52 protein-coding genes, 1 other RNA gene and 1 pseudogene (2 of these 54 only partly in view) are annotated in these 56,221 nt (G+C 63.2%); 31 read left to right on the plus strand and 23 right to left on the minus strand.

Features of this window, described 5'->3' with window-relative positions; all coding sequences use genetic code 11:
* From AB7I51_RS01570 to AB7I51_RS01585, 4 genes are all read right to left on the minus strand, one after another.
* On the minus strand, positions 1 to 671 hold the 5' portion of the coding sequence (locus AB7I51_RS01570; protein ID WP_428402784.1) for a 6-phosphofructokinase. 550 nt of this gene lie to the left of the window's left edge; the window shows 671 of its 1,221 coding nt (coding positions 1-671); its start codon is at positions 669 to 671; the stop codon falls past the left edge of the window.
* Between the two features lie 110 nt (positions 672 to 781).
* Positions 782 to 1,195, minus strand: coding sequence for a surface-adhesin E family protein (locus AB7I51_RS01575; protein ID WP_428402783.1), 414 nt, complete (start codon positions 1,193 to 1,195; stop codon positions 782 to 784).
* Between the two features lie 19 nt (positions 1,196 to 1,214).
* A complete protein-coding gene (gene secA / locus AB7I51_RS01580) occupies positions 1,215 to 4,040 on the minus strand; it encodes a preprotein translocase subunit SecA (protein ID WP_428402782.1) in 2,826 nt (941 codons plus the stop codon).
* Between the two features lie 480 nt (positions 4,041 to 4,520).
* Positions 4,521 to 5,492, minus strand: coding sequence for a polysaccharide deacetylase family protein (locus AB7I51_RS01585; RefSeq protein ID WP_428402781.1), 972 nt, complete (start codon positions 5,490 to 5,492; stop codon positions 4,521 to 4,523).
* 9 nt (positions 5,493 to 5,501) lie between these two features.
* Here AB7I51_RS01585 and AB7I51_RS01590 point away from each other — a divergent pair, with 9 nt between their 5' ends.
* Entirely contained in the window at positions 5,502 to 5,981 is a 480-nt protein-coding gene (locus tag AB7I51_RS01590) for a GNAT family N-acetyltransferase (protein WP_428402780.1), read from the plus strand.
* A 94-nt stretch (positions 5,982 to 6,075) separates the two neighbouring features.
* Positions 6,076 to 7,059, plus strand: a complete 984-nt coding sequence (locus tag AB7I51_RS01595; protein WP_428402828.1) for a zinc-dependent alcohol dehydrogenase family protein — start codon at positions 6,076 to 6,078, stop codon at positions 7,057 to 7,059.
* Positions 7,060 to 7,242: 183 nt separating this feature from the next.
* Here AB7I51_RS01595 and AB7I51_RS01600 read toward each other — a convergent pair whose 3' ends face one another.
* The 3 genes from AB7I51_RS01600 to AB7I51_RS01610 form a co-directional block, all read right to left on the minus strand.
* Complete coding sequence (locus AB7I51_RS01600; protein WP_428402779.1) at positions 7,243 to 8,769, minus strand: AAA family ATPase; 1,527 nt, start codon at positions 8,767 to 8,769, stop codon at positions 7,243 to 7,245.
* A 68-nt stretch (positions 8,770 to 8,837) separates the two neighbouring features.
* The gene (locus AB7I51_RS01605; RefSeq protein WP_428402778.1) at positions 8,838 to 9,080 is read right to left on the minus strand and encodes a DUF2312 domain-containing protein; all 243 of its coding nucleotides are present in this window, start codon (positions 9,078 to 9,080) and stop codon (positions 8,838 to 8,840) included.
* A 97-nt stretch (positions 9,081 to 9,177) separates the two neighbouring features.
* Entirely contained in the window at positions 9,178 to 11,706 is a 2,529-nt protein-coding gene (locus AB7I51_RS01610) for a DUF2235 domain-containing protein (RefSeq protein WP_428402777.1), read from the minus strand.
* Positions 11,707 to 11,873: 167 nt separating this feature from the next.
* On the opposite strand from AB7I51_RS01610, the gene AB7I51_RS01615 reads away from it, so the two are divergent.
* From AB7I51_RS01615 to AB7I51_RS01625, 3 genes are all read left to right on the plus strand, one after another.
* Positions 11,874 to 12,356 carry an RDD family protein gene (locus AB7I51_RS01615; RefSeq protein WP_428402776.1) on the plus strand — a complete coding sequence of 161 codons (483 nt, stop codon included), beginning with the start codon at positions 11,874 to 11,876 and terminating at the stop codon, positions 12,354 to 12,356.
* Between the two features lie 100 nt (positions 12,357 to 12,456).
* Positions 12,457 to 13,188, plus strand: a complete 732-nt coding sequence (locus tag AB7I51_RS01620) for an arginyltransferase (RefSeq protein ID WP_428402775.1) — start codon at positions 12,457 to 12,459, stop codon at positions 13,186 to 13,188.
* A gap of 152 nt (positions 13,189 to 13,340) precedes the next feature.
* Positions 13,341 to 14,690: a L,D-transpeptidase family protein gene (locus AB7I51_RS01625; protein ID WP_428402774.1), complete on the plus strand. Its 1,350-nt coding sequence runs from the start codon at positions 13,341 to 13,343 to the stop codon at positions 14,688 to 14,690.
* Between the two features lie 113 nt (positions 14,691 to 14,803).
* Here the strand turns inward: AB7I51_RS01625 and AB7I51_RS01630 are convergent, their stop codons facing one another.
* Both AB7I51_RS01630 and AB7I51_RS01635 read right to left on the minus strand, forming a co-directional pair.
* On the minus strand, positions 14,804 to 15,226 hold the full coding sequence (locus AB7I51_RS01630) for a hypothetical protein (RefSeq protein ID WP_428402773.1): 423 nt from the start codon (positions 15,224 to 15,226) through the stop codon (positions 14,804 to 14,806).
* Positions 15,223 to 17,088 (minus strand): methylmalonyl-CoA mutase family protein, encoded by a 1,866-nt coding sequence (locus AB7I51_RS01635; RefSeq protein WP_428402772.1) that lies wholly within the window; start codon positions 17,086 to 17,088, stop codon positions 15,223 to 15,225. The genes AB7I51_RS01630 and AB7I51_RS01635 overlap by 4 nt, the downstream gene beginning before the upstream one ends.
* A 295-nt stretch (positions 17,089 to 17,383) precedes the next feature.
* Here AB7I51_RS01635 and AB7I51_RS01640 point away from each other — a divergent pair, with 295 nt between their 5' ends.
* Genes AB7I51_RS01640 through AB7I51_RS01670 form a run of 7 tightly spaced genes read left to right on the plus strand, consistent with a single transcriptional unit; the run spans position 17,384 to position 23,099 of the window.
* A complete protein-coding gene (locus AB7I51_RS01640) occupies positions 17,384 to 17,659 on the plus strand; it encodes an acyl carrier protein (protein WP_428402771.1) in 276 nt (91 codons plus the stop codon).
* Positions 17,660 to 18,895 (plus strand): beta-ketoacyl-[acyl-carrier-protein] synthase family protein, encoded by a 1,236-nt coding sequence (locus tag AB7I51_RS01645; RefSeq protein ID WP_428402770.1) that lies wholly within the window; start codon positions 17,660 to 17,662, stop codon positions 18,893 to 18,895.
* On the plus strand, positions 18,885 to 19,280 hold the full coding sequence (locus AB7I51_RS01650) for a hypothetical protein (RefSeq protein WP_428402769.1): 396 nt from the start codon (positions 18,885 to 18,887) through the stop codon (positions 19,278 to 19,280). The genes AB7I51_RS01645 and AB7I51_RS01650 overlap by 11 nt, the downstream gene beginning before the upstream one ends.
* Complete coding sequence (locus AB7I51_RS01655; protein WP_428402768.1) at positions 19,277 to 19,720, plus strand: MaoC family dehydratase; 444 nt, start codon at positions 19,277 to 19,279, stop codon at positions 19,718 to 19,720. The genes AB7I51_RS01650 and AB7I51_RS01655 overlap by 4 nt, the downstream gene beginning before the upstream one ends.
* Before the next feature lie 42 nt (positions 19,721 to 19,762).
* On the plus strand, positions 19,763 to 20,641 hold the full coding sequence (locus tag AB7I51_RS01660; protein ID WP_428402767.1) for an SDR family NAD(P)-dependent oxidoreductase: 879 nt from the start codon (positions 19,763 to 19,765) through the stop codon (positions 20,639 to 20,641).
* Positions 20,638 to 21,795: a glycosyltransferase gene (locus tag AB7I51_RS01665; protein WP_428402766.1), complete on the plus strand. Its 1,158-nt coding sequence runs from the start codon at positions 20,638 to 20,640 to the stop codon at positions 21,793 to 21,795. The genes AB7I51_RS01660 and AB7I51_RS01665 overlap by 4 nt, the downstream gene beginning before the upstream one ends.
* A gap of 8 nt (positions 21,796 to 21,803) precedes the next feature.
* Positions 21,804 to 23,099, plus strand: coding sequence for a glycosyltransferase family 2 protein (locus tag AB7I51_RS01670; protein ID WP_428402765.1), 1,296 nt, complete (start codon positions 21,804 to 21,806; stop codon positions 23,097 to 23,099).
* Positions 23,100 to 23,122: 23 nt separating this feature from the next.
* On the opposite strand, the gene AB7I51_RS01675 is transcribed toward AB7I51_RS01670, so the two are convergent.
* Positions 23,123 to 23,932 carry a protein-disulfide reductase DsbD domain-containing protein gene (locus AB7I51_RS01675; protein WP_428402764.1) on the minus strand — a complete coding sequence of 270 codons (810 nt, stop codon included), beginning with the start codon at positions 23,930 to 23,932 and terminating at the stop codon, positions 23,123 to 23,125.
* Positions 23,933 to 24,034: 102 nt separating this feature from the next.
* Between AB7I51_RS01675 and AB7I51_RS01680 the strand changes: the two genes are divergently transcribed.
* The 3 genes from AB7I51_RS01680 (at position 24,035) to AB7I51_RS01690 (ending at position 25,534) form a co-directional block, all read left to right on the plus strand.
* On the plus strand, positions 24,035 to 24,685 hold the full coding sequence (locus tag AB7I51_RS01680) for a YqgE/AlgH family protein (protein WP_428402763.1): 651 nt from the start codon (positions 24,035 to 24,037) through the stop codon (positions 24,683 to 24,685).
* 66 nt (positions 24,686 to 24,751) lie between these two features.
* Positions 24,752 to 25,027, plus strand: a complete 276-nt coding sequence (locus AB7I51_RS01685; RefSeq protein WP_428402762.1) for a DUF1778 domain-containing protein — start codon at positions 24,752 to 24,754, stop codon at positions 25,025 to 25,027.
* Between the two features lie 138 nt (positions 25,028 to 25,165).
* Positions 25,166 to 25,534: a GNAT family N-acetyltransferase gene (locus AB7I51_RS01690; protein WP_428402761.1), complete on the plus strand. Its 369-nt coding sequence runs from the start codon at positions 25,166 to 25,168 to the stop codon at positions 25,532 to 25,534.
* 133 nt (positions 25,535 to 25,667) lie between these two features.
* Here the strand turns inward: AB7I51_RS01690 and AB7I51_RS01695 are convergent.
* From AB7I51_RS01695 to AB7I51_RS01705, 3 genes and pseudogenes are all read right to left on the minus strand, one after another.
* A pseudogene (locus AB7I51_RS01695) lies at positions 25,668 to 26,024 on the minus strand (GNAT family N-acetyltransferase); the annotation flags it as partial.
* A complete protein-coding gene (locus AB7I51_RS01700) occupies positions 26,021 to 27,070 on the minus strand; it encodes an aldo/keto reductase (protein ID WP_428402760.1) in 1,050 nt (349 codons plus the stop codon). The gene AB7I51_RS01700 and the pseudogene AB7I51_RS01695, both read right to left, overlap by 4 nt.
* A gap of 98 nt (positions 27,071 to 27,168) precedes the next feature.
* Positions 27,169 to 28,005: a hypothetical protein gene (locus AB7I51_RS01705; RefSeq protein WP_428402759.1), complete on the minus strand. Its 837-nt coding sequence runs from the start codon at positions 28,003 to 28,005 to the stop codon at positions 27,169 to 27,171.
* Between the two features lie 275 nt (positions 28,006 to 28,280).
* Here AB7I51_RS01705 and AB7I51_RS01710 point away from each other — a divergent pair, with 275 nt between their 5' ends.
* The 7 genes from AB7I51_RS01710 to cysN are packed head-to-tail and all read left to right on the plus strand — an operon-like array spanning position 28,281 to position 34,470.
* Complete coding sequence (locus AB7I51_RS01710; protein ID WP_428402758.1) at positions 28,281 to 28,652, plus strand: 2Fe-2S iron-sulfur cluster-binding protein; 372 nt, start codon at positions 28,281 to 28,283, stop codon at positions 28,650 to 28,652.
* Positions 28,652 to 28,969, plus strand: coding sequence for a DUF2849 domain-containing protein (locus AB7I51_RS01715; protein ID WP_428402757.1), 318 nt, complete (start codon positions 28,652 to 28,654; stop codon positions 28,967 to 28,969). Before AB7I51_RS01710 ends, AB7I51_RS01715 begins: the two co-directional genes overlap by 1 nt.
* 20 nt (positions 28,970 to 28,989) lie before the next feature.
* Positions 28,990 to 30,690: a nitrite/sulfite reductase gene (locus AB7I51_RS01720; protein ID WP_428402827.1), complete on the plus strand. Its 1,701-nt coding sequence runs from the start codon at positions 28,990 to 28,992 to the stop codon at positions 30,688 to 30,690.
* Positions 30,674 to 31,180, plus strand: a complete 507-nt coding sequence (locus AB7I51_RS01725) for a DUF934 domain-containing protein (protein ID WP_428402756.1) — start codon at positions 30,674 to 30,676, stop codon at positions 31,178 to 31,180. Before AB7I51_RS01720 ends, AB7I51_RS01725 begins: the two co-directional genes overlap by 17 nt.
* Positions 31,177 to 31,926, plus strand: a complete 750-nt coding sequence (locus tag AB7I51_RS01730; RefSeq protein ID WP_428402755.1) for a phosphoadenylyl-sulfate reductase — start codon at positions 31,177 to 31,179, stop codon at positions 31,924 to 31,926. Before AB7I51_RS01725 ends, AB7I51_RS01730 begins: the two co-directional genes overlap by 4 nt.
* A complete protein-coding gene (gene cysD / locus AB7I51_RS01735) occupies positions 31,923 to 32,840 on the plus strand; it encodes a sulfate adenylyltransferase subunit CysD (protein WP_428402754.1) in 918 nt (305 codons plus the stop codon). Before AB7I51_RS01730 ends, cysD begins: the two co-directional genes overlap by 4 nt.
* 1 nt (position 32,841) lies before the next feature.
* Positions 32,842 to 34,470: a sulfate adenylyltransferase subunit CysN gene (cysN, locus tag AB7I51_RS01740; protein ID WP_428402753.1), complete on the plus strand. Its 1,629-nt coding sequence runs from the start codon at positions 32,842 to 32,844 to the stop codon at positions 34,468 to 34,470.
* A gap of 170 nt (positions 34,471 to 34,640) precedes the next feature.
* Here the strand turns inward: cysN and polA are convergent, their stop codons facing one another.
* Positions 34,641 to 37,655: a DNA polymerase I gene (gene polA, locus AB7I51_RS01745; RefSeq protein ID WP_428402752.1), complete on the minus strand. Its 3,015-nt coding sequence runs from the start codon at positions 37,653 to 37,655 to the stop codon at positions 34,641 to 34,643.
* A 108-nt stretch (positions 37,656 to 37,763) separates the two neighbouring features.
* Here polA and aroC point away from each other — a divergent pair, with 108 nt between their 5' ends.
* Entirely contained in the window at positions 37,764 to 38,846 is a 1,083-nt protein-coding gene (gene aroC / locus AB7I51_RS01750; RefSeq protein WP_428402751.1) for a chorismate synthase, read from the plus strand.
* A 27-nt stretch (positions 38,847 to 38,873) separates the two neighbouring features.
* Here aroC and AB7I51_RS01755 read toward each other — a convergent pair whose 3' ends face one another.
* The gene (locus tag AB7I51_RS01755; RefSeq protein WP_428402750.1) at positions 38,874 to 41,723 is read right to left on the minus strand and encodes an AMP-binding protein; all 2,850 of its coding nucleotides are present in this window, start codon (positions 41,721 to 41,723) and stop codon (positions 38,874 to 38,876) included.
* A 1,045-nt stretch (positions 41,724 to 42,768) separates the two neighbouring features.
* Here AB7I51_RS01755 and AB7I51_RS01760 point away from each other — a divergent pair.
* Positions 42,769 to 43,542, plus strand: coding sequence for a methane monooxygenase/ammonia monooxygenase subunit C (locus AB7I51_RS01760; RefSeq protein ID WP_428402749.1), 774 nt, complete (start codon positions 42,769 to 42,771; stop codon positions 43,540 to 43,542).
* An 81-nt stretch (positions 43,543 to 43,623) separates the two neighbouring features.
* Here the strand turns inward: AB7I51_RS01760 and hemW are convergent, their stop codons facing one another.
* Positions 43,624 to 44,793 (minus strand): radical SAM family heme chaperone HemW, encoded by a 1,170-nt coding sequence (gene hemW, locus AB7I51_RS01765; RefSeq protein ID WP_428402748.1) that lies wholly within the window; start codon positions 44,791 to 44,793, stop codon positions 43,624 to 43,626.
* A gap of 75 nt (positions 44,794 to 44,868) precedes the next feature.
* Here hemW and AB7I51_RS01770 point away from each other — a divergent pair, with 75 nt between their 5' ends.
* Both AB7I51_RS01770 and AB7I51_RS01775 read left to right on the plus strand, forming a co-directional pair.
* Positions 44,869 to 45,345: a hypothetical protein gene (locus AB7I51_RS01770; RefSeq protein WP_428402747.1), complete on the plus strand. Its 477-nt coding sequence runs from the start codon at positions 44,869 to 44,871 to the stop codon at positions 45,343 to 45,345.
* 40 nt (positions 45,346 to 45,385) lie between these two features.
* Positions 45,386 to 45,931: a hypothetical protein gene (locus AB7I51_RS01775; protein ID WP_428402746.1), complete on the plus strand. Its 546-nt coding sequence runs from the start codon at positions 45,386 to 45,388 to the stop codon at positions 45,929 to 45,931.
* 12 nt (positions 45,932 to 45,943) lie between these two features.
* On the opposite strand, the gene ada is transcribed toward AB7I51_RS01775, so the two are convergent.
* A complete protein-coding gene (gene ada / locus AB7I51_RS01780) occupies positions 45,944 to 47,005 on the minus strand; it encodes a bifunctional DNA-binding transcriptional regulator/O6-methylguanine-DNA methyltransferase Ada (protein ID WP_428402745.1) in 1,062 nt (353 codons plus the stop codon).
* A 139-nt stretch (positions 47,006 to 47,144) separates the two neighbouring features.
* Between ada and AB7I51_RS01785 the strand changes: the two genes are divergently transcribed.
* Positions 47,145 to 48,164, plus strand: coding sequence for a histone deacetylase family protein (locus AB7I51_RS01785; RefSeq protein WP_428402744.1), 1,020 nt, complete (start codon positions 47,145 to 47,147; stop codon positions 48,162 to 48,164).
* A 125-nt stretch (positions 48,165 to 48,289) separates the two neighbouring features.
* Here AB7I51_RS01785 and hisG read toward each other — a convergent pair whose 3' ends face one another.
* Together hisG and AB7I51_RS01795 are read right to left on the minus strand one after the other, a co-directional pair.
* A complete protein-coding gene (hisG, locus tag AB7I51_RS01790; RefSeq protein WP_428402743.1) occupies positions 48,290 to 49,252 on the minus strand; it encodes an ATP phosphoribosyltransferase in 963 nt (320 codons plus the stop codon).
* Entirely contained in the window at positions 49,252 to 50,397 is a 1,146-nt protein-coding gene (locus AB7I51_RS01795) for an ATP phosphoribosyltransferase regulatory subunit (RefSeq protein ID WP_428402742.1), read from the minus strand. The genes hisG and AB7I51_RS01795 overlap by 1 nt, the downstream gene beginning before the upstream one ends.
* A gap of 143 nt (positions 50,398 to 50,540) precedes the next feature.
* Here AB7I51_RS01795 and ffs point away from each other — a divergent pair.
* The 4 genes from ffs (at position 50,541) to recR (ending at position 53,758) form a co-directional block, all read left to right on the plus strand.
* Positions 50,541 to 50,637, plus strand: an RNA gene (ffs, locus tag AB7I51_RS01800) — signal recognition particle sRNA small type.
* Between the two features lie 207 nt (positions 50,638 to 50,844).
* Positions 50,845 to 52,632 (plus strand): DNA polymerase III subunit gamma/tau, encoded by a 1,788-nt coding sequence (locus AB7I51_RS01805; protein WP_428402741.1) that lies wholly within the window; start codon positions 50,845 to 50,847, stop codon positions 52,630 to 52,632.
* Complete coding sequence (locus AB7I51_RS01810; RefSeq protein ID WP_428402740.1) at positions 52,629 to 52,952, plus strand: YbaB/EbfC family nucleoid-associated protein; 324 nt, start codon at positions 52,629 to 52,631, stop codon at positions 52,950 to 52,952. Before AB7I51_RS01805 ends, AB7I51_RS01810 begins: the two co-directional genes overlap by 4 nt.
* A gap of 200 nt (positions 52,953 to 53,152) precedes the next feature.
* Positions 53,153 to 53,758 (plus strand): recombination mediator RecR, encoded by a 606-nt coding sequence (gene recR, locus AB7I51_RS01815; RefSeq protein WP_428404628.1) that lies wholly within the window; start codon positions 53,153 to 53,155, stop codon positions 53,756 to 53,758.
* A 150-nt stretch (positions 53,759 to 53,908) separates the two neighbouring features.
* On the opposite strand, the gene AB7I51_RS01820 is transcribed toward recR, so the two are convergent.
* From AB7I51_RS01820 to AB7I51_RS01835, 4 genes are all read right to left on the minus strand, one after another.
* Positions 53,909 to 54,562, minus strand: coding sequence for a DsbA family protein (locus AB7I51_RS01820; protein ID WP_428404627.1), 654 nt, complete (start codon positions 54,560 to 54,562; stop codon positions 53,909 to 53,911).
* 96 nt (positions 54,563 to 54,658) lie between these two features.
* Positions 54,659 to 54,862, minus strand: a complete 204-nt coding sequence (locus tag AB7I51_RS01825; RefSeq protein ID WP_428406099.1) for a hypothetical protein — start codon at positions 54,860 to 54,862, stop codon at positions 54,659 to 54,661.
* Positions 54,863 to 55,049: 187 nt separating this feature from the next.
* Entirely contained in the window at positions 55,050 to 55,667 is a 618-nt protein-coding gene (gene rpsD / locus AB7I51_RS01830; protein ID WP_409978877.1) for a 30S ribosomal protein S4, read from the minus strand.
* Positions 55,668 to 55,962: 295 nt separating this feature from the next.
* Positions 55,963 to 56,221 carry the 3' portion of a hypothetical protein gene (locus AB7I51_RS01835; RefSeq protein WP_428404626.1) on the minus strand. 80 nt of this gene lie beyond the right edge of the window, so 259 of the gene's 339 nt are visible here — the last part of the coding sequence; its start codon lies off the right edge, out of view — the gene reads right to left on this strand; its stop codon occupies positions 55,963 to 55,965.

Raw genomic sequence — 56,221 nt, forward strand, 5'->3', positions numbered from 1 at the left:
ACGTCGGCCAGGAATTTATCGACGATGAAGGCGCGCTCGGGGATGTAGATGAGGTGCGGGCCGTCGTCGGGAAACTTCTTGCCGAGCGCCGAGGCGGCGGTCAGAAATCCGGCGTGGCGACCCATGACGGTGGCGATATAGACGCCGGGCAGGGCCCAATTGTCGAGATTGGCGCCGGCGAAGGCCTGCGCCACCCAGCGCGCCGCCGAAGGAAAACCCGGCGTATGGTCGTTGACCATCAGATCATTGTCGATGGTTTTGGGGATGTGAACGGTCCGCAGCGGATAGCCGGCGCTTTGCGCTTCCTGCGAGACGATTCGGACGGTGTCGGATGAATCATTGCCGCCGATATAGAAAAAGCAGCCGATCCCATGCGCGCGCAGGACGCGAAAGATTTCCTGACAATATTTGAGGTCGGGCTTGTCGCGCGTCGAACCGAGCGCCGAAGAAGGGGTGTTGGCGACGAGTTCGAGATTATGGGTCGTCTCCTGGGTGAGGTCGACGAAATCCTCATTGACGATCCCGCGCACCCCGTGGAAGGCGCCATAAACCCGCTCGACCTCGCGAAATTTGCGCGACTCCAGCACGGCGCCGACCAGCGACTGGTTGATGACGGCGGTGGGGCCGCCGCCCTGGGCGACGAGCACTTTGGAAAAATCGATAGCGGTCACGACAAGCTCCTGAGAACCTGCGGCGCTTTCCCACGATCGCGGGACGGCGGCGCTTCAAACGCGCCGCGCTTATATTCTGACCTGCGAGGCGGTTCAATTCGACGTGACAGCTATTCTGGAGTTCGGGCCGCGCAGACCTTGGCGAAGAGTCCGTCGTAATAGTCAGGCGCCGGCGACCAGTGGTCTCTCGGCGGATAGGTCTTGGTGATCTTTCCTTCGCCCATCTGGCCTGCATACCAGGCGCCGCCCTCTGACCGGTATTTCCGATTGACGCAATCGAACGACGCTTTCTCGATTTCGGACAGACCCTTTTCGGCAAGTCCAAAGGCGGCGGCTTTGGGCGAGGCCGCGTTGTAATCGGTGAGCGCGTCGATCGTGACGATTCCATCGGCGGACGTTCGGCGGGAGGCGACGTCCGTGTATATGGTGGAAAAATCGTCCTTGGAGACCTGAGCCCAATTGTCCCGGGCCAATGCGGAAGACGCGAGCGCCGACGTGAGCGCCGCGACGCCGATCCTCCACATCGCCGCCCTCATCTTCGGCTTAGACCAGCGCGCCGTGGCAATGCTTGTATTTCTTGCCGGAGCCGCAGGGGCAGGGCTCGTTGCGGCCGACTTTGCCCCATGTCGCCGGATTGCCGGGGTCGCGCGCCGCCGCCGGCGCGTCGCTGACCGCAAGCCCGCGCGCCGAGAAATCGGCCGTCGCGAGGCGCGTGTTGAGTTCGTCGAGCGCGCCTTGCACGCCACCGCCGATCAGCGCCTCGGGATTGGGATGCGACATTTCCATCGGCGGCAATTCCGGCGGCGCTGAAGGCGGCGCCTCGAACGACACTTCGACGCGCATCAACTGCGTGGTCACCGTTTCGTCCCAGCGCGTCATCAGGCTCTTGAACAGTTCGAGCGCCTCGGACTTGTATTCGTTGAGCGGATCGCGCTGCGCCATGCCGCGCCAGCCGATCACCTGCCGAAGATGATCGAGCGCGACGAGATGCTCGCGCCACAACGTATCGAGTGACTGCAGAACGACCTGCTTCTCGATCATCCGCATCAGCGGCTCGGTGTTTTTCTCGACGCGCTCGCCATAGGCGGCGTCGGCCGCCTCCATCAGGCGCTCCTTGATTTCCTCGTCGGCGATGCCTTCTTCCCTGGCCCAGTCTTCGACCGGCAAGTCGAGATTGAGCTTCGTCCGCACGTCTTCTGCGAGACCCTTGACGTCCCAGGCTTCGGCGTAGGCGTCATGCGGGATGTGCTGCGACACCATCGCGTCGACGACGTCCTCGCGCATATCGGCGACCTGATCCTCGACGCTTTCCTCATTCATGATTTCGCGCCGGCGCTCGAACATCACCTTGCGCTGGTCGTTCATGACGTTGTCGAATTTGAGGATATTCTTGCGGATGTCGAAGTTGCGCGCCTCGACCTTGTGCTGCGCCTTCTCGATCGCCTTGTTGATCCATGGATGGACGATGGCTTCGCCTTCCTGCAGGCCGAGCTTCACCAGCATCGAATCCATGCGCTCCGAGCCGAAGATGCGCATGAGGTCGTCCTGCAGCGACAGGAAGAATTTTGAGCGGCCGGGGTCGCCCTGGCGTCCCGAGCGGCCGCGCAGCTGATTGTCAATGCGCCGGCTCTCGTGACGCTCGGTGCCGATAATATAGAGGCCGCCGGCGGCGATTGCCCTCTCCTTCAAGTCGGCGACTTCTTCGCGAATTTCCGCTTCCTTTTTGGCGCGGGCGTCGCCTTCGAGGCCGGCGCATTCCTGCGCGACGCGCATCTCGACATTGCCGCCGAGCTGAATGTCGGTGCCGCGGCCGGCCATATTGGTGGCGATGGTGATCGCGCCGGGCACGCCGGCTTCCGCGACGATATAGGCCTCCTGTTCGTGGAAGCGGGCGTTGAGCACGGCGAAGAGTTTCGAGGGCTTGCCCGAGCGCGCCGCCTCATAGAGTTTGGAGAGGCCCTTCGGATCGGCGAAGTCGATCATCTTGTAGCCCTGCGACAGCAAGAATTCGGCCAATTGCTCCGACTTCTCGATCGACGTAGTGCCGACCAGCAGCGGCTGCATCCGCCCGTTCGCGTCCTTGATCTCCTCGGCGATGGAGGAAAGCTTCTCCTTCGCCGTGCGATAGACTTCGTCGTCCTGGTCGAGGCGGCAGACATCACGGTTGGTTGGAATTTCGACGACGTCGAGCTTGTAGATTTCGGCGAATTCATTCGCCTCCGTCGCCGCCGTACCGGTCATGCCGGCGAGCTTGTCGTAGAGGCGGAAATAATTCTGGAAGGTGATCGAGGCGAGGGTGACGTTCTCCGGCTGAACCTGAACGCGCTCCTTGGCTTCCAGCGCCTGATGCAGGCCTTCCGAATAGCGACGGCCCGGCATCATGCGGCCGGTGAATTCGTCGATAATGACCACCTCGCCCTTGCGGACGATGTAATCCTTGTCCTTCTGAAAGAGCTTATGCGCGCGCAGCGCCTGATTGACGTGATGCACGAGCGTGACGTTGTGCGCCTCGTAAAGCGCGCCGTCGGTCAGCGCGCCGGCTTCGATCAGCAGTTCCTCCATATGCTCATTGCCGGCGTCGGTGAGATGAACCGTGCGCTGCTTCTCGTCGAGCTCGAAGTCGTCGGCGTTGAGCCTGGGGACCAGTTTGTCGATCGTATTGTAGAGATCGGATTTGTCGTCAATCGCGCCCGAAATGATCAGCGGCGTGCGCGCCTCGTCGATCAGGATCGAGTCGACTTCGTCGACGATCGCGAAATTATGTCCGCGCTGCACCATCTGCGCGAACTCATATTTCATATTGTCGCGCAGATAGTCGAAGCCGTATTCATTGTTGGTGCCATAGGTGATGTCGCAGGCATAGGCGGCCGCGCGATCCTCGTCCATCAGATCATGCACCACGACCCCGACGGTCATGCCGAGGAATTTGTAGATCTGGCCCATCCATTCTGCGTCGCGCTTGGCCAGATAGTCGTTCACCGTGACGACATGGACGCCCTTGCCGGCGAGCGCGTTGAGATAGACGGCGAGCGTGGCGACGAGCGTCTTGCCTTCGCCGGTGCGCATTTCCGAGATCGCGCCTCCATGCAGCACCATGCCGCCGATGAGCTGGACGTCGAAATGGCGCTGGCCCAGCGTCCGCTTGGCCGCCTCGCGCACCGTGGCGAAGGCGGGGACGAGCAGATCGTCGAGGGTCTTGCCGGCGGCAAGCTCCTCGCGGAACTGGCGGGTGCGGTCCTTCAGCTCGTCGTCGGAGAGCGCCTCGACCTGCGGCTCCAGCGCATTGATCGCCTTGACTTTCGGCGCATAGGTCTTGAGACGGCGATCATTGGCCGTGCCGAAAATCTTCTTGGCGAGTGCGCCGATCATCCTTGCGAACCTTTCTCCCCGCGCAGCGTCTGCCGCCTTGTCGGCGCGCCGGTTAACGGCGGCCGGCGGAGCGTCGCTGAATGCATGAATAACATCCGCCTGCGACATCGCCCCAATGGCGGGGGCGCCGAGACCGACGCGGCGTTTCCGCGGGAGAGATAAGAGCCGCCGGAAACCTTGTCAACGTAAGGGAATTGCGCACGACGCCATGCGGCTGACGGCCCCGAAGGGCGGGATGAAGGGCGTTGACGGCGGCCGACGCGCTGTCTGGGGCGGGGTTTGCGAAAAATGCGGAATCAAGTTTTTCGCGCAAAGCGCGTTCTAAGCTTTTGGAATCGATCACCTTGTCTGGATTTGGATGATTCCGTCCAAATGCAGCGTCGATTGACAAATTCGCTTTATGCGCCCGGCAGTTAGCCGTCGTCAGAGATATTTCGGCAGCTACATCAGTTACACAATCGATCTCGTCAAATAAAGAGTCTACGGCGCCTCATTGATCGGCCGCAGCGGCAGAGGCATCGCGCCGGCGTCGATGAGCCGCGAGAAGAGCTTCAGCCCCACCGGCTCATTGCCGTTGGGATGAACGAGCACAATCGAGCCGGGGCGGGGCCGCAACCCCAGCGCCAGCCAGCTGTCGGCGCCGAGCGGCGCCAGATGGCGGTCGCGTATGCGCTCGAGCAGCGCCGTGTCGGCGACGAGTCCCGGAAAGCGAAAAAACACCGACGGCGTTTCCCCTTCGGCGATGATGAGCTTTTCCGTCTCGAAAATTTCGCGATCGACGTCGACGCCCGGCCGCAGGAAATAGTTCCGGCTGTCCGCAAGGCGGCGAATATAGGGATGGCTGTAGGAATGATTGGCCCATGTGATGGCCAGCGCGCCGATCCGCTCCTTCTCGCGCAGCCAGGCGAAATCGGCGCCGTGGCGGGCGATCCAGCCGCCGGAGACGGCGAGCGTCACTGGCGCGCCTCGACCTTGCGCGGCGAGCTTTTCGAAGAAGGCGCGGTCGAGCCGTTTGCGGCTTGGGCAAAGGTCGCCGGTGACGAAGGCGCCGACGCCGACGCCGTGAATGAGCCCGGCGTTGACGAGCGCCGGCGGACGCGTGGGGTCCTGCGGCGGATGCAGCGCCTTAATGTAGCGCGTCTCGGCCTGTTCGCCGTCGCTGGTCGCTTCGCAGCGCCAGCATGACGCGCGCTCCAGCGAGGTATGCAGCGATTGCGGATCGACGGTCAGGATCAGCGGGTTCCCGTCGACGCTCATCCGTCGGATGGCGAGCCGCGATTCGCCTTCGCCATTGACGCAGGCTTCGAAAATCGGCGCATAGTCGCGCACCCGCGCGCCATTCGGCGCCGGTCCCGGCGCGATATTGACGGGGCCGCAACTATCCTCTTCGCCGCGCGCCGTTGCGGCGCAGGCGACATACGCCCACACTAGCAGGACGAGGACTCGTCTCACGACGCGATCATGATCAAAAACGAAGAAATTGAGAAGATCATTCTTTCGTTCGAACCGAGTGAGTCGGCCGAGCTTGCGGCAAGACTGGGCGAAGAGATCGCGGCTCATTTCGGACCGCGCGAGGAACGGCCCGTCTGCGTCGTCGCGCGTGATCCCGAGGGGACTCTCGTCGCCGGCCTCAATGGGGTCTCGCACTGGCGCTGGCTTTATGTGCGTCATCTCTGGGTCGAGCAATCTCAGCGCGGCCGCGGCTGGGGACGCCGGCTGATCGCGGATGCCGAGCGGATCGCCAGGGAGCGCGGCTGCGTCGGGGTCTATGTCGATACATTCGATCTGCGAGCGGCCGCTTTCTATGAAGCCCTCGGATTTGAACGCGCCGGCGAGATCGTCGGGTTTCCCCCTGGACACGAGCGATACATCTTGAGCAAGCAGTTGGCCGATGCGCCCCCTCCCTGTCCCTCCCCCGCTTCGCGGGAGAGGGGACGCTAACGAGCAGCTTTCGCGCAAATTGCAACAAAGGCCCGAAGGGGGAAGTCGCGGGGGAGAGCCGGGGAGGGGGAGCAGGGGGAACATGACGCAAGCGATGTTAGCGATGGTTTTGCCGGCGCCCCATGCGCCGCTGGTCATGGAGGAGCGGCCCGCGCCTTCGCCGGGCGCTGGCGAATTGCGGCTCAAGGTCGAGGCTTGCGGCGTTTGCCGCACTGATCTCCATGTCGTCGACGGCGAACTCACGCGACCCAAGCTTCCGATCGTTCCGGGCCATGAAATCGTCGGCCGCGTCGAGGCGATCGGCGCCGGCGTGACCGGCGTCCGGCTTGGACAGCGGGTCGGCGTCCCCTGGCTCGGCCACACCTGCGGGCATTGCCCCTATTGCCTGAGCGCGCGCGAAAACCTTTGCGACGATCCGCTCTTTACCGGCTATACGCGAGACGGCGGCTACGCCACTCATGCCGTCGCCGACGCCTCTTACTGCTTCCCGCTGCCGGAAGACGGCGATCCGGCGACGCTCGCGCCGCTGCTTTGCGCCGGCCTCATCGGCTGGCGGACGCTGAAGCTGGCGGGTCCGGCGGACGTGATCGGCATTTACGGCTTCGGCGCCGCGGCGCATATCATCGCTCAGGTGGCGATCGCGCAGGGCAGGCGCGTTCACGCCTTCGTGCGGCCGGGCGATCGGGCGGCGGCTGATTTTGCGCTGTCGCTCGGCGCAGCGTCGGCGCAGGATTCCGACGCGCCCTCGCCGGAGCCGCTCGACGCCGCGCTGATTTTCGCGCCGGTCGGCGCGCTGATCCCGCGCGCGCTCGCCGCGACGAAGAAGGGCGGCGCCGTCGTCTGCGGCGGCATTCACATGAGCGACATTCCGAGCTTTCCCTACGCGCTGCTCTGGGAGGAACGGCGGCTTCTTTCGGTCGCCAATCTCACGCGCGAAGACGCGCGCGAATTCCTCGCGCTGGCGCCGACGCTGCCGCTGAAGATGCATGTGACGCGCTATCCGCTGGCGAAGGCGAACGAGGCGCTCTCCGATCTGCGCGAGGGCCGGCTGCAAGGCGCAGCGGTGCTTATTCCTTAGCTCGAGGGGCGGCCGTCATTGCGAGCGAAGCGACGAAGTAATCCATTCCGCTGCGCGATACCGGATTGCTTCGCCTTCCGCTCGCAATGACGGCGCGTGTCATTCCCGATAGGCCGAAGGCCTGATCGGGAATCCAGAGTCGAGCCAAGAGTGCTGGTTTTGCGCTGGTTTCCCGATCGCCGCTTAGCGCGCGTCGGGAAAGACAGGAGGAGTTGGAGCAGGCAACGCCAAATCAACAGGCCTTTTGATCTCTGCGGCGACGGTCGCCGTATCTTTCGAGGCATCGATCTTGAACCATTCGATCGCGCCGGTCGCCTTTTCCATCTGCGCCTTGAGAACCTCGCGCGTCGCGTCGGACACGTCATTGACGCGCGCGTCGACGCGCGCCGCGCGCCGCGCGAGATCGAGATCGAGCCAGACGCCGCAGAAGGGCGCGCGCGCACGCCCGGCTGCGGCTGCGATCGCGTCGCGATCTTCAGGACGATCGAAGACCGCGTCGACGATGACCGGCCAGCCGAGCGCGGCTATTCGCGCCGCTTCCTCGAACATTTCGCCATAGACTTTTTCCGAGACGGCGCTCGCATAGGCCTCCTGCGGAAGACGCGCGGTCGGCGGGGCGCCATAGAGCCGCTTGCGAATGCGGTCGCTGTTGATGATTCGCGCGCCGGGCGGACATCCGACCAATGGCGCGAGAGCCGCCGCGACGCTCGATTTGCCTGACCCGCTGAGGCCGCCAATCGCGACGACAGCGCCTTTGGCCGGCGCGAGCAGGGCGTCCGCGAGATCGAAATAAAGGCGCGCGCGTTCGCCGTTTCCTTGCGAGGCTTCGACATGGGCGCGGATCGCGGCGCGCAGCGACATGAACAAGGGGAGGAGCGGCAGGCCGTCGGTCTCGTCGCGCGCGTCGAGGTAGCGGTTGAGGGCGAGATTTGCGAAGGCGCGCGCGCCCGCCCGCCAGAAATCCATCAGCAGGAAACCGACGTCATAGAGCACGTCGATCGTCGCCATCTCATCGTCGAATTCGAGACAGTCGAAGAGCGTCGGCGCACCTTCGAAGAGACAGATGTTGCGCAGCGTCAGATCGCCGTGGCAGCGGCGCACCTTGCCCTGCGCCTTTCGCCTGTCGAGAAGCGCGCTTTGCGCTTCGAGGGCTTTGCTCAGCCGCGCGACGAGCGCGTCGATTCCTTCCGCGCTTGCGGTCGCCGCATGGCGCAGGCTCAAGGACGCATCGTCCAGAATTCGGCGCATCGCCGCCCCGCCGCCCCTCTCATAATCCGGCACTGCTTCGTCGTGAGTCCTGGCGATTCGACGCGCGAGCGACTCCACCATGTCGCGCGTCAGGCGGCCATCTTTCGCGATCTGCTCGAAGAGGTCGTCGTCGGCGAAGCGGCGCATGACGACAACCGCGTCGATCATCTCTCCTGCGCCATCGAGCGCCAGCGAACCGTCCGCCTCGCGGGTCACGCGATGGGCGCCAAGATAAAGTTCGGGCGCGAAGCGCAAGTTGAGCGCCGCCTCGCGTTCGCACATTTCCAATCGGCGGCTCGGCGTCGAGAAATCGAGATAGGAGAAGCGCACTGCCTTTTTCAGCTTGTAGGCGCGGGTCCGGCACAGCGCGACGACGGAGATGTGGGTCGTGACGATCCGCGCCGCGCCGCCGTCGAGCGAAGCGAGAAAGCGCACGACCTCTTCCTGCGCGCCAAAATCCATTTTGCGCCCCGATGTCGTCCGCCAAAGCCCTGCCGCCCAAGGGCCGCCTCTCCGGCGTGGGATCAGGCTTATTCCATGCCGAGAGCGGAGAGATAGAGGTCGAGGATTTCCTCCTCCTCCTGGCGCTTGTGCTTATCCTGCCGGCGCAGCGACACGATCTTGCGCATCACCTTGGGATCGAAGCCCGTTCCCTTCGCTTCCGCGTAGACATCCTTGATGTCGTCGCCGATCGCGCGTTTTTCCTCCTCGAGCTTTTCGATCCGCTCGATGAAGGCGCGCAAATGTCCGCCGTCGACGGCATTGCTGGCCATATGTATTTCCCGAGGCTGCTCCGGGCGGGCGAGGATGCGCGCCGGCAGGCCGGAGCCTTGCGACAAAGGAACCGGCCCCGTCAAGGCGGACCGAGGACTAATCCCCGTATTCCGCAGACAGGGGTTCGACTGTAATCTTCGCCGTCCCTTCATTATTGCCGTACGTATGGCGCTGGTCGCCGTCGGAATTTGGCTTCTGCCCAAAGAGCGTCGCGAGCGGAACGAAGCCGGAATAGGCGTCGTTGACGTAAAGGAACAGTTCTCCGGCGGCGGGCGCTTTGAACCGCACCGTCATTTCGTCCTTGAGCGATCCGTTCGGGAATGGGACGAAAGGTTGTCCCGGGATGATGTCGAAGCCCTCTGCGCCAATTTGCAGGATTGGCTCCACCCAGGGTTCGCCGAGCACCCGTTTGATGGTGAGCCCCGCAAGGAAAAACCCGACTTTTTGGCCGAGCGAAAGTTCGTTGCGCTTCAGGCCGCCGAGATTGGCGGCGAGCCCGCCGTCCGTCCATTCCTTATCGATTTTGAATGTCACGGCGTAGAAGCGGCCCTTTTCCAATGTGTAGCCGGTCGCCTTGCAGGGGTTCGCGGTAGAAAATTCTATGCTTGCTTCACTCGATAGGCTTTTGGCCATGAGCGTGCTTTTACATATTTCGCCTTGATAGGCGCGGTAGTGAAAATAGAGCCGATCGAAAAAGAAGAAGACCGCGAAAACGGCGATGACAAACAGGAAGCTTGGCATCGCCCAATTGGCGACGAAACCCCCGATCCGATTGGCAAGTTTGCAATCTAACAGGAATATGGCGATCGGGTCCCAAAACAGACGACCCAGCACGCTCTGCGATGGTCGCTCGGTCATCCCCCATGCGAAGCGCGAGCGGTCGGCGATGACGCGCCTCAAATGCCCGCCCCACCAGAAGGTGATCCCGAAAATCAGCAGCAACACGCCCGCGCAGATCGGATATTGTTGAAAAGTGCTGAGCCAGGGCGATAGAAAGCCGGGAAGGTAGCCGGCCACGAAACCGATGATCGAATTGAATAGCTTCGCCGCGGCCCAATTCGAGTCGCCGTCCTGGCGCTCCAGCAAGGGCATCAACAAGAGTATGATGAGCGACCAGAGCGTGAGCTGGTAGGAGACGCGCCGCCAAAAGACGGCGGCGTCGACGAGATCGAGATTTCTCTCACTTGGCGCCTGGAGTTTGGCGACCAATTGCGCCAAGCTCGATATCTTGCTTTGCGAAGCGCCAACGCCGTCGGCAAATCTGCCTTCACGCTTCCGCGCATCGGAGGCGAAATCGAAGAAGACCTTCGACCGGCCGGTATTGTCCACGACCTGGAACTGTCGAGGCAAGGCGATCGGCGCATAACCCTGGAAACGCAGCGCCATTCGATAGATGACGCTTTCGTGGATCAGCGGCGTCGGCGGCGGCGCAGCGCTTGCCGTCGGGCTCATTTTGCCCTGTTCCAAAGTGAGCTGGCGCGCGTTATTTAGAATTCCAGCGATATCGCGCGGCTTGTATCGATAAAGCGCGCTCAATCCGCTGCGGGAATCATAGATCTGTCCGAAGGCGGTCGCTTTCGCCTCGATGTCTTTCTTGATCGAATCGATAAAGACGACGCCGTGTTTTTCCGCCTCCTGCATGATCCAGCGCATCGGCAGGATCGCTTCGCTGTCGTCGGGATAGCCGCCGCCGACATTCGCGTGCACGCCGGCGAACCAGATTTGCTGGCTACGCTCGCAGACTTCTTGATGCGCCCTGTCTTCCGCCTTCTCGCGACTCATCCCTTCGGCGACGAGAGTCGCGATGATCGCATCGCGCTTGCACGACGCTTCATAGCGCGTCTCCGCATCGTCGAAAGGAATCGGCGTGAAAGCGTCGCGTTCGTCGTCGATCGACAGGGCATGACGTGTGACGCGGACGACAGGCAGTAAATCATAGCTGCTGAACGTCAGTGGAAAGATGAATTTGTCGATAAAGACTCTTAGTTCCTCGACGGGCATGCCATAGGCGCCCACAGTGTCCCACAAGCCCAGGAAGTCGATCGCGTCGACATGGATGTTCTTATCGCGGTCGTAAGGCGTTGAATTGCGATCGAGCCAACGGATTACGACCTCGTCGCGCAGCCATCGCCAGATATTCTCGAGTCTGAGGAGAGTATGAAAATGATCCGCTCGGAACTTCTGATAGGCGCGCTCAGCCAGCCTGTTGAGCTCTTCTTCCGAATCGGCGCCGAGCGGCAGGCCTTCCGAGGCCACGAGGCCGATAAGAACGCGGATGGTGAAGGCGCCCCGGCTGAAGCCAAAACATGCGATCTTCGGAGGATAAATCTTCCCGTCGGTCGTTTCGCTGGGTGCGAGATGCTGCGTCGCCAAAGCGTCGCGGTAGTGGCGGGTGAGAAACTTATAAAGGTCCAGCACATTGCGTTTCAGGCCAAAGCCGAAGGCTCCCGTGATGGCGGCCAGCCAGCGATGCTGCGAGGAGCCGACGCCATCGTCGTAATAGGCGATCTGGCCTTGGTCCGGCGTCAGGTCGAGCGCGGCATAGAGACGAAAGACGTTGGTCTTGAAAGTCGAGGCCGAACTATTGCCCGTCCCGTCCGAAAAAAGGACGATAGTCTTAAACATGTTCCACTCCAAATATTTGCGATATTAAACCAGCAAGGTACGCCCTCGGAGAGAAGAGAGGCAAGCGCCTTTTGCGTGTTTCGCGCGAAATCCACCACCAGCGGCGCACTTGAATCCGCCGTCCGGTTCGCCAATCTTTGGCGGGCCAGTTGAAAGGCGGCAAGTCGATGACCGAGCGCGATCCCTTTTCAAGCCGTGAGCCGCCGATGAGCCGGGCCGGCGCGCGCGCGGCGCCTTACATTCCGCCGCAGGCGCTCGAAGGCGTGCGCAGCCGCCGAATCATGGCCGTCATGCTGGACTTGATCCTCGTCTCCGGCATGTCGGCGGCGCTGTTCGTCGCGCTCTTCATTTTGAGCGCCGGACTGTCGGCCTTCATCCTGCCGCCGCTGTTTCCGATCGTCGCCTTTTTTTATAATGGCCTGACCGTCTCGGGGCCGAGAATGGCGACGCCCGGCATGGCGTTCATGGATTTGGAGATGCGGACCATGGAGGGAGATTCAGTGCCGTTTTTGCAGGCGGCGGTCCATGCGGTGTTGTTCTATGTCACCTGGCTTTTCCCGCCGTTGCTGCTCGTATCGCTGTTTACGAGCGACAAGCGCTGCCTGCACGACATGCTCGCGGATGTGATCATTTTGCGGCGCTCGTCTTAAAATCTGCAATTTCGAAGCCACAAATCGGGCCTTAAATCTGACCTTGGCGCGCGCCGCTCGGGCGCTCTAGATTAACTTTCAAATCCGGGAACAAGAGAGCGTGACGAAAGAGCCGCGCGACGCGCCGCAATTCTACCTGACCTCTCCCGCGCCGTGCCCCTATTTGCCGGGCCGCGAGGAGCGGAAGGTATTCACCCATCTGATCGGCCTTCGGGCGCCGGCGCTCAACGACACGCTGACGCAATCGGGATTTCGCCGCTCCCAGACCATCGCCTATCGCCCGGCCTGCGAGCAGTGCCGCGCCTGCGTTTCCGTGCGGGTGAAGCTCGACGAGTTTGCGCCATCGCGCGGCATGCGGAGAATCCGCAGGCGCAACGTCGATCTTATCGCCGAAACCCGGCCGGCGCGCGCCACGCATGAGCAATACGCGCTGTTTCGCCGCTATGTCGGCGCGCGCCATTCGGACGGCGGCATGGCCGATATGAGCATGGTTGATTATCAGATGATGATCGAAGACAGCCATGTCGACACCAGGCTCATCGAATATCGCCTGGCGCGCGCGAATGGCGAGATCGGCCCACTCGTCGCCTGCTGCCTGACCGACCGCCTCTCGGACGGGCTTTCTATGGTCTATTCCTTTTACGAGCCTGAACTGGAGCATCGCTCGCTCGGGGCGTTCATGATTCTCGATCATGCCGAGCGTGGCCGTAGCTTCGGCCTGCCGCATGTCTATCTCGGCTATTGGGTCGAAGGTTCGCGCAAGATGGAATATAAATCCCGCTTCCTGCCCCAGGAGCGTCTGGGCATGAGCGGCTGGGTCCGGGTGGGCTGAGCGCGGCGCCCCTCCCGAAGCTGCGCAGGTCACAAAATCGCCGGACTATTCGGTCCTTGTTAAGATCGAAGATGCACAACTCGATCGAAACGGTCGGCGTGGTCCTCTAGACGCGCCGTCTTTCGGCTTGACTGCCGGGACGCCTCCCGGCCATGCGATTGGAGCGATCTGTGCGAGAATCCGCAATTCTGCATTTTGTCCGCGGCGCTGCGCTTGTTGTCGGCGCAGTCGCTCTCGCGCCGGCCGGCACCGCTTACGATCAGTACGGGCAGGCCGAATGGGCGCAGCGCTATGACGCCGACGCCCGCCTGACCGTTTCCCGTTCGACGACCCCGATACTGTCGACTCAGACGGTGGCCGCGACCGAGGCTGCGATCGAACGCTTTCGCGAAATCGTCGCCAATGGCGGCTGGCCCTCGGTCGCCGGACAGCAATTGCGGCTCGGCTCGAACGGCCCGGCGGTCACGGCTCTCCGTCGTCGGCTGATCGCCTCCGGCGACGTCGGGCCCGAAACCGGCTCAAGCCCGATCTTCGACTCATATGTCGAGGCGGCGGTGCGCCGCTTCCAGGCGCGTCACGGCATTATCGCGACAGGAGTTGTCAATCAACAGACGATCCAGGCGCTGAATGTTCCGGCCGAGACCCGGCTGCAGCAGCTCGAGACCAATCTTGTGCGGTTGCGCAGTTTCTCCCGCGACCTCGGCAACCGCTACGTCACCGCCAATATTCCCGCCGCGACGGTGGAGACCGTGGAGAATGGCGAGGTCATGACCCATCACATGGCGGGCGTCGGCAAGATCGACCGCCAGTCGCCGGTGATGCAGACCAAGGCCATTCAGGTCAATTTCAATCCGTTCTGGACAGTGCCGGCCTCGGTGATCCGCAAGGACCTGATTCCGAAGATGCAGGCCGATCCGAACTACCTCAACGCCAATCACATCCGCGTCTATAACAAGGATAATCAGGAGCTTCAGCCCGAGCAGATCAACTGGCGCTCGCTCGACGCGCTCAATTTCCGGTTCCGCCAGGACATCGGCGGCGACTTCAACTCGCTCGGCGTGGTCCGCATCGACATCGCCAACCCCTACGGGGTCTATATGCATGACACGCCCGCGAAAGGCGTTTTCGGCGACGATTTCCGCTTCGTCTCCTCCGGTTGCATCCGGCTTCAGAACGTGCGCGACTATGTCGCCTGGCTCTTAAAGGAGACGCCAGGCTGGGACCGCGACCATATCGATCAGGTCATCGCTTCCGGCGAGCGTGTCGACGTCAAAATCTGGCCGGCCGTGCCGGTTTACTGGGTCTATGTCACGGCTTGGGCGACGCCGGACGGAATCACCCAATTCCGTGACGACATCTATCAGCGCGACGGACTCGGGATGCGCTCGGCCGGCGCCAATTCGGCCGCGCCGACGGTCGTCCAGGCCGCGCGTCCGATGCCCGCCGATGGTTTGATCCAGGGCGACGACGACAGCTATTTCGAGGAGCGTCCGAGGCGGTAGAGCATTTTCCGCCGACGCGGATGCCGAATCTGCATAGAAAATGCGTCAATTCAAGAAAGTCGATCGCAATCTTGAATCGATGATTCATGAATGGCATTTAGCGGCGGCCTGCCTTATTGCGCCGCAGCTTCGCCGCGCGTCGCGCGCCAGGTGCCGCCGCAAAGGTCGGTCGACGACGACCACGCGCCGGCGCCCTTGCCGTTGCGCAGCGTTCCATGGAAGCGTACGACGCGTTCGCCTTGGCCGGTGAACCGCGCGACGATCGTTCCTCCTTCGTCGACATAGCCCCAGGTGGAGCCGGCGGGGCCGGAAGCGGCGGCGATCTTGCCGTCGACGACATCGAAAGACGGCGGGATCAAGAGCTGGCATTCGCCGACCGTCGTCGCGGCTTCGATGCTCCATGTGCCGTTCGTATCGCCGACCGGCCCTGACAGCGTCTGCTCGTTTTCCGGCTTGGCTTTTTGAGCGCGCGGCTGTTTGGCGTACGCTCCCCCAGCCGCCACGCAGGCCGCAAGCGCCAACGCTAGAATCCTCATTTGGCCTCCGAAAGCGCGCGTCGCAGCGCGCCATGCATGTCGCAGCCTGCGTAGATGAACGTCGTCACGCCCGCATGGCGCAGACGCTCCTCCAGTTCCCCCGGCCGGCCGGCGAGATAGAGCTGCGCGCCTGCGCCCTTGAGCGCGAGCGCGGCCGTTTCCGCCGCGTCTCCATAGACCCTGTCGGATGAACAGATGCAAGCGAGTTTGGCGCCGGATTCCCGGTAGGCGTTGACGATCTCGATGGTTGATTCGGTTTCGGGGCCAAAAACGGCCTCGACGCCGCCGGCCTCGAAAAAGTTCTTGGCGAAATTCGCCCGCGCCGTGAAGGCGGCGACCGAGCCGAGATTCGCCAGGAAAATCTTGGGTCGATCGCCAGTTTGGGCCAAGTAGGCGTCCGCTTCTTCGCGTAGCCGCTCGAAGGGCTCGGCGAGACGATGCGGCGCGAGCGCGGCGTTCGTTAGCGCGCCGGCCGGCGGCTCGACGCTTTCCGCTCGGGCGTCATAGGGCGCGAGAACGTCGAGCGCGCCCTCGTGAATGTCGGGAAACTGGTTCGCGCCGATCAGCTTGTCCTTGGCGCGAGCCATGTTCTTCGTCCGCAATACGGCGGCCTCCGCGACGCGCGCCCGGAAGGCTCCCGTCTCCAGCGCCTTTGGGAGCCCGCCCTCTACCTCGATCTGCTGAAACAGAGTCCACGCCTCCCGGCACAGCGCGTCGGTCAGCGTCTCGAAGCCGCCGGCGCCATTCGTCGGATCGTCGACGGCGTCGATATGGGATTCGTCCTGCAAAACGAGCTGGGTGTCTCGGGCGAGGCGTCGCGCGAATTCGTCGGGAGCGCCCAAAGCCTGCGTGAAGGGCAGAACCGAGACGGCGTCGGCGCCGCCGACCGCCGCTGAGAAGGCGGCGAGCGTGCCACGCAGAATATTGTTCCACGGGTCGCGCCGCGACATCATCCGCCAGGCGGTCTCGGCGAAGACCAGCGCCGGTTTCGGAGAGAGGCCGCATGCCTCTTCGACCCGCGCCCAAAGGCGCCGCGCCGCCCGAAATTTGGCGACGCCCAGCAATTCGTCGGCGTCGGCGCTGAAACGGAAGGCGATCAGGCCGCGCGCGGCGTCGAGGTCGACTCCAGCCTCCGCCAGCGCCCGCAGATAGGCGAGCGCCGAGGACAGCGCGAAGGCGAGCTCCTGCGATTCGGTTCCGCCAGCCGAATGCACGACGCGGGCGTCCGCGACCGCGGTCGCGTAAACGAAGCCAGCGTCGGCGGCGGTTTTTACGTCGCGCGCGAAGCTTTTGGCAGCCTGCGGCCAAGGCTCGGCGGCGAAGCCGTGCCGCGCCTGCGCGCCGAGCGGATCGAAGCCCATCGACACTCGGGTGAGCGAGGGCTCGATATGTTGGCGGTCGATGAATCGCCTGATCGCCTCGGCGGCGCCCGGCGCGCGCGGCGAATAGTCGAGCGTGACCGGAATGCCGTAGTCGAGGCGAACACTGGCGAGCAGATGGGCGATCGAATCATCGTCGTCGCCGGCGAGACCGCCGCCATAAGCGCCGATCGAACCGGCGAAGACGAGATTCAGCCCATCCGCGCCGCCATCAAGGTCCTGCAGCGCCAGGCGGTTGGCGGCGTCGGCGTCGGCGAGGTCGACGCGCGCGAGTATGGCCCAGCGGCCCGGGTTCTTGCGCAGCGCCCGAACGGGCGAATCTGCGGCGTGGCCGTAGAGCGGTTCGACGGAAAGTCCGTCGTAGGTCATGGAGACCAGCGCTTCGAAAGACGCGCCTTTGAGCGCGCGCTTGACCAGGGCGCGCCATTGGGCTTCCGTGGCCTGTGGAAAAACACCCGCCAGCGCCGTCTCCTGTCCCGTCATTTGCCCCGTCGCCCTCCGTTGTTTCGGGCGGCCTTTTCGCATGAACCTGTGCGGCGGGCCACCGCTAATCCGCGAATGGCGGGACGGGCTTTATTTTCGGGGCCAAACGCCTTAACCAGTCCCGATCGCGCTTCGGGCGGGCGGGTAGCGCGCGAGGGCGGAACAGCCGAGATAAGGGCGGGCGGTCCGACCGCGCGACCCGATTAAGAGGCGTCGGATCGACGCGCCGCGTCAAAGCGCCGCGTGCGCGTCAGTTGTCGCCGAAGCGGCGAAGAAGCCTGAAACGGAGGGACCCGTGACGGACAATGTGCAGGATAGGAGCCAGCTCATCGACGAGATCGTAGAGGTGATCGCGTCTGAAGGCATGGTCGACAAAAGCAAGATCACGCCCGACGCGTCGATCGAGAGTCTCGATCTCAAATCCGTGGACATCGTCATGATTCTCACGGCGCTCGAAGAGAAGTTCAACGTCTATATCCCGATGGATGGGTCGCTGCAGGAAGCCAAGGACGTGAAAAGTCTGATCGAGGCGATCGCGGACCATATTCAGAAAGAGCGCGAGAAGCAGTAAATGGCGTTCTCGCGAGCGCGCCCCCAGGGGCGCCGCGTCGTTATTTCCGGCATGGGCGCAGTCTGCGCCTCGGGCGTCGGCGCTCAAAAACTCTGGGAAGCAGCGCGCGACGGCGTCGGCCAGATTCGTCCGCTCAAGACCGAACGCCCCTACGACGGCCGCATCAAGATCGCGGCGCAGGTGCCCGGCTTCGATCCTGCCGAACATATCGAAGCCAATATCCTTCCGTTCTGCGATCCCTTTACCCAGTTCTGCATCGTCGCCGCCGACGAAGCGATGGCGCAGGCGGGGTTTAAGCGTAAAGACATCGCCGGGCCCGGAACCGCCGTCATCATCGGGTCGGGCATCGGCGGGATGACGACGATCGAGGACGGCATCTATCGCTATTACGTCGAGGGGACCAGGCCCGAGATGCTGAGCGTCCCGAAGCTCATTCCGAGCGCGGCGCCAGCGACGATCGGGATGCGCTATTCCTGTCTCGGTCCGACCTTCGCGATCGGCAGCGCCTGCTCTTCGGCGACGCAGTCGATCGGACTCGGCATGCAGATGATCAGACTGGGTCTGGTCGACAAAGCGATCGTCGGCGGCGCCGAAGCCTGCGTGATCAATGCGACGATCCGCGCCTGGGAGGGGCTTCGCGTCCTGAGCCCGAGTCTGTGTCGTCCCTTTTCAAAGGGCCGCAACGGCATGTCGCTTGGCGAAGGCGCGGCGGTCTTTATTCTTGAAACCGAGGAGTCGGCGCGGGCGCGGGGCCACGAACCCTTATGCGAACTCGCGGGCTATGGCACGACGAGCGACGCCAAGGACCCGGTGCGCCCCGACCTCGAAGGCGCGTCGAGTTCGATCTCTCTGGCTTTGGAAGACGCGGAAATGACGCCGCAGGACATTCACTATGTGAACGCCCACGGCACCGCGACTCACGCCAATGACATCACCGAAGCCGAAGCGATTTTGCGCGTATTTGGCGACTATGGGCGCGTGGTGCCGGTGTCGTCGACGAAACCCATTCATGGACATGCGCTCGGCGCGAGCGGCGGCCTGGAACTCGTCATCACCATCAAGGCGCTGCGTGAACAGATCGCGCCGCCGACCATCAATTTCCTGGAACGAGACCCGAAATGTCCGCTCGACGTTGTCCCCAACGCCGCGCGCAAGCATAAGATCGATGCGGCAATGTCGAACTCTTTCGCTTTCGGAGGGATCAACGCCGTGCTGATCGTGCGTCATGCCGCTTGAGCCGCCGCTCGCTCTCGGGCCTTTCCGCCTGCGCGTCGATCCTGCGCGCGCCGCGGCTTATGCGCGGGAAACCGGCGGCGACGGCGCCAGCGTCCCGCTCGCCTATCCTGCGGTCTGGCTCGCCGAGCCCTCGCTTTTTTCGGTGGTGAGCGACCTCTGCGTCGAACTCGACGTCGTGCCCGTGCATGAGTCGCAGAGCTTCGCCTACGACATGCCTCTCGTCGCCGGCGAGAGCTATGATTTGCGCGTCACTATGAGCCGCGAGGAAACCCCGCCGCGGCTGATCATGGCGGCGACTGTCGCGACGCCCGGCGGCGAAAGCTGCGCGCGAATCGAAACATTGCTGCGGCTGGTGCCGCGCGCCGGATTTGGGAGCGCGTCATGAGCGGCGACATCAAAGTCGGCGATACGCTGCCCGAAACGATCATCGGCCCCTTCGACGCGCCTTCGCTGGCGCGCTATGCTGAGGTTTCGGGCGACGCCAATCCCTTGCATCTCGACGATGCGGTGGCGGCGGCGATCGGCCTCTCGGCGCCGCCGGTGCATGGCATGAAGCTCCTCGCTTTTTTTGAGCCGATGCTGAGGGCTTGGCGCGGCGACCTCGTCATCTCTTCGCTTGCCGGAAAATTCGTGCAGCCGATCCTGCGCGGCGACACCGTCAGACTGTCAGGTCGCGTGCTGCGCGCGACCGAAAATGAGATTTTCGTCCGTCTGACGGCCTATGGCGCCGCGCGGGCGCCCGGCATCATCGGCGAGGCGACTCTGCGTTTTCATCCTCCCCTCGAGGGGGAGGGTCGGACGGCGAAGCCTTTCGGGGCGGGGTAGGGGATGGGCGTCCAGGAAGACACCCCCACACGGCCGCCTTCGGTGAACGTCCGCTCCCCTCAAGAGGGCGGCAAGGCGCATGTCCTTATCACCGGGGCGTCGAGCGGCATCGGGCGCGCCCTGGCGCTCGCCTATGCGCGCGACGGCGCAAGCCTTGTGTTGCTTGGGCGCGACGCCGAACGGCTCGAGGCGACCGCGCGCGCCTGTCTCGACGCCGGCGCTGAAGGGGCCGAGACTCACATCGCCGACGTGCGCGATCGCGAAGTCATGGCGCGGATCGTTCAGTCCGCGCACGACAAGCGCCCGATCGACATTCTCGTCGCCAACGCCGGCGTCTCAACAGGGCTGTCGCCCGGCCAGATTGTTGAAACGCCTGATGCGGTGCGCGCCATGCTCGCGATCAACGTCGCCGGGATATTCAACACGGTCGAACCCGTCATATTGCCGATGTGCGCGCGCAAAAGCGGCAGGATCGCCATCGTGGGCTCGATGGCCGGCGTGCGGGCGCTGCCCCATTCGCCAGCCTATTGCGCGGCGAAGGCATGCGTTCACATGTGGGCGGACTGCCTGCGCGCCCAGCTCGCGTCGCACGGCGTGCATGTCGCGCTGATCGTGCCGGGTTATGTGAAGACGCCGATGTCGGCGCGCACCATTGTGAAGACGCCCTTCTCGGCGCGCACTGTCGCAAAGCCATCGGCGTCGGCGAGCGTCGAATCATGGCAACCCGGCGCTCTGTCCGATGAAGACGCCGCGCGCATCATCAAGAAAGGGCTTGAACGCCGCCGCAACGTCATCGCCTTTCCTCGGTATATGTATTGGGCGATGCGCCTGTTCTCCTTCTTTCCGGCGGCGCTCGTCGACGGCGTCATGCGCCAGTTTCCCGCCGAGGTGCCGGAAACGTCGGAGCGCGGGGAAAGGTGATTTTCGAAATCATCACATGGGCGGCGGCGATCTACTGGCTCATCGCCACTGCTTTGCTCTTCGTCTCAGTGGCGGCGACCATCGTGCAACCTAGGATCGCCGCCCGACGCGCCACGCGACGAGATCAGCCGGCGGTCTCCGTGGTTCTGCCGGTCAAGCTGGTCGACGATCAATTTGATCGCACGCAAGAGTCCGCGCTGACGCAGCATTATCGCGACTTCGATGTGACGGTCTCCGCAACCGACCTCGACTCGCTTGCCGTTCAACGCATGCGCGCCATTTTCGCGCGTCATCCGACCATCCCGTCGCGCGTTCTTCTTTCCACGGCGAAATTCGCGGTAAGCCCGAAGGTCGACAATCTTTACGCGCCCTTTATGGAGGCGACCCATGACGTCATCTTGATGAAGGACGCCAATGTGCTGCTCGAGCCTGATGCGCTGGCGCAGCATATGCGGAACCTGACGGACGACGTCGGGCTGGTCTGCGCCATTCCCTATTGCGCGCGGCTCGAAAATTTCGCCGCCCATGTCGAAGCCGCGATCATCAACGGACCGCATGCCCGCATGCTGTTTCTGGCGTCGGCGTTGGGGCAGGGACATGGAGTCGGCAAGATCATGCTGTTTCGTCGCGCCGACTTCCTGCGCGCCGGCGGCTTTAACGCCATTTCTCATACGGTCGGCGAAGACAACGCCCTGGCCAAGGCGATGCGACGCATCGGCAAACGACCGGTTTTTTCGCACCTGCCGGTGCGGCAGGAACTCGGCGCGCGCGATTTCGCGGACGTCTATCAAAGGCAGTTGCGCTGGAGCGTCATTCGCCGCAATGACGAACTCGTCTCCTTCCTCGCCGAGCCAATATGTCAAGCGCTTCCGGCAGTTATGGCCTCGGCGCTGGCGGCGCCGCTGATCGGCCTCCACCCCGCCCTGGCGGCGGCCGCAACGCTTTTCCTGTGGTTTGCGGTGGAGATATTGCTTTATATGGCCAAAGGATGGCAATTATCCTGGGTCGCGCCGGCGGTGTTTGTGGTTCGCGAGGCGGCCATGCTGGCGGTCTGGTTGAACGCCTGGGTCACTGATCGCGTGGTCTGGGCGAAGAGCAGCGTGGACACCCGGGCGGGCGCGAGGCCTGCGCCGGTTCCGCACGAAGAAGGATAGGCCGTTTGGTGCTGGGGCTTTTTCAATTCCTTGTCGACGCAGTCGTGATTGTCTGCGCTTCGATACTGGCGGCGATCGGGATCGGCTATCTCGTCGTCATCGGCCGCTTCTTCTATGACCAGCTGCGGCGCGTGCGCGATTCGGAAGCGCCCGCGACGCCCGACAGCGATTTGCCGCGAGTGCTGCTGCAAATCCCGGTGTTTAACGAGCCGCTCGTCACTGAGCAATCCTTGCGCTGCGTCGCGCTTCTGGACTGGCCCAAGGAAAAGCTGCGCATTCAGCTTCTCGATGATTCAACCGACGAGACGAGCGCGCGCGCCGATGCGGTGGCGGCGGAGCTTCGCGCCGGCGGCGCGGTGATCGACCATGTGCGCCGAGCCGACCGCTCGGGATTTAAGGCGGGCGCCTGCGCGCACGGCCTCACGATTACCGATGAACCTTTCGTGGCGATGCTCGACGCCGACTTCCGCCCGCCGGCCAATTGGCTCAGGCGAACGGTGCCGCTGTTTCTGATCGACGATCGCGTCGGCTTCGTGCAGTCGCGCTGCGAATTCCAGAATTTCGAAAAGAACTGGCTGACGCGCGCGCAGGGACTCGTGCAGGACGGGCATTATCTCGTCGAGCAGCGCTCGCGCGCGCATGCGGGCTGGCTCTTCCAGTTCAACGGCACGGGCGGCATCTGGCGGCGCGCGACGATCGACGACACCGGCGGCTGGTCGGACTATTCGCTGTGCGAGGACCTCGATCTCACCGTGCGCGCGGCGCTCAATGGCTGGCATGGTTTGTTCGTTTCCGAACCGCCGATTCCCGGCCAGGTGCCGGAGGGAATCCGCGACTTCCGCCGTCAGCAAAGGCGTTGGTCCAACGGCTTCGTGCAGGTGGCGCAGAAGACCATTCTGCCGATCTGGCGCTCGCCTTGGAGCCTGACGCGCCGCGTGATGGCGATCTCCCTTATCGCCCATCAGATTTTCTTCCCCACCGCCGCCATCGGATTCATCGCCTTTGTTCTTGGCGGGCTCTTGCACGGATCGCTCGCGCCCTATGCGGATGTGTTGGAAATCATCGGGATCATGACGGCGCTGGTGGCGCTTGGCATCACGCTGCCGCCCTATCTCGCGCTCAAGCGCGGGACCATTGTCGATTATCTGAAGACGGTCGCGTCAATTCCGCCGCTGATGATCTATCTCGCCTTCGCCAATGGCGCGAAAATCCTGCAGACTCTGCGTGGACGCAAATCGACGTTCAAGCGCACGCCGAAGCTCGATCATGAGCCAGCGGCGCCGATCGACGCCAAAGCGGAGTAGGGCGAGAGACGCGAAGCGCGCGTTCACTCGAGCCGCGCCGGCGCCTCGAAAGCGCCGCCGTCGGTGACAATCGTCAGCGTGGCGTCGGCGGCTTTGGCGGGAGCGTCGCCGGAAAAAAGCTTAAGCTCAAAGTCATCTCCTGCGCGCGCGCTCTCGATGAAGAATGGCTCTTTGGCTTCCGCGAAGAGGTCCTTCGCCTTGCCGGGTCCGAGGTAGCGAAGCCGCCAAGACCCATCCGCGCCGCCGCGCGACAGCGCAAAGCGTTTTTTCGCTTCCTCCGCGGTGAGTTTTTTCGGCACAAGCCGTTCGCTTTCAGCGATCGCCGCCGCATGCGGCGAGGCGCCCTCGCGGGGCAGCTCCAGCGACAGATCGGCGCGCGCGGGCAGGCAGATTTTGCCGCATGACACGTAATCCAGCACGAGATTTAGCGTCACCGGCGCGTTGGGATCGCGCGGCGTCACTTTCAGGGGGAGAAGGACGCGGGACTCATAGCCGGCGACGACGGTTCCCGCCTCGTCGATATGTTTGGGAACCGGATATGACGGTTCGACCTTGGCGACATTGACGGATTTCGAAAAGTCGAACGCGGGCGCGGAGCCGGCTTCGCCGGGCTGACGCCAGTAGGTGATCGTCTCCGGATCGAGCGCGATCTCGACGGCGGCGCGGTAAGCGCCGCTCTGCGGAGGTCCGGCCGACAGAAGCCGAGCGCTGGACGCCGCGCTTTTGACGGCCGCGGAAGCGAAATTCGCGTTCTTGGCGAGCGTCCCATTCAACACGCCCTGCGCGAGCGTTGCGGCGAGTTGCGCGAGTATCAGGAAATTGTAACGCGTCATAGGTCTGCGGCGGCCCGTCTTTCAGTCAAGGCAGTCAGTTACGTCGCTTGTACGTCACTTGCGCCGCTTGTTCTTGAAGCGCGGCGAGCGTAGCATGACCCTATGAGGCCAGCTGGCAAGAAGCAAGATTTCGCGGCCAGGGTGAGCGAACGCCGCAGCGGACATGCCGCTGAGCATCGCTTCCTTGACGGCCAACTGCTGATCGCAATGCCGAGCATGCTGGATCAGCGCTTCGCGCGGTCGGTGATTTATCTCTGCGCCCATTCCGAGGACGGCGCGATGGGCATCGTGGTCAACCAGCCGGCACGCGTGCGCAATTTCCCCGATCTCCTGGTGCAGCTTCAGGTGATCGCGCCTCAAGAGCGCATCAGCCTGCCAAGCCGCGCCGAAGACATCCAGGTGCTCTCCGGCGGGCCGGTGCAGACCGACCGCGGCTTCGTGCTGCATTCGCCGGATTTCTTCCTCGATAATTCGACGCTGCCGATCGACGACGGCGTGTCGCTCACCGCGACCATCGACATTCTGCGCGCCATCGCGGCGGGAGAGGGCCCCGACCGGGCGCTGCTTGCGCTCGGCTATGCGGGCTGGGACGCGGGCCAGCTTGAAGAAGAGATTCAGCGCAACGGCTGGCTGAATTGTCCCTCCGATCCTGCTTTGCTGTTCGATCGCGACCTCGATACGAAATATGCGCGCGCTTTGCGTTCGATCGGCGTCGATCCCGAACGGCTGTCTTCAAACGCCGGACACGCCTGAGTTTCAGGCGATCGACAGCCGCCTCGAGGATTGAACAAAGCCCTCCTGTATGTCATTGTCATACGCATGAGCAGCGCGTCCCAGACAACGGTTTTGAGCGTTCGGGTCAATTCCGATGAACGCGCCATCCTCGAAGCGGCGGCGGCTCAAGCACACACGACGTTGAGCGATTTCGTGCGCCGCAAGGCGGTAGAGTCCGCCGAAGCCGAAGTGCTCAACCGCAGCGTCGTCACTATTCCAGCGGAAAATTGGGCGGCGTTCGAGGCATGGCTGCACAAGCCCGCCAAAGCGATTCCTGCGCTTGCGGAACTCGCCAAACGTCGGCCGTCCTGGGAGCAATAGGTGGCGGTTCGTCCGCCGCGCCCGCTCCTTGAGTGCGATCATCGCGAATTATTTGACTGCGGGCGGGAGTCGCTCAACGGCTGGTTCCGGCGCCATGCCTGGCTCAATCATCTGAGCGGCGCTTCCCGCGTCAATGTCATGATCGACTCGGCCTCAGGCCGTATCGTCGGCTATGTCACGCTCAGCGCCGCGCAGATCGAACGCGGCTTCCTTCCCAAACCGCAACAGCGCAACCAGCCGGATCCTTTGCCGGCGACGCTGCTCGGTCAGCTTGCGGTGGATAAGGTCTTTCAAAAGCAAGGCCACGCCGTTTCCTTGCTTCAGTTTGCCCTTAAGACAGCCATTCACGCCGCCGATGCTGTTGGCAGCGTTGGCGTTGTTACCCATCCCCTCGATGAGGAGGTGCGCAGCTTCTATGCGCGACGGGGCTTTCAGGATTTGCCGTTCGATCCCCGCCGCGCGATGTTTGTGCGCATGGTCGATTTACGGAAGGCGTTTCGCTCGTGAGCCGACTGAAGGCCGGCGCATAGTCTACCGATCCTTCCCTTGCTGGAAGCGAGTCGTTGAGCGCCAGCGCCATGAAATGCGGCCCCGAATAGGGCGAGCCGAAGCCTGCCGCAAGCTCAGGCCGAAACCCGAAACGGCCATAAAAGGCGCCGTCGCCTAATACAAAAATCGCGCCCCACTTGTCGTTCTGCGCACGCGCCATGGTCCAGCGCAGGAGAGCGCTGGCGACGCCTCTTCTGCGATAGGCTGCAGCGACGGCGACTGGACCGAGCCCAAGCGCCGGGAAGGGAGCTTTCATGCTCGACAAAGCGGCATATCCGACGATGAGCCCGTCGATGGCGGCGACGCAACCGAGGACCAAATCGCCTTCCTTGCGCAGCGCCTCGACGAGTTTGGCCTCACCCGATCGTTGGAAGGCCGCAGTGAGCAGCTCGCCTATGGCCGGATAATCTTCGGCGGTTTCTTCGCGAAGAATTGCGCTTCCGGTCATGGCGCCGGGTTGCTGTGCAAATGATGGATGGCGTCGATGCGCCGCTCGATTTCCCGCGTGTTTGTGAACTCGATCGAGGCGAGGTCGGTTTCGAGCTGCGCCATCGTCGTTGCGCCAATGATATTTGAGGTGACGAAGGGCCGCGACGTGACGAAGGCGATGGCGAGCTGCGCCGGATCGGCGCCGATGTCACGCGCCAGCGCCAGATAGGCGTCGATCGCCTGTTCGACTTCCGGCTTCTCATAGCGTTGCGCGCGCTCGAAGAGCGTGGTGCGCGCGCCGGGCGGCCGCGCCCCGCCTTGATATTTGCCGGTGAGATAGCCTTGCGCGAGCGGCGAATAGGCGAGCAATCCGACGCGATCGCGCTCGGCGAATTCGGCAAGGCCCATTTCGAAGGTGCGATTAACAAGATTGTAGGCGTTTTGAATCGAAACGACGCGCGGGCCATGTCCGAGTTCGGCGGCGCGCAGGAAACGCGCGACGCCCCACGGGGTTTCATTGGACAGGCCGATATGGCGAACCTTGCCGGCGCTGACGAGCCGCGTCAGCGCTTCGAGCGTTTCTTCGATCGGAATTTCTTCTCGCTTTGTCGGCCGTCGGTAGGTCGTTCCGCCAGCGCCCCAAAGCGGCAATGAGCGATCCGGCCAATGCAATTGGTAAAGATCGACATAGTCGGTTTGCAGCCGTTTGAGCGAGCCCTCGATCGCATGGTCGATGTTCTTGGCGTCGAGAACGGTTCCGGCGCCTCCGGGACGCAGCCAATTGGCGTCGCCGCGCCCGGCGACCTTGGTGGCGATGACGACCTTGTCGCGGTTCTTGCGCGCGGCAAGCCAGCTTCCGATGATGCGCTCGGTCGACCCTTGAGTCTCTGGCCGCGGCGGAATGGAATAGATTTCCGCCGTATCGATGAAATTGACGCCGCGATCGAACGCATAGTCCAATTGCGCATGGCCTTCCGCCTCGCTGTTCTGCTCTCCCCACATCATCGAGCCGAGACAGATTGCGGAGACCGAAAAGTCGGTGTTTCCGAGTTTGCGATATTCCACGATGCGATCCCTAGCGAGGCCGCGAACGGGCGCTCGTCGAAGCGACGCCAAACGTCGACGATTTTGGCCAGTCGCGCAGAATGACGCGCCCGCGACGCCTATTGTCTCTTTTCGTTGACAAGTTCGAGAAGGCCAACTCTTTCAAATTCATCGGCGACGCGCGCCAGCCAGGTCCGCACATAGCCGCGCAGTACAAAGGAATGTTCGGCCGGCTGGCCCTGTGCGTCCAGATTGGCGATGAATGTTGAGAAGGGCGCGCCGGAAAGTTCGACCTGCTCATAGGCGAGTTCGCTGAGTTTGGGGATCGTGATCTCGCCCGAAGTGACGACATCTTCAAAATATTTCGCGTGGGTTTGCGGATCCCACTCGAAGAAGGTCGTGTCGTTGACGTGGTTCTTCACCATGAAATAATTGGCGCCCGCGACATAGGGCGCGATCTCGGCGATCTCCTCCAGCGACGAGATGGAGGGGCCGATCACATGCAGCAAGACGAACCGGAATTCGCCGCCCTTCACCGCATCGAAGAAGCCGATCTCGTCGAGCGCTCGGAGCGCGGGACTGAGGCCGCCGGCGCGCACGTCGATGACGCTGATCTTGGCTTGCGAGGTATTCAGCGTGTCGATGATTTTCATCTGATCGGCAGGCTCGGTCAGATCGACGATCATCGTCTCCTCGGGGTGGAAGCGATGAAGCGTCCCGCGCGGCGTCTCGGTATCGAAGGCGCGCGCATGGATATTATTGAGCGATAGAAAATCGAGGATCGCTCTTGCGATCGTCGTCTTGCCGACGCCGCCCTTGTCCGCGCCGACGACAATGACCGCCGGACGAACGGCGGCGCTTGAGGCGGAAACCTTGGCCTCAGCCGTTCGAGCCCGGCTTTCAGGCATCCGTTTGGCTGGCGCCGCCCTGGTGGTTTTGACCGGCTTCTTAGCCATGAGTGCTCCTCTCGGGTCTCGCGCTGGCGCCGCTGTTCATGGGGGACAAGAGCGCACCAAACATGGTTTTTGGGCGCTTGTCAGCCCCGATTGAGCTAACCGCGGATGGCGCTGCAAATGTGACAGAACATAACAACAAATAAAATTTGTTATTATGTTCAAAGTTCCATGATTAGATCGTGAATTGACATTCGCGCGGTTTGGAGGTTTATGCGTTCGAAATACAGAACGTCCGCTCCGGCGCGCCGGAGCGGACCAGTCGGCGCGTCAAAAACATGAGCAACATCGAGAACATGGCAGCGCATCGGCCCGCGCACTTGCCCCAGCAAACTCTTCCGACCCTTCATGTGGAGGACCGTCACGGCGCGGTCCATGAGCTGGAGGCGGTCGAGGGTTGGCGGCTGATGGAGATTTTGCGCGACCATGGCGTCGGCATGGACAACACCTGCGGCGGCGCTCTTGCATGTGCGGAATGCCATGTCGTCCTCGACGCGGAGTCGGCGCGGCGGGTGCCGCCGCCGAGCGACGAGGAAATCGAAAAGCTCGATGAATTGCCGATGCTTTATGAACATTCGCGGCTGTCCTGCCAGATTATCTGGTCGGATGACATGAGCGGGCTTCGACTAAAGCTGGCGCAGGAAACGTGATGGCCCAGTTCAAACATCCGCAGATTCTGATCGCCTCGAATCTGACCGATGGCGAAGTGGTGTTTCTCGGCGCATCGGGCTGGGAGCGCGACCATCGCCGCGCCCGCGTCGCACGGAGCGCCGAAGAGGCGGCGGCGCTCGAAGCCTCTGGCAAGCGCGACATTTCGGCCAATCGCGTGGTTGACGTCTATCTCGCCGACGTCGAGATCGGCGGCGACGGCGCGCCCACGCCCATGCATTATCGCGAGAAAATGCGCTTGAAGGGGCCGAGTGTTCGCCTCGATCTCGGCAAGCAGGCGGCGGGAGGCGCGCCGTGACCGCTCACGATCCCGAAGCGATGCGTCGGGCCAATGCGCCGACGACGACCTATCGCTACGATGAATATGACGCCGCCTTCGTGCGCGAACGCGTGGCCGAGTTTCGCGAACAGGTGCGCCGCAGGCTTTCCGGCGCGCTGACCGAAGAGGAGTTCCGTCCGTTCCGGCTGATGAACGGACTCTATCTCCAGCTTCACGCCTATATGCTGCGCGTCGCCATTCCCTATGGGACGCTGACCGCGCGCCAGATGCGCCGGCTCGCCGAGATCGCCGACAAATGGGACAAGGGCTACGGCCATTTCACCACGCGCCAGAATCTTCAGTACAATTGGCCGAAGCTCGTCGATACGCCGGACATTCTCGAAGCGCTCGCCGACGTCGACATGCACGCCATTCAGACTTCCGGCAACTGCATCCGCAATGTGACGGCGGATCATTTCGCCGGCGTCGCGCCGGACGAAATCGAAGATCCGCGTCCGACCGCGGAGTTTCTTCGCCAATGGTCGAGCCTGCATCCTGAGTTTTCGTTTCTGCCGCGCAAATTCAAGATCGCGGTGACTGGCGCCGAGCATGACCGCGCCGCGATCATGGTGCACGATATCGGTCTGCGGATCGTCAGGAACGATGAGGGCGAGATCGGCTATCAGGTCGTCGTCGGCGGCGGTCTCGGCCGTTCTCCCTTTGTCGGTAAAATCGTCAGCGACTTCGTGCCGCGTGAAGATTTGCTCGCCTTTGTCGAAGCGATCATGCGCGTCTACAATCGCTTTGGCCGGCGCGACAACAAATATAAGGCGCGAATCAAAATTCTCGTCCACGAGAAGGGCATCGACGACATCCGCGCGGCGGTCGAAGAAGAATTCGCCGCGATGGACCGCTCGGTATTTTTCCACGATCCGGCTGAGTTCGAGCGCGTCGCCGGCTTCTTCGCGCCGCCGCCTTACGAATCGTTGCCGCGCGACTCGCAAATGCTGCGCGCCGCGAAATTGGAAACGCCGGCTTTCGGCAATTTCGTCGACGTTAATGTCACCGCGCATAAAATCCCCGGCTACGCCATCGTCACGGTTTCATTGAAGCCGATCGGCGGCGTTCCCGGCGACGCCACGTCCGATCAGATGCGCGTGCTGGCCGACGCCAGCGAACGCTTCGGCTTCGGCGAATTGCGCGTCAGCCATGAGCAGAACATCATACTGCCGCATGTGAAGGAGGACGATCTCTTCGCGCTGTGGCGGATGCTCGACGCCGCCGGATTGGCGACGGCGAACGCCGGCCTCGTCTCCGACATTATCTCCTGCCCGGGTCTGGATTACTGCTCGCTCGCGACCGCGCGCTCGATCCCGATCGCGCAGGCGATTTCGAAACGCTTTTCGGACATGTCGCGGCAGCGGCGCATCGGCAAGCTCGGCATCAAGATCTCCGGCTGCATCAACGCCTGTGGCCATCACCATGTCGGCGCGATCGGCATTCTTGGTCTCGAAAAAAAGGGCCAGGAATCCTACCAGATCACGCTCGGCGGCGATCCGACTTTTTCCGCGTCGATCGGCGAAATTCTCGGACCCGGCGTGACCGCGGAGCAGACGCCGGACGTGATCGAGCATCTCGTCGATTTCTATCTCGCCGAGCGCGAGGAAGGCGAAGCCTTCATCGACACCTGGCGGCGCATCGGTCATGCGCGCTTCAAAGACGTTCTGCGTCGGGAGGGCGAAGATGGCGCTGATATCTGACGGCCGCTTTATCGAGGACGGCTGGCGGCGCCTTGCTGAAGAAGAAGCGCTGCCGAAAGCGGGAAAGGTCATCGTGTCGCTGGCCCGGCTTCAACACGCCATCGACGTCCTTGGCCCGGAGTCGGCGCTTGGCGTGATCGTTCCGAACACGACCGAACCGTCGGCGCTCATCGAGGCGTTGCCGCGATTGGGTCTCGTCTCGATTTCTTTCCCCGCCTTCGCCGACGGGCGCGGCTTCTCCTTGGCGCGCCTGCTGCGGCGCGCGGGATTTAAGGGCGAACTTCGCGCCAGCGGGCGGCTCGTCGCCGATCAATACGCCCATGCGGTTGGCTGCGGCTTCGATACGATCGAAATTCCCGACGATCTCGCCGAGCGCCAGGATGAAGAACAGTGGCGCGCCGCGCTCAACGCCTATGCGATGAGCTACCAGCGCGGCTATTCAGGAAGCGGCTCGATTCTCGAGGCGCGCCGGAGGGCGGCGCGGCCATGAAGGCTTCAATCGCTGAAACGCTGGCGCTGCGATTGGAGCCGCTCGATCTCGATCATCGTCTGCTGCTGCTGCGCGAATTTATTCCCGGCCGGATCGTGTTCACCACGAGTTTCGGCATTGAGGATCAGCTCATCACGCATTCGATCTTCACCCAGGGACTCGATATCGACGTCGCGACGATCGATACGGGCCGGCTGTTTCCCGAAACCTATGAGCTCTGGGAGCGCACCGAAGCGCGCTATGCGCGGCGCATTCGCGCCGCCTATCCGCAGGCGGCGCCGCTCGAGGCGCTGATCGAAGAGCAGGGGATCAACGGATTCTATAACTCGGTCGAGGCGCGCAAGGCCTGCTGTCACGTGCGCAAGGTGGAGCCGCTGTCGCGGCTGCTTGCCGGCGTTTCTGCCTGGGTGACGGGGCTTCGGGCGGATCAGTCCGAGGCGCGCGCCGACGCGCCCATCATCGCCTTTGATGAGACGCACCGGCTGCTCAAGCTCAATCCGCTCGCGGACTATACGCGAGAGGCCGTCGCCGCGGCGGTCGAGGAGTTTTCCGTGCCGATCAACGATCTCCACGCCAAGGGCTTTTTGTCGATCGGCTGCGCGCCATGCACGCGCGCCGTGCTGCCGGGCGAGAGCGAGCGCGCCGGCCGCTGGTGGTGGGAAGATGACGGCAAAAAGGAGTGCGGCCTTCATATCGGCGAAGATGGCGTGTTGCGTCGCGGCGCGCCGCAAGAGGCAAACCAATGACCGCGCTCGCTGTGCGCCCGCTCGGCTATCTCGATCGCCTCGAAGCCGAGAGCATCCATATCATGCGCGAGACCGTCGCCGAATGCGAACGGCCGGTGATGCTCTATTCGATCGGCAAGGATTCGGCGGCGATGCTGCATATCGCCATGAAGGCCTTTTATCCGTCGAAGCCGCCGTTCCCGTTGCTCCATGTCAATACGACATGGAAATTTCGCGAAATGATCGAATTTCGCGACCGTCGCGTGAAGGAGCTCGGCCTCGAACTGATCGAGTACATCAATCCCAAAGGGATTGAGATGAACATCAGCCCTTTCATTCATGGCTCGAAGCTTCATACCGAGATCATGAAGACCGAGGCGTTGAAGCAGGCGCTCGACAAATATAAGTTCGACGCTGCATTCGGCGGCGCGCGCCGCGACGAAGAGAAGTCGCGCGCCAAGGAGCGCGTGCTTTCCTTTCGCACCGCGCAGCACCGCTGGGACCCCAAGAATCAACGGCCCGAATTCTGGCGTCTTTACAATACGCGAAAGGCGCCCGGCGAGAGTCTGCGGGTTTTTCCGATGTCCAATTGGACCGAGGCGGATATCTGGGACTATATCGCGCGCGAAAATATTCCCGTCGTTCCGCTCTATTTCGCCAAAGAGCGGCCGGTCGTGCGCCGCGGCGGCACGCTCATCATGGTCGATGACGATCGCATGCAGCTCGCGCCCGGCGAAGCGATCGAACATAAGATGGTGCGGTTTCGCACGCTCGGCTGCTATCCGTTGACCGGCGGCATCGAAAGCGGCGCGGCCAGTCTCGACGAGATCATTACCGAAATGCGCGAGAGCCGCTCTTCGGAGCGCCAGGGGCGGCTCATTGATCACGACGGCTCCAGCTCGATGGAGCAAAAGAAGCAGGAAGGGTATTTCTAAGATGCACGGCGCCGTCGTTGCCGCATCGCCGTCGCGCGCGCTTCTGCGCCAAGCCGGGGAAAAGCCGCTTTTGCGGTTCATCACCTGCGGTTCGGTCGACGATGGCAAATCGACCCTGATCGGGCGTCTGCTCTACGACGCCGACCTTGCGCCCGACGACATTATCGCGGCGCTCGAAAGCGATTCAAAGAAGCATGGCACGCAGGGCGAGGCGCTGGATTTCGCGCTGCTCGTCGACGGTCTTGCCGCCGAGCGCGAACAGGGCATCACCATCGATGTCGCCTATCGCTATTTCGCCACCGACAGGCGCAAATTCATCGTCGCCGACACGCCCGGCCATGAGCAATATACCCGCAACATGGCGGTCGGCGCCTCGACCGCCGATCTTGCCATTCTGCTTGTCGATGCGCGCAAGGGCATTCTGCCGCAGACTCGCCGGCACAGCGTCATCACCTCGATGTTCGGCGTGCGTCATGTCGTTGTCGCGGTCAACAAGATGGATCTCGTCGGCTACAGCGAAGAGGTGTTCCGCAAGATCGAGTCGGATTTTCGTGCCTTCGCCGACAAGCTTCGCTTCGCCTCCATTTATGTCGCGCCGCTTGTCGCCAAGGATGGCGACAATCTCGTTCATCGCAGCGCCAATATGCCTTGGCACGACGGGCCGCCGCTTCTTTCCTATCTCGAAGGCGTCGCGGTGGACGACACGACGCAGATCGCGCCGTTTCGCATGCCGGTGCAATGGGTGAACCGCCCCAATCTCGACTTCCGCGGCTTCTCCGGCTTCATCAGCGGCGGCAATATTCGGCCGGGCGATATCGTGCGCATTCTGCCGTCGGGGCGCGATACACGCGTCGCCAGGATCGTCACCTTTGACGGCGACCTCGACAGCGCCGTGTCCGGCCAGTCGGCGACGCTGACGCTCGCCGAAGAGATCGACGTTTCGCGCGGCGATCTTTTATGTTCGCCGGTCTCGCCTGCGAAAATCGGCGATCGGCTCGAAGCCAAGCTCCTATGGCTGGTGCGCGAGCCGCTTGTCGCCGGCAAGAGTTATCTCTTAAAGATCGGAACTAAAACGGCGCCTGCCGCCGTGACTGTCGTTGATACGCGCATTGATATTGAAACCGGCCAGTCGCAGCAGCTCACTAGCGGCGCGACGCTCGCGTTCAACGAAATCGGCGACGCGCGCCTGTCACTTGAAACTGTGATTGCCTGCGACGCTTATGTCGAAAATCGCGAAACCGGCGGATTCATTCTCATCGATCGCGTCACCAATGAAACGGTCGCGGTCGGCATGGTCAAAGCGGTCGCCGCGTCGAACGGCCGAGCCTCGCCGCCGCTGACCGAGCTCAGCTACGCTTCCATGGAAGGCCTGCCGCTGGCGCGAGAGTCGTTCAAACCGACGCCGACGCGCAGTCTGGTGAAAGCGCTTTCCTGGCTGCTGCCTGCAAGCGTTTCGACCTTCCTGATCGTTTACGCCTTCGTCCAAAGCATGGAGCTCGCCGCAAAAATCACCGGCGTCGAATTGCTGGCGATCTTCGCGCTGTATTATCTGCACGAGCGGTTCTGGTTACGATTGAGCTTTGGACTTGCGTCGGAAGAAGCGCGCAACGGAGAAGATCCGGGCCTGTGATAAGAACTGGGTTTGATGTGCTTGCTGGGCCCGTCATTCCCGGCCGGCCGCACGCCTGACCGGGAATGACAGGGCCGATCCGAGAGCGCTGGCTTTGCTCTGGATTCCCGATCGCGCTTCGCGCGTCGAGAATGACTCCCAACCGCTTCAGACGGAAATCGTATGCGCCGTCAGTGCGCCTCGTCCCAATTGGCGGCGGCGCGCGCATCGACCTTCAGCGGCACAGAGAGATGGACGGCGGGCGCCGGCGCCTGCTCCATCACGCGGCGCGCCAATTCAATCGTCGCCTCGGCTTCATGCGTCGGCGCTTCGAAGACAAGTTCGTCATGCACTTGCAGAAGCATCTGCGCCGATAGACCGGCGCGCGCCAGCGCGTCATCCATTCGGACCATCGCGCGGCGAATGATGTCGGCGGCGGCGCCCTGGATCGGCGCATTGATCGCGGCGCGCTCATAGAACGCGCGGTCAGAGGCGTTGGCCGAGGCGATGCCCGGGAAATGATAGACGCGGCCGAAAATCGTCGAGACTTCGCCCTTCTCGCGCACGGTTTTTCGCGTCGAATCCATATAGTCGCGAATGCCGGGAAAGCGTTCGAAATAGCGCTTGATATAGGCGCCGGCCTCTTCGCGCGGAATGCCGAGCTGATTGGCGAGTCCGAAGGCGGAAATGCCGTAGATGATGCCGAAGTTGATCGCCTTGGCGCGGCGGCGCGTTTCAGGCGGCATGTCCTTGATCGGCACATTGAACATTTCGCTCGCCGTCATCGCGTGAATGTCCAGGTCGTCGGCGAAGGCTTTCTTCAATTGCGGAATGTCGGCGATATGGGCGAGCAACCGCAGCTCGATCTGCGAATAATCCGCCGAGATCAACACACGGCCGGGCGGCGAGATAAAGGCCTTTCGAATCTTGCGGCCGGCTTCGTTGCGCACCGGAATGTTCTGCAGATTCGGCTCCGATGAAGAAAGCCGCGCCGTGGTCGTCGCGGCGAGCGCATAGCTTGTGTGGACGCGCCCGGTCTCGGGATTGATATAGCCCGGCAGGGCGTCGGCGTAGGTGCTTTTGAGCTTGGAGACCTGGCGCCAGTCGAGAATGCGGCGCGCGAAATCATTGCCGTCGCTGGCCAAGTCCTCGAGCACGCTCGCGGACGTCGACCAGGCGCCGGTGGCAGTTTTTTTCGCGCCCGGCAGTCCCATCTTGCCGAAGAGAATGTCGCCCAATTGTTTGGGCGAGCCGAGATTGAAGCTCTCGCCGGCGAGATCGAAGATTTCGGCTTCGAGACGCGCCATGTCCTGCGCGAATTCTCCGGAAAGGCGCGACAGGATCGCGCGGTCGACGCTGACGCCTCGCCGTTCCATACGGGCGAGAGTCGCCACCATCGGCCGTTCCAGCGACTCGTAAACATTGGTCATATGCTCGGCGGCAAGCCGCGGCTTCAGCGCGCGCCACAAGCGTAACGACACGTCAGCGTCTTCGGCGGCGTATTCCGTCGCTCTGTCGAGCGCGACGCGGGCGAAGCCGATGAAATTGCGTCCCGAGCCAGCGACCGCGGCGAATTTGATGTTCTCATGTCGCAGATGCTTGAGCGCCAGCTCATCGAGCCCGTGATTATTGAGGCCTGAATCGAGCGCATAGGAGATCAGCATCGTATCTTCGATCGGCGCCACGTCGATTCCGTAACGCGCGAGAACGAGCAGATCATATTTCATATTGTGCGCGATCTTGAGGATGGACGAATCTTCGAACAGAGGCTTCAGTTTCTCGATCGCTTTACCGAGCGGAATCTGGCCGGGAAGGAGTTCGGCGCCGCCAAAGAGATCGCCGGAGCCATTCTCGCGATGCCCGAGCGGAATGTAGCAGGCGCGCCCCGGCGCGACGGCGAGCGAGATGCCGACAAGGTCGCAGCTCATCGGATCGAGCGAGGTTGTTTCGGTGTCGAGCGCGACAATGCCGGCGTTCGTCGCATCGGCGATCCATTGATCGAGGCGTTCAAGCGAGGTCACGCATTCGTAAGCGGCGCGATCGATGTTTGTCGCTTGCGCCTCGGCGCGGCGCGCGGCGACGAGGCCCGCGGGGGTGGAGCCTTCCTGCGCGTTCGGGCCGCCGGTCTGCGTCGCGGACTTCGAGAGTTCAGCGGCTGGCGGCGCAGCCGGCGCATCACTGCGCACTTCGCCGTCGCGCGCGCGCCAGCCGGCGGGGCCGATGAAATTCGGGTCCGGCGCAACGTCGTGAATATCGACGCCGTAAAGCTCGGCGACACGGCGCGTGATCGTGGTGAACTCCATCGCCTGCAGAAAGGCGACGAGCGTCTTGGCGTCCGGTTCGTGCAGGCCCAAATCTTCGAGCGGCGTCTCAAGAGGCGCGTCGCGCACCAGCGTCACGAGCTTTTCGGAGAGACGGATGCGCGCGACCGCTTCGGGTTCGGTCAACGCCTCGCGGCGCTTGGGCTGTTTGATGCCGGACGCCTTGGCGAGCAGCGTATCGAGGTCGCCATATTCGTTGATGAGTTGTGCGGCGGTCTTTATGCCGATGCCCTTCGCGCCCGGCACATTGTCGGTCGAATCGCCGGCGAGCGCTTGCACGTCGACGACCTTGTCCGGCGTGACTCCGAAATAATCGACGACCTCGGCTTCGCCGATCAGGCGCTCTTCACGCGCGCCTTTCGCGCCGGCGGTTCCGGAAGCCGGGTCGTACATTGTCACGCCCGGCCCGACGAGCTGCATCAGATCCTTGTCGGCCGAAACGATCAGAACGTCGGCGCCCTTGGCCTTCGCCTGCATGGCGTAAGTGGCGATGAGATCGTCGGCCTCGTAGACGTCCTGTTCGATCGGGGTGAGGCCGAAAGCCCGCACCGCAGCGCGCATCAGCGGAAATTGCGGAATGAGGTCTTCCGGCGGCTCGGCGCGATGCGCCTTATAGTCCGGATAAATCTCCTTGCGGAACGAATGCTCGCTCTTGTCGAAGATGATCGCGAGATGCGTCGGCTTTGCGCCCGCGGCGCCCTCGCGCACGAACTGCAAGATCTTGGTGCAGAACAGCCGCACGGCTCCGGTCGGCAGCCGGTCGGAGCGATAATTATATTTCGCATCCTGTCGGATCGACTGGAAATAGGCGCGAAAGACGAAAGAGGAGCCGTCGACGAGGAAGACATGGCTGCCGGGGCCGACGGGCTTATGGGAAAGGGTCATGCGCCTATCTTAACGGCGCGCGCGCGCCGCGTCATGACTCGCGCGCTGGACTTGCGCGCCCGCCCCCCGCTGTTTGACCGGCGCCGGCGCGGGGCCTAGAAGACCCGCATGTCCCACAATAGTTTCGGCCATCTTTTCCGCGTCACCACCTTCGGCGAGAGCCATGGGCCGGCGCTCGGCGCGATCGTCGACGGCTGTCCGCCGAAAATTCCGCTCGAGGCGAAGGACATCCAGGTCTTTCTCGACAAGCGCAAGCCGGGACAGTCGCGCTTCACCACGCAGCGGCGGGAAGCGGATGAGGTCAAGATTCTTTCCGGCGTTTTCGCCGACGGCGACGGCCGACAGGTGACGACCGGAACGCCGATCGCGCTCATGATCGAAAATACCGACCAGCGCTCGAAAGACTATGGCGAGATCGCCGACAAATATCGTCCCGGCCACGCCGACTATGTCTACGACGCGAAATATGGCGTGCGCGATCATCGCGGCGGCGGCCGTTCCTCGGCGCGTGAAACCGCGGCGCGGGTCGCCGCCGGCGCCGTCGCGCGAAAGGTAATCGCCGGCGTGACGATTCGTGGCGCGCTGGTGCAAGTCGGTCCGCACCAAATCGACCGCGCGCATTTCGACTGGGCGGAGGTTGAACGCAATCCGCTGTTTTGCCCCGACGCGCGCACGGCGCAATTATGGGCGGATTATCTCGATGACGTGCGCAAGGACGGCTCCTCGATCGGCGCGGTGATCGAAATCGTCGCGGAGGGCGTGCCGGTCGGCTGGGGCGCGCCGGTCTACGGCAAGCTCGACGCCGATCTCGCCGCGGCGATGATGTCGATCAATGCCGTGAAGGGCGTCGAGATCGGCGCGGGCTTTGGCGCCGCCGCGCTCACCGGCGAAGAAAACGCCGACGAAATGCGCGCCGGAAAAGATGGACCGACGTTTCTGTCGAACAACGCCGGCGGCGTGCTCGGCGGCATTTCGACCGGCCAGCCGGTGGTCGTGCGTTTCGCGGTGAAACCCACGTCGTCGATTCTGACGCCGCGCCGCACGATCGATCGCTTCGGCAAGGAGACCGAGATCGTGACAAAAGGCCGTCACGATCCTTGCGTCGGCATTCGCGCGGTTCCGGTCGGCGAAGCGATGATGGCTTGCGTGCTCGCGGATCATTTTTTGCGCCATCGTGGGCAGGCTGGGTGACGTTCCGCGCAGCACGCTGAGCGTCACTCATCCTTCGACGACGACGCGCTCATGGCCAAGGTCAGGTTCGCCGCAGCGCTCCAATATTTTCTGCCGCGTCGCGTCGCGCAACGCGACCGCCGCTTGAAAATCGTCGCCTTTTGGTTCGATGGACGCGCCGATATGCACGGCGATCGGGCCCCGTCTGAACAACCACGAACCGCTGCGCAAGATCGAACGCGTGCCGCGTATGGTGATCGGCGTGACGGGAAACCCCAACTGCGCGGCGGTCGAGAAGGCGCCGATATGGAACCCCAGCAGTCCGGGCATTCGCGAAAAGGTTCCTTCCGGAAACCAGACCAGGCGCATGCCCGCGCGCGCAGATTGCACGGCGGCCCGCGCGTCGGCGACGCCGCCTGCCGGATCGGTCCGACGCACAAAAATCGCGCCCAGTCGCCGCAGGAAGGGACCTGCGATGCGCTGACGCGCAAGCTCTTCCTTCGCAACGAATGAAAGCTCGCCAGGCAAGACAGCGACCAGCACGGCGCTGTCCAGATAGCTCGAATGGTTGGAGATGAAGATGACGCGTTCCTGCGGGATCGGCGCGTCGCGGGTGACGGCAAGCGGGCATCCGATCAGGCGGAAAAACAATCGAGCGGCCGCGCCGAGAAGGCGATGCCGCCATATCCGCTTAGGCGTCGCCAGCACGCAGAGCCACACAAGGGCTCCAATCAGAACCAGCATGCTCCATGCGTAGGCGTTGTAGGCTAAAAGCGCGAAATTCGACGAGAGGCGGCGCAGCCGAGGCACGACGCCAGAGAGCGCAATGCGCATGAGCTGCCATTGCGCGCTCTTGCCTTTCGTTCGTAACTGGCCGGTTTCGAACATGGCGCGAGCGGCCGAGCGTCTTATCTTGCCGCTCGACGTCTTCGGGATGGTGTGCGGCGGAACGAGAACGACTTCATCCGGCGCAAGATCGAGCAAGGCTTGAGAGGCGTCGACGATCATTTTGCGCAGCGACTCTCGGCGCGCGTCGTCTCGCAAGCGCGTTTCGGCGAGGACAATGAGCCTTTCCGTCCCGGCGCGCGCATCGATCGCGGGAAACGCCGCGACGCACCCCTTTCGCGTTCCTTCGAGCGAACCTACGGCCTCTTCCAACTCCTGCGGATAGATGTTGCGTCCGGCGCGCTTGATCAAATCCTTGATGCGTCCGGTGATGAAGACGTCGCCGCCCGCGATATAGCCGCGGTCGCCCGTCTCAAGCCAATCGCCGTCAAAGAGCGCGACCGTCCTTTCCGGATTCTGGAAATAGCCTCTTGTCGCCGACGGTCCCCGAAACTGAATGCGTCCCTCCTGTCGCTCCGGCAATTCGCGACTGGCGTCATCGACGACGCGGATTTCGTGATGCGGCAGCGGCCGTCCGCAGGCCACCAACGAGATGACGCCTTTAGCGTCCGGACTAGCGATCTGCGCAACGCCGTCACGATCAAGCGCTCTGCGATCGACGCGATCAATGAGCGGCCCTCGGCCAAGCGGCGGGAAAGCGAGCCCCACCGAATTTTCGGCGAGCCCGTAAACCGGAGTCAACATTTCGGGCCGAAAGCCGTATGGCGCAAATCGTTGAGCAAAGCGCGCGACCGATGTCGGACTGACCGGCTCGGCGCCGTTCATGATGGCGCGCAGCGACGACAGATCGAGGCCGCTGATCTTCGTATCGTCGATCGCCTTCAGGCACAGTTCATAGGCGAAATTTGGCGCCGCCGAGATCGTCGCCTTGTGTGTGTCGATCGCCCAAAGCCATCGCGCCGGATCGGCGAGAAAGGACAGCGGCGACATGATCAGCGCCGACGCGCCGTAGTAAAGGCTACCAAGCCAGCAACCGATCAGCCCCATGTCGTGATAGAGCGGCAGCCAGCTTACGACTCTATCCGCCGACGACGCCTTCAACACAGCCCCCATGGCGCGAATATTGGCGAGAAGATTGGCGTGGGATAGCACGACGCCCTTGGGATCGCCGGTGCTCCCTGAAGTGTATTGAATGAGCGCCGTAACGTCCGGCGACGCCGGCAATGGCGCAGATAGGGGCGTGGCGGAACTTAGATCCGGAATCGTGACGATGTGCTGAAGCGCGCTGACGAGACCATAGAGCAATTTTCCAACGACTCTGATCTCGGCGTTGGTGATGAGCGCGCTCGCTTCAGCGTTCGACAATATGCCGGCCTGTCGACGCAGATGATCCTCGATCTGCGATAGGCGAAACGGCGGGTAAATCGGCACAGGGACAGCGCCGCAGAACAGAACCGCGAAAAATGCGACAAAGAAATCGCGGCTCGTCGGCAGCATGATCGCGATGCGATCTCCGGAGCCGACGCCGCGTTCGACAAGTCCGCCGGCTGCGGCGCGCGCGGCGTGATAGAGATCGTGATAGCTCAACGGGTCCGGCGCGCCTTCCGCCCGCCAAAGCAAAACATGTTCGCGGTCGCCGTGACGCTCGGCATGTTGAGCGAGCGCATCGATCAGCGTTCTGGCCTCGATCGGCTCGTCCACGGATTCAAGCATGATATGCGGCGCGGGGCGAGGCGACGCTGGAGCAGCCGCCGCGCCGGCGGCGAGAACCGCGTTGACGAGATCGCGGGGACTGTTGGCTTCTCCGATCAGCCTGTCAGGAAGCTGCACCTTGAATTTGCGATTAAGCCGCAGCAGCAGCTCCGCGCGCGACAGGCTGTCGAGGGCCAGATCCCGATCCAGGTCGCTGTCGAGCCGCACGAGTCGAGAATCGACGAAATCAGGGTGCAGCTCGATGACGAGGTCGCGCACAATCTCGAGCGTCGCCGTTTGCGCGTCTCTCGAAGAGGGCGTCGATGAGCCGGTCTCACGGCCTGAATTCGCCTCCGCCATGGGTTTCAACTCAAACGCCGCGCCGCGCGTCGATCATGGCGCATGGTCAGTATCCTATCGCTTCCAAGCTCCAACCGGCCGTCAGGGGCATTCTGCGTCGCCATCCCATTTCGTCGGCGAAGAGTAGCATTTGTGACAGTGCGTCGTCTCGGCAAGCCGATTCCAAATTGTTCGAGAATGACGATGACGCGTTCGAAGGTCGCGCCGCCGAGAGCGATTAACTTTCTTTGGAAGCCCCTCGACGCGTCGGTCCATTCGAAGAACGGAATTTTTTTTCGAAATTGCGATCAGGTCATGGGCGAAATTCGAAACCGAATGTGAAAACAGGCGCGTCGCTTTTCTTCTTGTCGCGCATCAATTTTTAAAGCGTCGTTTCGTCGCACGGCGTCGCATCAACGGTTTGCTTGACCGCGCAAGAGATCGAAACCTAACATTGGCTTTGGAACCCAGAGGCGGCGGTGGCTCCAATCTTTCAGCGCATCTGTCTGCGCGCGCGCTTGTTCGCGGCGATCGTCGCCTGCATGTTTCTCATGCAGACGACGATCGCGGCGACGCAAGTCGCGGCGCATGGAGATGGCGTCGCCTTCAGCGCAGTTTGCGCGCCGCAAGTCGATGTGACCGGCGGCGCGACGCCGCTTGTCCCCCACCACAACCGTCATTGCCAGGGGTTCTGCTGCATCCTGCATGACGGCGCGTTGGCTGCGCCGCCGTTAAGACCCGTCGTTTCAAACGCCGTTGCTTTCCCTTCCGAAGCCGAATCGCCTCGGCTGAAGACGTTCGCTCCTGCGTCGCGGATCGAACCAAGTCGCGCGCCCCAGTCTCCAAGGGCTCCTCCTCAGCGAGGCTGAGGTTTTTCTCGCGGATGATTCTGTGCGCTTCCGCCGCCACTTCGACGGCGATGCGGACGAAAGATGCGCGCGCGAGAAAGTCGTCAAACCTTTCCGCCCAGTCGGCCGCCGCCATCGATGCAGCTTTCGATCTCGCGCGCATCAGACCTTTGAGGAGGGCGCCAAAGCCCCCGACAGCCACACCTTTGGAGACAATCATGAGCACGACAAAAGCTGAAGTCCGTTCCGCCGCCGTGGGCGCCGAACGAATTCTAGATATGAAGCCCCTTCTCATCGGGGTTGCGGCGTTGACGCTCTTCGTGGCCATCCTCCGCCTCTATGAACAAATTTTCGCCTGGAGCGTCGGCCTCGATTCATTCTCGCCGGAATACCAGTTCTATTGGATGAGCCTGCTGCAATTCGCGATTCTCGCGTCATGCTTGGGCGCGGTCGGCGTCGTCGGCTTTTTGTGGCGCACGCGCGACCGCGATCTGGCGAGCCTCGCCGCCTCAACCGAAATGCGCCGGCTGATTTATCTGGTTCAGTGGCTGGTGGTTTTTTCACTCGCCCTCTATTGGGGCTTAAGCTTCTTTACGGAGCAGACGGCGGTCTGGCACATGACCGCCGTGCGCGACACGGATTTCACGCCGAGCAATATCATCACCTTCTATATTTCTTATCCGCTCTTCGCGATCATCGGGCTCGGCGCGTTCCTCTATGCCAAGACACGCCTGCCGATTTTCGCCAAGGGCTATTCGCTTGCCTTCGTGGTGCTTGTCGTCGGCGTCTTCATGACCATCCCGAATGTGGGATTCAATGAATGGGGCCATACGTTCTGGTCGATGGACGAAGGCTTTGCCGGCCCGCTTCATTGGGGCTTCGTCTTTTTCGGCTGGATGTCGCTGGCGACATTCGGAGTCGCGCTGCTGATCCTTGGCCGCATGGGCGAACTCCTCGGCGCCGACACGCTGGAGAAATTGTACCAGCGCTAAGTTCCGCTTGAACGCTCAGCTGGCGCCGTCTCCTCGCGGCGGCGCCGGTCGCGGCTTCTGATCGTCAATCTCTGCAGCGGCCTACGCCGCGAGATCGGCGACCACCGCGTCGAGCACCGGGAAGCCTTCCGAGCTGACGCGCAGCCGGTTCTCGCGGGTGAATTCGACGAGCCCGTCGCCGATGAGTTCGCTGATGCGTGATTGCGACAGGCGCTTGCCGGTCAAGAGGAAATAGCGCTGCGGATCGACGCCCTCGCGCAGCCGCAGCCCCATCAGCAGGAATTCGTCGCCTTCCTGCTCGGTCGAGAGCAGCTCGTCCTCGATGAGGCCGTGGCCTTCGGTCTCGACGCAGGTAAGCCACATTTCGGGATGCCGCTCGGCGGCCTGAGCGCGCCGTCCGCGCGGGGTGACCACCCGCCCATGGGCGCCGGGGCCGACGCCGACATATTCGCCATAGCGCCAATAGACCAGATTGTGCCGGCACTCGGCGCCCGGCCGCGCGTGATTGGAGACTTCGTAGGCGGGCAGGCCGGCGCGGGCGGTGACTTCCTGGGTCACGTCCCAGAGCGCGCGCTGAACCTCGGCGTCGGGCAGCGCCATCTTGCCGGTATTGACCATGCGCTCGAACATCGTGTCGGGTTCGATCGTCAGCTGGTAGAGCGAGACATGTTCCGGCGCGCGGGCGAGCGCCAGCTCCAGTTCCTTTCGCCAGCCGGCTGGCGTCTGGCCGGAGCGGCCGTAGATCAGATCAAAAGATGTGCGTTCGAAGACCGAATTGGCGACATCGAGCGCCATCAGCGCCTCGGCGACCGAATGTTGGCGCCCGAGCGCGCGAAGATCGATGTCGTTTAGCGCCTGCACGCCGAGCGAGACGCGATTGACGCCGGCCGCCTTGAACCCCCTGAAGCGCGAGGCCTCGACGCTGGTCGGATTGGCTTCGAGCGTGATCTCGCAGTCCTTGGCAAGGCTCCAATGGCTCGAAATCCGGGTAAGAATCGCTTGTGCCGTCGACGGCGACATCAGCGACGGCGTGCCGCCGCCAAAGAAAATCGAGCGGACTTCGCGCCCGCGCGTCAGCGCCGCGCGATGCGCGAGCTCGACGCTGAAGGCCTCGACGAATCGGTCCTCGTCGACGTCGCCGCGCCGGACGTGGCTGTTGAAATCGCAATAGGGGCATTTCGACAAGCAAAACGGCCAGTGGACATAAACGCCGAAGCCTGGGTCGAAAGCGTTGCGAATCGGTGTCGCCATGGCTCTTTATCGCATGGAACGGCGGGAAGGGCACGGCAGGCGGCCCTGTTTCCACCGCCCGTTTGGGAGTTCTCTATGGCGTTCTGGGAAGCTTGGCGGTTCAAGAAAGCGCCGGCCCAACCCGCCGATCCGGCGATGCAGGCGATCGCCGAAGCGATCGCCGGCAATCTCGCTTCGCTTGGCCTTTACGTCGATTCGCGGTCCTACGGGCGCAGCTTTTTCGAAATCAAAGCCTCGACCTCGCCGAAACTCATCACCACGCCCGACGGAACGCAGGCGTCGGGAATCGCGCTTCTGCTCGCCGGCGCCTATGAGCCGCCCTCTCTCGTATTCGAGCAGATCAACTCGCTGCAGCCCGGCCTGGGGCGCGCCATGGTCGAAGCGGTCATCGCCGGGGCGAAGGCGTGGCCGGATGTTTTCCGCCGGCTCAGGGTCAATGATCTCTCGCCGCGCTTGCCGGACGGGCGGCGATGGTGGGAGCATGTCGCCGACGCTCATCCGGAGTTCGATTGGGTCATTACGCATGAAGAGCCGTTCGACAGCGCGAGATGAGCCGAGGGATTGGGGCGACCTTTCGGACTCGCCGCAATTCTTGAAGAAGCGCCAAACGCTTGAAACGCTGGCGCGGGATTTCGGCTATGATGCCGGCAAAGTGACCCTCAGCCCGCAGACGAAGACTTTCGACTATCTCGGCCAGAGCTTCACTTCGGAAGGGCAGTCTTTCCCCGACGGCCGCGTTGAAATCTACTATGACCCGAATATGAGCGACGCGCGTCTTGGCTGCTGCCTCGCGCATGAAGTGCAGCATGTGCGTTATTTCGCGGTGCGCGACGCTTTTCGCGCGGAACCTTCAGACGGGCCGCTGCATCGGCGCTTCGCGAAATATGCGCCGGAACTGCTCGCCGCGCAGCGCGGCGTCTCCAGTTATTCGAACGAACATTGGGACGCGTGGACAGCCGGCGCTCCGCCGAAGCTATTCTCTTTCGAATTGGAGGAAGGGGAAAGCGAACCGATCAATGAGACGATCGCCGAGGTCGCCAAGGCGATCTACAATTGGGGGCCGGACGTGCGGATCAATCCTCTATGGAAAGAACTGCATGACGCAATCAATGAGGCATATGCGGCGCTTCAAAAATAGAGCCCCGTTCATTCAGGACTTGCGTTCGCGCTTTAGCAATTCGCGCTTGCGCTCGACGCCCCAGTAATAGCCGGAAAGCGCCCCGTCGCTGCGCACGACGCGATGGCAGGGAATCGCAAGCGAAACCGGATTGGCGGCGCAGGCGCGCGCGACCGCCCGCGTCGCCTTCGGCGCGCCGATGCGCTTCGCGATCTCGGCGTAGCTTGCCGTCTCTCCCGCCGGAATATCCCTCAACGCGGCCCAGACTCGCTGCTGAAAAGCCGTGCCGCGCATGTCGAGCGGCAGATCGAAGCGCGTCTGAGGCCGCTCGACCATGCCGACCGCCGCGGCGACATAGCGCTCAAAATTTTCGTCGGCGCCGATCAGCGTCGCGCGGGGAAATCGATCCTGCAGATCGCGCAGCAGTTCTTGCGGGTCGTCGCCGAGCGAAATGGCGCAGACGCCGTTTGCGCTCGCCGCGACCAGCACCGCGCCCAATGACGATTGGCCGATCGCGAAGCGGATCGTTTCACGCGGCGCCCCGGCGCGATAGGCGGCAGGCGTCATGCCCAATGTATCCTTCGCCTTCGCGTAAAAGCGCGCGCTCGAATTATAGCCGGAATCATGGATCGCCTCTGTGACTGTGCGGCCCTGCTTGAGTTTATCGCGCATGCGCGCGCGTCGATGCGCCTCGGCATAGGCCTTGGGCGTGACGCCGGCGATGCGCGAAAACAGCCGGTGGAAGTGATAGGGGCTCAGCTTTGCGGCGCGCGACAGCTGCTTGAGAGTCGGCGGAGATTCCGCCGATTCGATCATTCGGCACGCGCGGGCGATCTTTTCGGCGTCCCGCTCCTGCTGCGAAGGCGCATCCGGCCGGCAGCGACGGCACGGGCGAAAACCTTGAGCCTCCGCTTCTTCGATCGTGGCGCAAAAGCGCACATTGGCGCGCTTCGCCGGACGGGACGGGCAGGAGGGGCGGCAATAAACGCCAGTCGTTTCGACGCAGTAGAAGAACTCACCGTCGCGGCGCGCATCGCGCGCGACGACCGCCGCCCAGCGCGCCTCGTCGAGATCGAGCGAATGTGCCTGCGTCATCTTCCTGATCCTCTTCGCGCATCATCCAACTTTCAGCGCGAACTTCGCAACGCGTTTCTTGCTGTCTAATCCCCCAACGGCTGACACGCGCCTCGAGCGATCCTATGCTGCGCGTCTGAAGCCAAGGGCTGGACTTGACATGCCGGGACGCCACAGCGCGCTAACGCGACGGGAAGCAATTGCAGGCGCGGGCGCAAGCCTTGCGTGCTCGGGCGCGCGCGCCGCGACGGGCTCGACCCTGCTCGTCACGCACCCGGCGGCGTTGGCGCATGACATGGGACCGAGCCATGTCGAACGGCCGGAGCGTCTCCGCGCCATTCTGCATGCGCTGGACGACGCGCGCTTTGCGGACCTCTTGCGCGCTGAAGCGCCCTTGGCGCCGCACGAGGCGCTATTGCGCGCGCATAGTTCCGAGCATCTGTCGCGTCTCGCCAAATCGGCGCCGTCGGATGGATATGCGCGTATCGGTCCCGACGTCGCCATGAACGGCGCCACCCATGAAGCGGCGTTGCGCGCTGCGGGCGGCGCGATTGCGGCGGTCGACGCGGTCATGCGCGGCGACGTCAAGAACGCCTTCGTCGCGATGCGGCCGCCGGGACATCACGCGACGCGCGAGACGCCGATGGGCTTTTGCTTCTTGAATAACGCCGCCGTTGCGGCCCGGCATGCGCGCACCGCTCATCAAGCTTCGCGCGTCGCCATCGTCGATTTCGACGTGCATCACGGCAATGGCATGCAGGATATTTTCTGGAGCGATCGAAACGTCCTTTATGCATCGACGCATCAGATGCCACTCTATCCAGGCACGGGCGCGGTCAATGAAACCGGCGCGCATGACACGATCGTCAACGCGCCGCTCGTCAAGGGCGATGGCGGCGCGCAGTTTCGCGAAGCGCTTGCGTCGCGCATTCTGCCGCGTCTCGACGCCTTCTCGCCCGATATGATCATTCTCTGCGCCGGCTTCGACGCCCATCTGCATGATCCGCTTAGCGGCTTGCGGCTCGTTGCCGATGATTTCAGGGAGGTTACGCTGCGCGTAATGGAGATCGCGGCGCGCCGCTGCAGTGGCCGCATCGTCTCGCTGCTCGAAGGCGGCTATCGGCCCGAAGACCTTGCGCGCAGCGTCGCGGCGCATGTCGGCGCGCTGACGGAGGCGTGAGCCGGCGCGCTACGTGTCATTCCCAGCAGGCCGCAGGCCTGACCGGGAATCCAGAGCCAATCCAAGAACGCTGATTTTGCTCTGGATTCCCGATCGCGCTTCGCGCATCGGGAATGACATTCGGGTCACCCAAGCCGCGCCGCGAGCTTGCTCCATAGAGCGTTCTCGGCCCGAAAGACATAATCGAGCCCGGCGCTGGCGACGCTTGTGGCGCCTCGCGCGATCAGCCAGTCGGCGAGCGCAGCGACCTTGCTCGCCGGGCAGCGGAAGCTTGCCGAGCAATTGTCCTTGTCGCGGAGTTCCGCACCGAAGTTCGCTTCAGCCTCGCGCAGAATTTGTTCGCTCACATCGGGCAGAGCAGCGCGCATCTCGCGGGTCGTGCGCGCTTCCTCTTCCGCGGCGATGCGCGAAAGAATGATGCGCGCCGCTTCGCGCGCGGTTTGGCTCCAGGGCGCGGTCAGCGACGCGACGAGATTGGCCTGCGAGCGCAAAATCACGCCGTCCTCAACCACCTTCAGCGCATTGGCCGCGAGCGTCGCGCCGGTCGTCGTGATGTCGACGATGAGATCGGCGGAGCCGGCCGCGGGCGCGCCCTCGGTCGCGCCGGAGCTCTCGACGATGCGATAGTCTGAAACGCCGTGCGCGGCGAAGAAGCGCCGCGTCGTATTCACATATTTCGTCGCGACGCGCAGCCCGCGGCCGTGACGCGCGCGAAATCCGTCGGCGATATCGGCGAGATCGCTCATGTAGCGCACGTCGATCCAGGCCTGCGGCACGGCGACGATGACATTCGCCGCGCCGAAACCGAGCGGCGCGAGAAGCTCCACCCTCTTTTCGGCGTCGGCGATCTCTTCGCGCACCAGATCTTCGCCGGTGACGCCAAGATGCGCTTCGCCAGCGGCGAGTCGGCGCGTGATCTCGGAAGCGGAGAGATAGGCGACTTCCGCGCCTTCGACTCCGGCGACGGCGCCACGATAGTCGCGCGCGCCGCGTCCCTGGGTCAGCTCCAGGCCGGCGCGCGCGAAGAAGGCGGCGGCGTTCTCCTGCAGCCGGCCTTTCGAAGGGGAGGCGATGATGAGTTTTTGCATCACGCCTCTCCCGCGCTGGGCGTCAGACGGTCGATCCAGATGGCGGCGCCGACCGCCGGTATGTCCGACGCCGCGCCCAGAGTCTTGAACAGCCGGTCGTAGCGTCCGCCGCCGATCACCGGCTCGCCGCCGCCATTATGGCGCGCCTCGAAGACGAAGCCGGTGTAATAGTCGAGATGGCGCGCGAAGCTTGCCGAGAAGCGCATGTCTTCGACGGCGAGGCCGCGCGCGGCGATGGCGCGGACGCGGGCGTCGAAAGCGTCGAGCGCGGCTGAAAGATCGAGCCGCGCGTCGGCCGCGAGACGGCACATGGCGGCGGCGGCGGAGTCGGGCGCGCCTTCGATGGCGAAGAACGCTTCCGCCAGCGCGCGCGTTTCGTCCGACACGGCGGCTCCGTCGGCGAGCGTCGCCTGGTCGAGGAAGCGTTCGGCAATTTCGGCGGCGCTGCGCCCGCCGACCGCGGTAATGCCGGCGATCGAGAGCAAATCCTCGACCAGCCGGCGCGCATCGGCCGGATCGACCTTGGTCAGCGCCGCCAAGACGCCGGTCTGTTCCGACCCGCCGTTGCGCCTTGGCGAGGCGAAAATATCGGCGATCCTTTGGCCCCGCGCATGGCCGGCGGCAAGCCGCCGGCGCCAGATCGGCGGCATGTCGAGCCTTTCGAGAAAGGCGGCGACGAGCCCTGCGTCGCCCATGCGAATTTTAAGCGCCGTCGCGCCCGCAGCGGCGGCGGCGTCGAGCGCGGCGACAAGGATTTCCGCGTCGGCCGCCTCTCGATCCTCTCGACCGAAGCTCTCGAGGCCGGCCTGAAGAAATTCGCCGTCGCCGGTCGCGCCATGCTCAGGCGCGCGGAAGACCGAGCCGCCATAGGCATAGGCCGCCGGCTGGCCCGCCTCGGCCGAGGCGAGATATTCGAGGCAGACCGGAATCGTATATTCGGGGCGCAGGCAGAATTCCGCGCCGGAGCCGTCGCTCGTCAGATAGAGCCGGCCGCGAAAATCCTCGCCGGAGCGATCGAGAAAGACATGCGCCGGTTGCAGGAGACGCGGCTCACAGCGCGCGAAGCCTTCCCGCGCGAAATGCGCAAGGATGGCTGCAAGGCGTGACGCTTGGCGTTCTGCGGAAGCGGCGGCGGCGAAGTTCAAGCGCAAATCCTCTCAAAATTCGCGCTCTCTTTAGCAAGCGCGAGGGGTGGGCGCACCCAGTTTTGGGGACGAGAGTGAATGACGGCTGCGAGGAGCAGCCGCGGCGTCTTGCATCCCCCGCCCGCCTCTGCCACATAGGGGCCGGGAGGTTGGCGCTGGACGCTTCACTCGCCAACCGGGTCAGGTCCGGAAGGAAGCAGCCCTAACGAGCTTGGGCGGGTCTCCGTTCAGCCTCCCACCCTTGCTAACGCTCGCCTTAATGGCGCTGTTTCGCGCGCCGGATCGAGGCATTTCGACGGGCGCAGCTCCTGACACTGTGCTACAAGCGTCCGAAATCCTTGGTCGTCATTGCGAGCAAAGCGAAGCAATACGGTGCCGCCGCGCTGTATTTGGATTGCTTCGTCGCTCCGCTCCTCGTAGTGACGCTTTGCCGAGCTTATGGCGTCGATGAACGACACGCTTTTCACTGACGATCAGGCGCCGCCCTCGGCCTATCGCGTGTTGGCGCGCAAATACCGACCGACCACCTTCGCGGACCTCATCGGCCAGGAGCCGATGGTGCGCACGCTCGAAAACGCCTTCGACCTCAATCGAATTCATCAGGCCTATCTGCTCACCGGCGTGCGCGGCGTCGGCAAGACGACGACCGCGCGCATCCTTGCGCGCGCCTTCAACTATGAACTTCCGGCGCGCGACGGCAAGCCGGCGATCAATCAGCCGACGATCCATATGGAGGAGCTTGGCGTTCACTGTCAGGCGATCATCGATTCGCGCCATGTCGACGTGCTCGAAATGGACGCCGCCTCGCACACGGGCATCGACGACATCCGCGAGATCATCGACAACGCCCGTTATCGCCCGGTGATGGCGCGCACCAAGGTCTACATCATCGACGAAGTCCATATGCTCTCAAAAGCCGCCTTCAACGGTCTGCTGAAGACGCTTGAAGAGCCGCCGGAGCATGTGAAGTTCATCTTCGCGACGACTGAGATCGACAAGGTGCCGGTGACGGTGCGCTCGCGCTGCCAGCGCTTCGATCTACGCCGCATCGACGCCGGCCTGCTCGCCGACCATTTGCTGAACGTTTGCAAGGCTGAGGGCGTCGCCATTGAGCCGGACGCGCTCGCCATGATCGCCCGAGCGGCCGAAGGCTCGGCGCGCGACGCGCTGTCCTTGCTGGACCAGGCGATCGCTTATGGCGCGGCGCATTCCGCGGGCGGCGCGATCGCCGCCGAGGATCTGCGGCTGATGCTTGGCGTCGCCGACAAGGCGCGGGTCATCGATCTTTTCGAAGCGGCGATGTCGGGCGACGTCGCCGCGGCGATCGGCGTTCTCGAAGATCAGTATAATGGCGGCGCCGATCCGGCGCAGGTGCTGCTCGAACTCGCTGAATTCACCCATCTCGCGACACGATTGAAGCTTGCGCCCGAGGCCGCTCATTCGGCGGCGCTGACGCCTGAAGAAAAACGCCGCGGCGAAGACGCAGCGAAGCGCCTTTCCGTACCGACGCTGACCCGCGCCTGGCAAATCTTGATGAAAGGCGTCGAGGAACTGCGCGGTTCGCAGCGGCCGCTGGCGGCGGCCGACATGGTGCTGGTGCGGCTCGCTTACGCCGCCGACATGCCGACGCCGGCCGAGGCGTTGCGCCGCCTCGGCTTTGGCGAGGCCGCAGCGGGGGCCGGCTCCGAGCCGCCCCCGGCGCGAAGCGCGACGACCGACGTGGCGCCCACGCGCGGCCCGCGACTGGTCGCGGCGGCGCGTCCCGCAGCGTCTCAGCCCTCAGCCGCGGCGGCCGCAAGAACCGCGATCGAGAGCTTCGACGCGCTTGTGGCGCTCGCGGCGGAGAAGCGGGACATGCGTCTCAAGATCGCGCTCGAATCCGAGGTGCGGCTTGTTCGCTTCGAAGCCGGTTTGATCGAATTCGAACTCGCGCCCGGCGGCGCGCGCGATTTGGCGGCTGCCTTGATGCAGAAGCTTCAGGCCTGGACCGGCGAGCGCTGGATGGCGTCGATCGTCGCCGCGGGCGGCGCGCCGTCCCTCAAGGAACAGCGCGAAGCGGAGGAGCGCAGGCGCCGCTCCTCTCTGGAATCCGACCCGCTGGTCGCGAGCGTGCTCGCGCGTTTCCCAGGCGCGCAGATCGTCGCCGTGCGGGGCAGGGACGAGGGCGCGGCGGCCGCCGAAACGCTTTATGATGGCGCGTCGCCAATCGAGGAAGACGACGGAGAAGCGCAATGATGGACTTCATGGGCCTGATGAAGCAGGCGCAGCAGATGCAGGCCAAGATGGCCGAGGCGCAATTGGAGCTCGAACAGACCGTTGTCGAAGGCGAGGCGGCCGGTGGGATGGTGAAAGTCGCGCTGACCGCCAAGGGTTCGATGCGGAGCGTCTCCATCGATCCAAGCCTGTTGAAGCCGGATGAAAAGGAAATTCTCGAGGATCTGATCCTCACCGCGCATATGCAGGCGCGGGCCAAGGCCGACGAAGCGATGGCGGAGAAGATGAAGGCGCTGACCGGCGGTCTGCCGCTGCCGCCCGGGCTGAAGCTGCCGTTTTGAGATCGCTGCTTTGAACACGAAACATTGGGGTGGCGCGCGTACACCCTCTCCCTGTGGGAGAGGGTGGCTGCGAAGCAGCCGGGTGAGGGGTATCCCTTTCACACGGTTTGCACTTGCCGCAATTGAAAGGCCGTCGCCCCTCACCCCGGTCCTTCGGACCGACCCTCTCCCTATGGGAGAGGGTTACGCGCGCTGAGACCATGGCCGAACGCGTCGCCGGCCCCGAAATCGAAAAGCTCGCGCAGCTCCTGGCGAAGCTGCCGGGACTCGGTCCGCGTTCGGCGCGGCGCGCGGTCCTGCATCTCATCCGCAAGCGCGAAGAACTGCTCGCGCCGCTCGCCGAGGCGATGCGCGTCGCGCATGAGCGCATCGTCGCCTGCTCGGTCTGCGGCAATATCGATACGAGCGATCCCTGCACGATCTGTCGCGACGCGCGCCGCGACGCATCGATCATCGTCGTCGTCGAGACGGTCGCCGATCTCTGGGCGCTGGAGCGGGCAGGGCTGCTCAACGCGCGCTATCACGTGCTCGGCGGCGTGCTGTCGCCGCTCGATGGCGTTGGGCCGGACGATCTTACGATCGCGAGCCTCGTTACGCGCGTGCGCGCCGAGGAGACCAGCGAAGTCGTGCTTGCGGTCAACGCCACCGTCGACGGACAGACGACCGCCCATTACATCGCCGACATGCTGTCGCCGTCAGGCGTGAAGGTGACGCGGCTCGCCCATGGCGTGCCGGTCGGCGGCGAACTCGACTATCTCGACGAAGGAACGCTGGCGGCGGCGCTGGAGCGGCGGACGGCGTTTTAGCGAAATGACATTGTGCGTCATTCCCGGCAAGCCGAAGGCCTGACCGGGAATCCAGGGCCAATCCGAGAGCGCTGGTTTTGCTCTGGATTCCCGATCGCGCGCGTTGCGCGCGTCGGGAATGACAACCGAGCCGTTTAGACGGATGTCGTATTACTTCGTCGCCGTCGTCTTTGACGCGATGATCTTGTCCCAGTCCTCGAGGCCGATTTCGCCGCCGTATTTGTCGCCGTTGACAAAGAAGGTCGGCGTGGAATTGACGCCGAATTTCTCGGCCGCGCGATTGCGCACCTTGTTCACATTCTCGTAGAGGGCTTGGTCTTTCAACACCGCTTCGAATTTTTCCTGGCCGAGGCCGGTCTGTTTCAAAACATTGGCCAGCCCGTCGAGCGGCTTGTCTGCGAAGGCCCAGTTTTTCTGCTGCGAGAAGAGGAGATCGACAGCCGCGTCGCGCTTGTCGCCAAGTTCGCGCGCCAGCATGAAAGCGGCCGTCGCCAGCGGATCGAGCGGGAACTCGCGCAGGATAAATTTCACCTTGCCCGAATCGATGTATTTCTTTTTCAGCTCAGGAAAGACGTCGTGATGAAACGCCGCGCAATGGCTGCAGGTCATCGACGCATATTCGACGATCGTCACCGGCGCGTTCGCCGAGCCTTCGACAATGTCCGGGAGCGCATTCGGCTCCATCAGCTCCTCGACCGAAACCTTGCCCGAAGGCGATTTGTCGGCGTAAGCCGGCGCGGCGGCGCAGATCGCCCAGGCGGCGGCGACAAGAAAACGACGACGGGGCATAAAAGCAAAGGGCATGAGCGGTCCACAGCTGTTGCGATGCGAAAGAGACCATAATCTCTTCGGCAAATGTGGCAATTCAAATTTGAAAGGCGCTTGGAACGGCAGCCGGCGTTATAATCCGTGTCTTGGTTGAATGAACCAGTAGGCCACGCCAATAAAGGCGAGAACGACGCCGAACCAGAAAACGACGTCGCCGATCTGCAGGTCCCTCATCGCGTAGCTGAAAACGCTGACCGCCAGGCCGCCGATCGCTATCCAGAGAGGACGTTGGCCGCGTTCATTCTTTCGCGGCCGCTTCTTTGATGGCCCGGACAAGCGCCTCTCCCTGACGTTTCCCCTGCCGTTCCGACCGTCTTCTCATTATTGGATTTGCGAGCGGCGACGGCGCGTTTGCGCCTAGACTTTCCGATCGCGCGCCCGCAGTCAAGAATTGCGAATGAAAAACAGCCGCTCGAAGCGGCTGTTTTTCGCGAATTCCTCTGCTGAATTCCTCGCGCCGACGTTAGCGCGAATAGAATTCGATGACGAGGTTCGGCTCCATCTGCACCGGATAGGGCACTTCCGTCGCATGCGGCACGCGGATGAGCTTCGCGGTCATCTTGGAGTGGTCGACGTCGTAATATTCGGGCGCGTCGCGCTCGGCGAGCTGCACCGCCTCGAGAACGGTTACGGCCTGTTTCGAGGCTTCCTTCACCTCGATCACGTCTCCGACCTTCACCTGATAAGACGGAATATTGACGCGCTTGCCATTGACGCGGATGTGCCCGTGATTGACGAACTGGCGCGCGGCGAAAACCGTCGGAACGAATTTCGCGCGATAGACGATGGCGTCGAGACGCCGCTCCAACAGGCCGATCAGATTGTCGCCGGAGTCGCCCTTCATCCGGATCGCTTCCGCGTAATATTTGCGGAACTGCTTTTCCGAAATGTTGCCGTAATAGCCCTTGAGCTTCTGCTTGGCCTTGAGCTGCGTGCCGTAATCCGAGAGCTTGCCCTTGCGCCGCTGGCCGTGCTGTCCCGGGCCATATTCGCGGCGGTTCACTGGGCTCTTCGGCCGGCCCCAGATATTCTGGCCCAGGCGGCGATCAAGCTTGTATTTGGCTTCTGCGCGTTTGGTCACTTTGACTCTTGTCCTCTCATCGATCGCGTTTCGCGAGAGGGCGACAAGACCAAAATCGCCCGAAGCCTTGCGCTTGGGGCGTTGTCTCGACCCGCGTCTCTCGCCGCCCCGGCGCCGCCGGGGCCTTAAGAACGCGCCCTCCTCTGCCGTCGATCCGGCCGACAGGCGTTTGCATCGAAACGCCACGGGTGCTTGCCTGGCGCGAACGGGCCGCGTCAGGCTGGTGGGGAGCTAAAGGAAAGCGCTCCCCGCGTCAAGGTCTCCTAAAGTCCAGATCCCTTCGAAACGGCCGAACTCACGGCCAAGGGAACGGAAAACCCTCGTCGTAAGGGACGATCATGTCGGCGTTGTAGGGTGGGCGCTGAGGAAGCGTTTCCTGCATATACCAGCTACGCTGGGCGCGCTCGATCGGATCGTGATTGAGGTAGGTCTGCTGGACCATGTAGCGATTGGTGCTGCCGACTGGAACCTGAGTTCCGGGATCGAGCCAGCTGCGGCGCTGAATGTCGATCGGGCCTCGGCCGTTATAAACGTCGCCTGAGGAAACGCGATAG

This window comes from Methylocystis sp., assembly GCF_050246715.1.
Lineage (GTDB): Bacteria > Pseudomonadota > Alphaproteobacteria > Rhizobiales > Beijerinckiaceae > Methylocystis.

Excerpts from the sequence above, each read along its gene's own strand:
- AB7I51_RS01575 (WP_428402783.1), bottom strand. The coding sequence starts at position 1,195 with ATGTGGAGGATCGGCGTCGCGGCGCTCACGTCGGCGCTCGCGTCTTCC.
- secA (WP_428402782.1), bottom strand. The coding sequence starts at position 4,040 with ATGATCGGCGCACTCGCCAAGAAGATTTTCGGCACGGCCAATGATCGC.
- AB7I51_RS01590 (WP_428402780.1), top strand. The coding sequence starts at position 5,502 with ATGATCAAAAACGAAGAAATTGAGAAGATCATTCTTTCGTTCGAACCG.
- AB7I51_RS01595 (WP_428402828.1), top strand. The coding sequence starts at position 6,076 with ATGTTAGCGATGGTTTTGCCGGCGCCCCATGCGCCGCTGGTCATGGAG.
- AB7I51_RS01600 (WP_428402779.1), bottom strand. The coding sequence starts at position 8,769 with ATGGATTTTGGCGCGCAGGAAGAGGTCGTGCGCTTTCTCGCTTCGCTC.
- AB7I51_RS01605 (WP_428402778.1), bottom strand. The coding sequence starts at position 9,080 with ATGGCCAGCAATGCCGTCGACGGCGGACATTTGCGCGCCTTCATCGAG.
- AB7I51_RS01610 (WP_428402777.1), bottom strand. The coding sequence starts at position 11,706 with ATGTTTAAGACTATCGTCCTTTTTTCGGACGGGACGGGCAATAGTTCG.
- AB7I51_RS01615 (WP_428402776.1), top strand. The coding sequence starts at position 11,874 with ATGACCGAGCGCGATCCCTTTTCAAGCCGTGAGCCGCCGATGAGCCGG.
- AB7I51_RS01625 (WP_428402774.1), top strand. The coding sequence starts at position 13,341 with ATGCGATTGGAGCGATCTGTGCGAGAATCCGCAATTCTGCATTTTGTC.
- AB7I51_RS01630 (WP_428402773.1), bottom strand. The coding sequence starts at position 15,226 with ATGAGGATTCTAGCGTTGGCGCTTGCGGCCTGCGTGGCGGCTGGGGGA.
- AB7I51_RS01635 (WP_428402772.1), bottom strand. The coding sequence starts at position 17,088 with ATGACGGGACAGGAGACGGCGCTGGCGGGTGTTTTTCCACAGGCCACG.
- AB7I51_RS01645 (WP_428402770.1), top strand. The coding sequence starts at position 17,660 with ATGGCGTTCTCGCGAGCGCGCCCCCAGGGGCGCCGCGTCGTTATTTCC.
- AB7I51_RS01650 (WP_428402769.1), top strand. The coding sequence starts at position 18,885 with ATGCCGCTTGAGCCGCCGCTCGCTCTCGGGCCTTTCCGCCTGCGCGTC.
- AB7I51_RS01655 (WP_428402768.1), top strand. The coding sequence starts at position 19,277 with ATGAGCGGCGACATCAAAGTCGGCGATACGCTGCCCGAAACGATCATC.
- AB7I51_RS01675 (WP_428402764.1), bottom strand. The coding sequence starts at position 23,932 with ATGACGCGTTACAATTTCCTGATACTCGCGCAACTCGCCGCAACGCTC.
- AB7I51_RS01680 (WP_428402763.1), top strand. The coding sequence starts at position 24,035 with ATGAGGCCAGCTGGCAAGAAGCAAGATTTCGCGGCCAGGGTGAGCGAA.
- AB7I51_RS01685 (WP_428402762.1), top strand. The coding sequence starts at position 24,752 with ATGAGCAGCGCGTCCCAGACAACGGTTTTGAGCGTTCGGGTCAATTCC.
- AB7I51_RS01690 (WP_428402761.1), top strand. The coding sequence starts at position 25,166 with ATGATCGACTCGGCCTCAGGCCGTATCGTCGGCTATGTCACGCTCAGC.
- AB7I51_RS01705 (WP_428402759.1), bottom strand. The coding sequence starts at position 28,005 with ATGGCTAAGAAGCCGGTCAAAACCACCAGGGCGGCGCCAGCCAAACGG.
- AB7I51_RS01710 (WP_428402758.1), top strand. The coding sequence starts at position 28,281 with ATGAGCAACATCGAGAACATGGCAGCGCATCGGCCCGCGCACTTGCCC.
- AB7I51_RS01715 (WP_428402757.1), top strand. The coding sequence starts at position 28,652 with ATGGCCCAGTTCAAACATCCGCAGATTCTGATCGCCTCGAATCTGACC.
- AB7I51_RS01720 (WP_428402827.1), top strand. The coding sequence starts at position 28,990 with ATGCGTCGGGCCAATGCGCCGACGACGACCTATCGCTACGATGAATAT.
- AB7I51_RS01725 (WP_428402756.1), top strand. The coding sequence starts at position 30,674 with ATGGCGCTGATATCTGACGGCCGCTTTATCGAGGACGGCTGGCGGCGC.
- AB7I51_RS01730 (WP_428402755.1), top strand. The coding sequence starts at position 31,177 with ATGAAGGCTTCAATCGCTGAAACGCTGGCGCTGCGATTGGAGCCGCTC.
- cysD (WP_428402754.1), top strand. The coding sequence starts at position 31,923 with ATGACCGCGCTCGCTGTGCGCCCGCTCGGCTATCTCGATCGCCTCGAA.
- cysN (WP_428402753.1), top strand. The coding sequence starts at position 32,842 with ATGCACGGCGCCGTCGTTGCCGCATCGCCGTCGCGCGCGCTTCTGCGC.
- polA (WP_428402752.1), bottom strand. The coding sequence starts at position 37,655 with ATGACCCTTTCCCATAAGCCCGTCGGCCCCGGCAGCCATGTCTTCCTC.
- aroC (WP_428402751.1), top strand. The coding sequence starts at position 37,764 with ATGTCCCACAATAGTTTCGGCCATCTTTTCCGCGTCACCACCTTCGGC.
- AB7I51_RS01755 (WP_428402750.1), bottom strand. The coding sequence starts at position 41,723 with ATGGCGGAGGCGAATTCAGGCCGTGAGACCGGCTCATCGACGCCCTCT.
- AB7I51_RS01760 (WP_428402749.1), top strand. The coding sequence starts at position 42,769 with ATGAGCACGACAAAAGCTGAAGTCCGTTCCGCCGCCGTGGGCGCCGAA.
- hemW (WP_428402748.1), bottom strand. The coding sequence starts at position 44,793 with ATGGCGACACCGATTCGCAACGCTTTCGACCCAGGCTTCGGCGTTTAT.
- AB7I51_RS01770 (WP_428402747.1), top strand. The coding sequence starts at position 44,869 with ATGGCGTTCTGGGAAGCTTGGCGGTTCAAGAAAGCGCCGGCCCAACCC.
- ada (WP_428402745.1), bottom strand. The coding sequence starts at position 47,005 with ATGACGCAGGCACATTCGCTCGATCTCGACGAGGCGCGCTGGGCGGCG.
- AB7I51_RS01785 (WP_428402744.1), top strand. The coding sequence starts at position 47,145 with ATGCCGGGACGCCACAGCGCGCTAACGCGACGGGAAGCAATTGCAGGC.
- hisG (WP_428402743.1), bottom strand. The coding sequence starts at position 49,252 with ATGCAAAAACTCATCATCGCCTCCCCTTCGAAAGGCCGGCTGCAGGAG.
- AB7I51_RS01805 (WP_428402741.1), top strand. The coding sequence starts at position 50,845 with ATGAACGACACGCTTTTCACTGACGATCAGGCGCCGCCCTCGGCCTAT.
- AB7I51_RS01810 (WP_428402740.1), top strand. The coding sequence starts at position 52,629 with ATGATGGACTTCATGGGCCTGATGAAGCAGGCGCAGCAGATGCAGGCC.
- recR (WP_428404628.1), top strand. The coding sequence starts at position 53,153 with ATGGCCGAACGCGTCGCCGGCCCCGAAATCGAAAAGCTCGCGCAGCTC.
- AB7I51_RS01820 (WP_428404627.1), bottom strand. The coding sequence starts at position 54,562 with ATGCCCTTTGCTTTTATGCCCCGTCGTCGTTTTCTTGTCGCCGCCGCC.